Annotated in this window: 44 protein-coding genes and 1 riboswitch (1 of these 45 running past the window's edge); of the genes, 24 read left to right on the top strand and 20 right to left on the bottom strand. The window is 63.9% G+C overall.

The features are described 5' to 3' along the window. The first annotated feature begins 46 nt into the window (after positions 1-46). Complete coding sequence (locus K8I61_14625; GenBank protein ID MBZ0273270.1) at positions 47-694, top strand: NYN domain-containing protein; 648 nt, start codon at positions 47-49, stop codon at positions 692-694. A gap of 300 nt (positions 695-994) precedes the next feature. On the opposite strand, the gene K8I61_14630 is transcribed toward K8I61_14625, so the two are convergent. Together K8I61_14630 and K8I61_14635 are read right to left on the bottom strand one after the other, a co-directional pair. Beyond that, entirely contained in the window at positions 995-2,908 is a 1,914-nt protein-coding gene (locus tag K8I61_14630; GenBank protein ID MBZ0273271.1) for a hypothetical protein, read from the bottom strand. 78 nt (positions 2,909-2,986) lie between these two features. Then, positions 2,987-4,822, bottom strand: coding sequence for an SGNH/GDSL hydrolase family protein (locus K8I61_14635; protein MBZ0273272.1), 1,836 nt, complete (start codon positions 4,820-4,822; stop codon positions 2,987-2,989). 118 nt (positions 4,823-4,940) lie between these two features. Here K8I61_14635 and K8I61_14640 point away from each other — a divergent pair, with 118 nt between their 5' ends. From K8I61_14640 to K8I61_14670, 7 genes are all read left to right on the top strand, one after another. Beyond that, positions 4,941-5,747 (top strand): hypothetical protein, encoded by an 807-nt coding sequence (locus K8I61_14640; GenBank protein ID MBZ0273273.1) that lies wholly within the window; start codon positions 4,941-4,943, stop codon positions 5,745-5,747. Positions 5,748-6,003: 256 nt separating this feature from the next. Beyond that, positions 6,004-7,308: a dicarboxylate/amino acid:cation symporter gene (locus tag K8I61_14645; protein ID MBZ0273274.1), complete on the top strand. Its 1,305-nt coding sequence runs from the start codon at positions 6,004-6,006 to the stop codon at positions 7,306-7,308. Positions 7,309-7,558: 250 nt separating this feature from the next. Further along, a complete protein-coding gene (locus K8I61_14650; protein MBZ0273275.1) occupies positions 7,559-9,283 on the top strand; it encodes an Hpt domain-containing protein in 1,725 nt (574 codons plus the stop codon). Positions 9,284-9,395: 112 nt separating this feature from the next. Beyond that, complete coding sequence (locus K8I61_14655) at positions 9,396-10,844, top strand: B12-binding domain-containing radical SAM protein (protein ID MBZ0273276.1); 1,449 nt, start codon at positions 9,396-9,398, stop codon at positions 10,842-10,844. 101 nt (positions 10,845-10,945) lie between these two features. Further along, positions 10,946-12,055: an AAA family ATPase gene (locus K8I61_14660; GenBank protein MBZ0273277.1), complete on the top strand. Its 1,110-nt coding sequence runs from the start codon at positions 10,946-10,948 to the stop codon at positions 12,053-12,055. Positions 12,056-12,205: 150 nt separating this feature from the next. Continuing rightward, entirely contained in the window at positions 12,206-13,138 is a 933-nt protein-coding gene (locus K8I61_14665; GenBank protein MBZ0273278.1) for an ABC transporter permease, read from the top strand. Next, positions 13,033-13,938 carry an ABC transporter permease gene (locus K8I61_14670; protein ID MBZ0273279.1) on the top strand — a complete coding sequence of 302 codons (906 nt, stop codon included), beginning with the start codon at positions 13,033-13,035 and terminating at the stop codon, positions 13,936-13,938. The genes K8I61_14665 and K8I61_14670 overlap by 106 nt, the downstream gene beginning before the upstream one ends. Before the next feature lie 116 nt (positions 13,939-14,054). Here the strand turns inward: K8I61_14670 and K8I61_14675 are convergent, their stop codons facing one another. The 9 genes from K8I61_14675 to K8I61_14715 all read right to left on the bottom strand — a co-directional run bounded on the left by K8I61_14675 (position 14,055) and on the right by K8I61_14715 (position 24,811). Then, a complete protein-coding gene (locus K8I61_14675) occupies positions 14,055-15,173 on the bottom strand; it encodes a (Fe-S)-binding protein (protein MBZ0273280.1) in 1,119 nt (372 codons plus the stop codon). A gap of 208 nt (positions 15,174-15,381) precedes the next feature. Continuing rightward, on the bottom strand, positions 15,382-16,794 hold the full coding sequence (locus K8I61_14680; GenBank protein MBZ0273281.1) for an FAD-binding oxidoreductase: 1,413 nt from the start codon (positions 16,792-16,794) through the stop codon (positions 15,382-15,384). Continuing rightward, the gene (locus K8I61_14685; protein ID MBZ0273282.1) at positions 16,791-18,347 is read right to left on the bottom strand and encodes an FAD-binding oxidoreductase; all 1,557 of its coding nucleotides are present in this window, start codon (positions 18,345-18,347) and stop codon (positions 16,791-16,793) included. Before K8I61_14685 ends, K8I61_14680 begins: the two co-directional genes overlap by 4 nt. Before the next feature lie 144 nt (positions 18,348-18,491). Then, positions 18,492-18,845: a prepilin-type N-terminal cleavage/methylation domain-containing protein gene (locus K8I61_14690; GenBank protein ID MBZ0273283.1), complete on the bottom strand. Its 354-nt coding sequence runs from the start codon at positions 18,843-18,845 to the stop codon at positions 18,492-18,494. A 297-nt stretch (positions 18,846-19,142) separates the two neighbouring features. After that, positions 19,143-19,496, bottom strand: a complete 354-nt coding sequence (locus tag K8I61_14695; protein MBZ0273284.1) for a prepilin-type N-terminal cleavage/methylation domain-containing protein — start codon at positions 19,494-19,496, stop codon at positions 19,143-19,145. A gap of 216 nt (positions 19,497-19,712) precedes the next feature. Further along, positions 19,713-21,059, bottom strand: a complete 1,347-nt coding sequence (locus tag K8I61_14700; protein MBZ0273285.1) for an aminotransferase class III-fold pyridoxal phosphate-dependent enzyme — start codon at positions 21,057-21,059, stop codon at positions 19,713-19,715. A gap of 103 nt (positions 21,060-21,162) precedes the next feature. Beyond that, positions 21,163-21,546: a four helix bundle protein gene (locus K8I61_14705; GenBank protein ID MBZ0273286.1), complete on the bottom strand. Its 384-nt coding sequence runs from the start codon at positions 21,544-21,546 to the stop codon at positions 21,163-21,165. Positions 21,547-21,639: 93 nt separating this feature from the next. After that, positions 21,640-24,345: an alpha-galactosidase gene (locus K8I61_14710; GenBank protein ID MBZ0273287.1), complete on the bottom strand. Its 2,706-nt coding sequence runs from the start codon at positions 24,343-24,345 to the stop codon at positions 21,640-21,642. A 271-nt stretch (positions 24,346-24,616) separates the two neighbouring features. Further along, positions 24,617-24,811 (bottom strand): hypothetical protein, encoded by a 195-nt coding sequence (locus K8I61_14715; protein MBZ0273288.1) that lies wholly within the window; start codon positions 24,809-24,811, stop codon positions 24,617-24,619. A gap of 618 nt (positions 24,812-25,429) precedes the next feature. Between K8I61_14715 and K8I61_14720 the strand changes: the two genes are divergently transcribed. The 10 genes from K8I61_14720 (at position 25,430) to K8I61_14765 (ending at position 39,573) form a co-directional block, all read left to right on the top strand. After that, positions 25,430-26,281 (top strand): hypothetical protein, encoded by an 852-nt coding sequence (locus K8I61_14720; GenBank protein MBZ0273289.1) that lies wholly within the window; start codon positions 25,430-25,432, stop codon positions 26,279-26,281. 159 nt (positions 26,282-26,440) lie between these two features. Beyond that, positions 26,441-29,107 carry a hypothetical protein gene (locus K8I61_14725; protein ID MBZ0273290.1) on the top strand — a complete coding sequence of 889 codons (2,667 nt, stop codon included), beginning with the start codon at positions 26,441-26,443 and terminating at the stop codon, positions 29,105-29,107. Between the two features lie 286 nt (positions 29,108-29,393). Then, the gene (locus K8I61_14730) at positions 29,394-30,194 is read left to right on the top strand and encodes a ParA family protein (GenBank protein ID MBZ0273291.1); all 801 of its coding nucleotides are present in this window, start codon (positions 29,394-29,396) and stop codon (positions 30,192-30,194) included. Between the two features lie 268 nt (positions 30,195-30,462). Further along, positions 30,463-31,500 carry a site-2 protease family protein gene (locus K8I61_14735; protein MBZ0273292.1) on the top strand — a complete coding sequence of 346 codons (1,038 nt, stop codon included), beginning with the start codon at positions 30,463-30,465 and terminating at the stop codon, positions 31,498-31,500. 381 nt (positions 31,501-31,881) lie between these two features. Beyond that, the gene (locus K8I61_14740; GenBank protein ID MBZ0273293.1) at positions 31,882-32,721 is read left to right on the top strand and encodes a hypothetical protein; all 840 of its coding nucleotides are present in this window, start codon (positions 31,882-31,884) and stop codon (positions 32,719-32,721) included. A 330-nt stretch (positions 32,722-33,051) separates the two neighbouring features. After that, on the top strand, positions 33,052-33,987 hold the full coding sequence (cysK, locus tag K8I61_14745) for a cysteine synthase A (GenBank protein MBZ0273294.1): 936 nt from the start codon (positions 33,052-33,054) through the stop codon (positions 33,985-33,987). A 38-nt stretch (positions 33,988-34,025) separates the two neighbouring features. Further along, positions 34,026-37,418 (top strand): FAD-dependent oxidoreductase, encoded by a 3,393-nt coding sequence (locus tag K8I61_14750; GenBank protein MBZ0273295.1) that lies wholly within the window; start codon positions 34,026-34,028, stop codon positions 37,416-37,418. A 136-nt stretch (positions 37,419-37,554) separates the two neighbouring features. Further along, a complete protein-coding gene (locus K8I61_14755; GenBank protein MBZ0273296.1) occupies positions 37,555-38,889 on the top strand; it encodes a P1 family peptidase in 1,335 nt (444 codons plus the stop codon). A gap of 38 nt (positions 38,890-38,927) precedes the next feature. Then, entirely contained in the window at positions 38,928-39,122 is a 195-nt protein-coding gene (locus K8I61_14760) for a type II toxin-antitoxin system HicA family toxin (protein MBZ0273297.1), read from the top strand. Position 39,123: 1 nt separating this feature from the next. Next, the gene (locus K8I61_14765; GenBank protein ID MBZ0273298.1) at positions 39,124-39,573 is read left to right on the top strand and encodes a helix-turn-helix domain-containing protein; all 450 of its coding nucleotides are present in this window, start codon (positions 39,124-39,126) and stop codon (positions 39,571-39,573) included. A 57-nt stretch (positions 39,574-39,630) separates the two neighbouring features. On the opposite strand, the gene K8I61_14770 is transcribed toward K8I61_14765, so the two are convergent. Further along, positions 39,631-40,890: a hypothetical protein gene (locus K8I61_14770; GenBank protein ID MBZ0273299.1), complete on the bottom strand. Its 1,260-nt coding sequence runs from the start codon at positions 40,888-40,890 to the stop codon at positions 39,631-39,633. A 164-nt stretch (positions 40,891-41,054) separates the two neighbouring features. Next, a riboswitch (cobalamin riboswitch) is annotated at positions 41,055-41,226 on the top strand. 145 nt (positions 41,227-41,371) lie between these two features. On the opposite strand from K8I61_14770, the gene K8I61_14775 reads away from it, so the two are divergent. Further along, the gene (locus K8I61_14775; GenBank protein ID MBZ0273300.1) at positions 41,372-42,904 is read left to right on the top strand and encodes an Ig-like domain-containing protein; all 1,533 of its coding nucleotides are present in this window, start codon (positions 41,372-41,374) and stop codon (positions 42,902-42,904) included. Between the two features lie 125 nt (positions 42,905-43,029). Further along, a complete protein-coding gene (locus K8I61_14780; GenBank protein MBZ0273301.1) occupies positions 43,030-43,947 on the top strand; it encodes a hypothetical protein in 918 nt (305 codons plus the stop codon). Positions 43,948-44,023: 76 nt separating this feature from the next. Here K8I61_14780 and K8I61_14785 read toward each other — a convergent pair whose 3' ends face one another. From K8I61_14785 to K8I61_14805, 5 genes are all read right to left on the bottom strand, one after another. Continuing rightward, positions 44,024-45,151: a hypothetical protein gene (locus K8I61_14785; GenBank protein MBZ0273302.1), complete on the bottom strand. Its 1,128-nt coding sequence runs from the start codon at positions 45,149-45,151 to the stop codon at positions 44,024-44,026. A gap of 76 nt (positions 45,152-45,227) precedes the next feature. Continuing rightward, positions 45,228-46,367, bottom strand: coding sequence for a hypothetical protein (locus tag K8I61_14790; GenBank protein MBZ0273303.1), 1,140 nt, complete (start codon positions 46,365-46,367; stop codon positions 45,228-45,230). A 97-nt stretch (positions 46,368-46,464) separates the two neighbouring features. Next, complete coding sequence (locus K8I61_14795) at positions 46,465-46,935, bottom strand: response regulator transcription factor (GenBank protein ID MBZ0273304.1); 471 nt, start codon at positions 46,933-46,935, stop codon at positions 46,465-46,467. Positions 46,936-47,126: 191 nt separating this feature from the next. Beyond that, positions 47,127-47,783 carry a response regulator transcription factor gene (locus K8I61_14800; protein ID MBZ0273305.1) on the bottom strand — a complete coding sequence of 219 codons (657 nt, stop codon included), beginning with the start codon at positions 47,781-47,783 and terminating at the stop codon, positions 47,127-47,129. After that, a complete protein-coding gene (locus K8I61_14805) occupies positions 47,780-49,078 on the bottom strand; it encodes a PAS domain-containing protein (protein MBZ0273306.1) in 1,299 nt (432 codons plus the stop codon). The genes K8I61_14800 and K8I61_14805 overlap by 4 nt, the downstream gene beginning before the upstream one ends. A gap of 772 nt (positions 49,079-49,850) precedes the next feature. Between K8I61_14805 and acs the strand changes: the two genes are divergently transcribed. Further along, positions 49,851-51,824, top strand: coding sequence for an acetate--CoA ligase (gene acs / locus K8I61_14810; protein MBZ0273307.1), 1,974 nt, complete (start codon positions 49,851-49,853; stop codon positions 51,822-51,824). A gap of 186 nt (positions 51,825-52,010) precedes the next feature. On the opposite strand, the gene K8I61_14815 is transcribed toward acs, so the two are convergent. Continuing rightward, positions 52,011-52,550, bottom strand: coding sequence for a periplasmic heavy metal sensor (locus tag K8I61_14815; GenBank protein MBZ0273308.1), 540 nt, complete (start codon positions 52,548-52,550; stop codon positions 52,011-52,013). 282 nt (positions 52,551-52,832) lie between these two features. Here K8I61_14815 and K8I61_14820 point away from each other — a divergent pair, with 282 nt between their 5' ends. Then, on the top strand, positions 52,833-54,929 hold the full coding sequence (locus K8I61_14820) for a S8 family serine peptidase (protein ID MBZ0273309.1): 2,097 nt from the start codon (positions 52,833-52,835) through the stop codon (positions 54,927-54,929). Between the two features lie 264 nt (positions 54,930-55,193). On the opposite strand, the gene K8I61_14825 is transcribed toward K8I61_14820, so the two are convergent. Next, on the bottom strand, positions 55,194-55,856 hold the full coding sequence (locus K8I61_14825; protein ID MBZ0273310.1) for a ferritin-like domain-containing protein: 663 nt from the start codon (positions 55,854-55,856) through the stop codon (positions 55,194-55,196). A gap of 221 nt (positions 55,857-56,077) precedes the next feature. Here K8I61_14825 and K8I61_14830 point away from each other — a divergent pair, with 221 nt between their 5' ends. Then, the gene (locus K8I61_14830) at positions 56,078-56,926 is read left to right on the top strand and encodes a class I SAM-dependent methyltransferase (protein ID MBZ0273311.1); all 849 of its coding nucleotides are present in this window, start codon (positions 56,078-56,080) and stop codon (positions 56,924-56,926) included. 3 nt (positions 56,927-56,929) lie between these two features. Here the strand turns inward: K8I61_14830 and K8I61_14835 are convergent, their stop codons facing one another. Further along, a complete protein-coding gene (locus K8I61_14835; GenBank protein ID MBZ0273312.1) occupies positions 56,930-57,163 on the bottom strand; it encodes a hypothetical protein in 234 nt (77 codons plus the stop codon). Between the two features lie 181 nt (positions 57,164-57,344). On the opposite strand from K8I61_14835, the gene K8I61_14840 reads away from it, so the two are divergent. After that, a protein-coding gene (locus tag K8I61_14840; protein MBZ0273313.1) for a radical SAM protein crosses the window boundary here: on the top strand, positions 57,345-57,671 show its 5' portion. 5,868 nt of this gene lie beyond the right edge of the window; the window shows 327 of its 6,195 coding nt (coding positions 1-327); its start codon is at positions 57,345-57,347; its stop codon lies beyond the right edge, outside the window.

Consider the following 57,671-nt stretch of genomic DNA (forward strand, 5'->3'; position numbering starts at 1 on the left):
CGCGCGTTTATCGCAAGGCGGATTCTGATTCGAAGGAGGGTCGCCCATGACCTGCCGCTTCATCATCGACGGCATGAACGTCATCCGAACGAGTCCGACGCTTTGGCGCGTCGAGGAACGCAAGGGCATCGCGGCGGCGCAGGAGGAATTTCTTCGCCTGGTGCGCCGCCATGCGCAACGTCGCCCGGATGTCGAGTGGATCGTCGTGTTCGACGGCTACGGAGAAATCGGTCTCGAAGGGGGCGTGGAGTGCGTCTTCGCGCATCCGCGCACGGCGGATGAAGCGATCGTCGACGCGGCCATCGACGCCGTGGCCGTGGGCGCGGATGTCGTCATCGTTTCCACCGACCATGCCGTTCGCGCGGATGGAGCGGCGTATCTGACGTCGCAGGAATTCTACGAAGACCTCATCCGCCGCGACGCGCCGCCGCCCCGCGTCGCCGACGAGACCCAGTGGGCATGCGAACTGTTGTCGGTCCTGGAGCAGAAAGGGCATCTGAGGCCGGAAGCCGGCGCCAACGGCGCGCTTGTCGCGGAACTTGCGCGGCAGCTCGAATACCTGGGGCGCGGCCGCCCGCCGCAAAAGATGGCGAAAAAAATCGAGGCGACGCTACGCGGCGCCGCGCGCGTTTTGCCCTCGCCCGATCCCGAACATCAGGTTGCGCGGGCGCTGAAGGAATTTTTTGAACGGTGACTTCGGCGGTACACGGAGGGCACGGGGAAGGCACGGAGAACACGGAGAACGCGGAGTGCGTCATCGTCCGTTTATTGTTTTCACGCGAAGTTTTTTCTGTCCGCAGATTACGCCGATGGCGCAGATAAAGTTCGGGGCCGCGGCGTCGGCGCGAAAGACAAAGTATCCGCGAAATCCGCGGATGCCTTCCTGCGATGGCCTTCCAGACTTCCAGTCTTTCAACCTTCCAGACGATTCTATCGGGCACGGGCACGGTTAATTTGGTTGCGGCGAAGCCGCGCTTTGTACCGCCGAAAATCCCTACCGCAACGCACCGCGCACAAATTCCGCGTTGCCTGCCGCGACATCGGCGAGTGCGTCACCGGAAGCCGCGACGTCGGCATAGGCGGAAAGCGCGGCGTCGCGGTCCATTGTCACGTCGCCCATCGTTTTTGACGCGCGCCAGTTCGCGGCAAACAGCGTCGCGAGCGTGGGATTTTCCTTCGAAGCCGGCGAAGCGGCGATTTGGGCGAGCGGTTTGCGGTTCTGAATAACGACCTCGTCGACGAGGATCGTCGCGTCGAAATCCGCGCCCGCCCACCATGCGAGATCCGGCAAGTCGAACGGCCTCGCGTTGCGCCGGCGCGCCTCGTCCGAAAGGCGTGCATCAGCCGGCGGAATGCGTCCCGGCAGGCCGAGTCGCCCGGCGATTTCGCTCGCGAGCCGATGCGCCACGAGAATGTGACCGCGCACGTTCAGGTGGCAGTAATCGAGAAACCAGTCCCAACCCGGCACGCCGTTCGGCGACACCTCCCGCACGCCGGCGAGCAGATCGTAATGCGCGGCGCCGAGCGACGCCGCGGTCGTCATCAATGTTTGATTGATACCCGCGTCGGCCTGGATGCAGTCGGCCGACGGCGCGCGCGCGAATTCCTCGCGCGCTCTTTCGCGTTGCCCCGCGAATTCGAGGATCGAGCCGGCAAGGACGTGCTGCGTCGCGCGGCTTTCATCTTTCTCAAGATGCGCGAGCGCCGCCGGCATCCAGGCCTCGACGGCGCGCGGTCCCTCGAGCCGGTTGATGGCCGCGGCCGTGAGATACGCGCGCGCGTCAAACGACGCACCGTCGCGCGCGCCCGTATCGAGCGCCGCGCGCAGGCGGCGATACTCCGCCGCCGCCTCGTCGATGCGCCCCGCGGTATCGAGCGCCAGCGCGCGCACATGGATCGCCGCCGGTTCGCCGGAGTCGGCAAGCGGCGTCATCTCGCGTATCGCGATATCCGGCGCACCGTAGCGCAGCGCCCAGCGCGCGACGCGGTAGGGGCGCGGTTGCGCTTCGGAATCGCCCGCGAAAAACCACTCGCGCGTGTAACCGTAGCGCTCGTTGACGGGCACCGAGCACACAAGCGTGCGCGCGCCGGCCGCGACGGCGGCATCGTGAACCCGCGCAAGCGAGCGGGCCAGACGGGCGTGGACGTACGCGCGCAGATCACCGACTGGCGTCACGATGGCCGGCGTGGGAGCGGCGGCCGGCTTCGCCTCGCCACCCGCGCGATGGCGCGGCGCGAGAAGACGCGCGATGGCCAGCCGCCTTTCCAGCCGGCGCGCAAGCGACAGGCGGAAAAGCCCGCGATCGCTGCAACCGGTCGCCGCGCGAAAATCGAGGTACTCGTTGTTGCCGGTCAAGGTGACGACAAGGTCCGGCGAAAGAGGCAGCGCGACCTGCTCGACCACGTGCGCAAGTTGCGACGATGCGTAACCGATGCGAGCGAGGTTGAAAACGCGCACGCGCTCGCCCCGCCCCGCCGCCTCGTTCAGCAGGCGTTCGAGAATCGCGGCGAACGTCGCGGGCGGAGCGACGCCCATCCCCTGCACCCAGCTTCCGCCGATCAACACGACGCGCTTTTCGCGCGCGCCCTTGGTCATCGGCACGAGCTGATCGGGCTGATCGGGCAGCACGAGAACGTAATGCCCCTCGGGCGTGTCGTGATCGCGCATCAGCGGTGAAAGATCGGGCAACGACTGGAACGCGAGCGGGCTGCGTGCGTCCACGACCTTTGGCCGCGCGAGGCGACGTTCCACGACATGCGCGCCGATTTCGACGAGCGCCAGCCCCGCGACAAAAGCGATCAGGGCGAACAAGACCTTGCGCCGCCGGGAGAACACGAGGTTCGGCTCCTGCGCCGCCTGGTAGGCCGCGCGGGATCGGCTGCGAAGGCGATGGTAGAGCTTCAGCATTTCGCGTGGATGGGTGTTCCCGAACCGTCGATGCTGTAAGGCACTCTTTCCTCTTTCCTCTTTCCTATTTCTTACTTCCTATTTTCTTTTTCCTATTTCCTCGAGATACGCGATGTTTTCGCGCGCGCCCTCGACGTTCGGATCGAGCGCGAGCGCTTCCCGATAAATCTCCGAAAGCTCGCCGACCTTTTCTCGGGCGAGCGCCCACTCGTGCGCGGCGCGCCAGTTGCCTGTGAAGACCCTCGCCAGGGCGGGCGCACTCCGGGCCGCGACGGATTCGGCAAGCTCGTCGACCGGCTCGCGCCCCTGCTCGATGATCTCGTCAACAAGGCGCGTCGCGTCAAAATCGGCCCCGGTCCACCAGCGCAAGTCAGCCAGGTCGCGCGTGAGCCCGCGGCGAAGATGCCGCTCCTTCGCGAGCGCCGGCTCGGGCGCGGGCACGGACCCGGGCAGATCGAGGCGGTCCGCGAGGTCGCGCGCCAGAAGGTGCGCCACGAGGATGTGACCGCGCGGGTTCAGGTGGCAATAATCCAGAAAGTATTCCCAGCCGATGATCTCGTTGATTGATCGCGAGCGCACCTCGGCAGCCAGGTCAAATACGTCCGCGCCCATGCGCGAGGCGGTCTTCACGAGCGTGCGGTTGATGCCCGGATCCGCGTGGATGGCGTTGTAGGTCGGCATGCGCGAAAAGACCTCACGCGCCTTGCCGAAGCGGCCGGCGAACTCGAGCAGGGAGGCGTACAGGAAGTCGATGTCCTTAACGCGCTCAAGGTGCGTATCGAGCCACTTGCCGACCGCCTCGGGACCGCGCACGCGCGACATGGCCGCGGCGGCCAGGTAGATCGCCTCGTCCGTCGCGCCGGCGCCCTGCGTCTCGGGGGCGGTCCAAAGGAGTACGTCGCGCCACGCCGCCCGCGCCTCACCCGCTCTCCCCGCGGCGTCGAGAGCAAGCGCCTTGACGTGCATCGCGGCCGGGTCTCGCTGTTCGGTCACCGGCTCGACTGCCGCGAGCGCGGCGTCGGGATCGTCGTAATAAAGCGCCCAGCGCGCCACCTGATAGGCGCGCGGCTGGCTGTGCGCCGGGCCGGTGAAAAACCACTCGCGGTGCCACGCGTAGCGCTCGTTGACGGGGATCGTGCAGACGACGAGCTTGCCGCCGGCCTTGCCGACGGCGACGCCAAACCGGCGCAACGCTCGCCCCAGCCTTTCCTGCACGAACGAACGCACGTCATCGCCCGGCGTCCGCGGCGGGGCGCTCGGCGATTCGGGCGTGGCGGGATCGGTGTCTCCAAGGCGCGGCATGAAAAGGCGCACGAGCGCGAAACGCCACTCGAGCCGCCGCGCGTGCATGAGGCCGGCAAGCTCGGCGTCGCTCCGGTCGCTCATCGCGCGAAAATCGAGAAACTCATTGTTGCCCGACAGCCACACCACGATGTCGGGCTTTAGCGTTTGCGCGATCCGTTCCATGACGACGGCGTGCTGCGTGGAGCTGTAGCCGGTGATGCCGAGGTTGAAGACGTCGATGCGCTGCCCCGGCGCGGCCTCGCGTAACAGCCGTTGGACGATCGAGGCGAACGTGGCGGGCGACGCCACACCCGCGCCCTGCACCCAGCTTCCGCCGACGAGCACGACGCGCTTTTCATTCTCGGCCTTCTCTTTCGGCACGAGCGCGAGAGGATCGTTCAGGTTGATGAGCCAGTCGTGCTCGAACGCCTCGACGTCGTCCACGAGAGGCGCGTCCGGGATCTGCTGGAACTTCAGCGGGCTGCGCGCGAACTCGATGCGCGGTCTATCGCGCGCCCGCTCGACAACGCGCGCGATGGCCTCGGCGAGCGCGAACACGGCGATTAGCGCGGCGATCGCGTAGACGATCTTTCGCAAAAAGGGCGTCGCGCCGCGCGTGCGTTCGTCCATGCGCGCATCATAGCCGGAAAGCGACGTGGGGCGAGACGGGCTCGACCGGGCCGTCGCGACTTTTGACGCGCCGCGCGCGGGCGACTATCTTGCGCGCGCGGAGGATTCTGATTTGCGTATGACGATTCTTGCTCTGGTCGGCGCCGCGGCCTTCGCGTTCGCGGTGGGTTGCGGCAAAAAGGACACCCCACCCGCCGCGCCGTCCCCGGACGCCTCGCCGGCGAAAACGCCGTCGGCCGTGAAATACACGCTGAAAAAAGCGCCCGCCGCGCCGTACACGGTTGAAGACGCGGACGAGAAGGAAATCTCCTTGGCCTCGGATCTGCCTCAGGAGCTGACGATCGGGCATGACGCGTCCGAAAGGATGCTGCTCGAATATCAGGTGAAGCTCGCGGAGTGCGAGGAGCAGCTCGAGAAAAAGGACGACATGTGCCAGGCGCGCCAGGCGACGCTTTATATGTTGCTCGTGGGCGACCGCTACGCGGAGCAAGGCAAATACGACGACGCGCTCGCGTTTTATCTCAAGGCGGTCAAGCGCACGCTGTCGGAAAACGAGAAGCTCGCCGCGGAGTACGAAGCGCGCAAAGGCGAGCCCACGCCCGCGGGCCAGTCCGACACCGGCAAGGCCATGCACGGCGCCTATTTCGGCGCGCGCTATCATTTCCAGTCTTACAAGGACTACGCGGAGATCGCGCGTTATCAGAAGCGCATCGTCGGCATCATGGCCGCGGCGGGAAATCCGAACGTGGAGGATCAGTGGCCCTTCGTGCGCGAGTCGATCCGCGCATCCGCGGAACACAAACGCGCGTTTCTCGATCACTGGAACACGCTGAAGTCGATCAACGAAAAGATCCCCGACGCGTACCGCGAATTTTACGAAGAGGTCGCGCGCCTTGCGGATTCGATGAAGATCGAGGCGATCTAGCGAGGATTGAGGATCGAGGATTGAGGATTGAGAGGTACGCGCCGGCGAATTGAGAAGGCTGGAATTACAGCGCGATGGACATGATGGACCGGATGGACGGCATGGACGCGTTGACGTGAACGTGTGGTGTTGCGATCGCCGTTCCGCGTTCCGCGTTCTGCATTTGCCGTGACCTTTCAGACTTTCAGACTTCCAGACTCATCGTCTTCGCCTTCCCAGCCGTCGCCGTAGCCCCTAAGATTGTCCGTTCCCGATCATGGACACTCGACCCATCGACCCGACCGCCGCGCCGCTGCCGCCTTCGTTCGCAAGGCGCGCGCCCGCGTGGCTTCTGCCCGCGCTGCTGGTCGCGGGCGCGACGCTCGGATTTGTCATCGGCGGCGTGTTCGGCGCCCGTTGGGATGACCCGTCGCTTGCCGGATTTGTCGGGCTCGTGCAGCTTTTCGGCCGCGTTTTCATGAACGTCCTCAAGTCTCTTGTCGTGCCGCTCATCGTCTGCTCGATGGTGGCGGGCGTCGCGGCCGTCGGCGATTTGCGCCGCGTGTCGGGTCTTTTCGGATTCACCTTCGGGTATTACCTCGTGACGACCGTCATGGCCGTTTCGATCGGCCTTGGCCTTGTGCTCATCATTCGCCCCGGCGTCACGGCGATGGAATCCGTCGGCGCGGCCGTCGCGCCCGACGTGGCCGGCAAGACGTGGTACGAGGCGCTCTTTTCGCTCATCGAGGGCTTGTTCCCGCCCAACCTCATTCAGGCCGCGGCCGAAACGAACGTGCTTGGCCTCATCCTCATTTCGATCGTCCTCGGCGCGCTTTTGACGACGCTCGGCGGCCGGGGGCGACGCGCGATCGAACTTGTCGAAACGCTGAACGACGCGCTGCTCATTCTCGTGCGTTTCGTCGTTTGGTTCGCGCCGATCGGCATCATCGGCCTGGTGGCCGACCGCGTCGGGCGCGCGGGCGGCGGCGAGGCCGTGGCGACCGAGCTCATTCGGCTGTCGCGCTATTTTCTGACCGTGATGATCGGACTTGCGATCCACGCGGGCATCGTGCTACCCGCGATCCTTCGCGTTTTTGCCGGACGGCCCGCCACGCGCCACGCGGGTCACGTGAGCGAAGCCCTTTTGATGGCCTTTTCCACCGCGTCGAGCGCGGCGACGCTGCCGGTGACGATCCGCAACGTGCGCGAGCGCGCGGGCATCTCCGAGCGGGCAAGCGGATTCGTGCTTCCGATGGGCGCCACGATCAACATGGACGGCACCGCGCTCTATGAGGCGGTGGCGGCGATCTTCATCGCGCAGGCCTACGGTATCGAGCTGACGGTCGCGCAGGTGCTCATCGTCATGCTGACCGCGACGCTCGCGGCAATCGGCGCGGCGGCGATTCCGGAGGCCGGCCTTGTCACGATGGTTATGGTCCTCACCGCGGTCAATGTGCCGGTGGAGGGCATCGGCCTTCTGCTTTCCATCGACTGGCTCCTGGACCGCTTCCGCACGACGGTGAACGTCTGGGGCGATACTGTGGGCGCGGCCGTAGTTGAGCGCCGGCTGGCAAATATTTGAACCTCCGCGCGTAACCTTGCGGCATCGCTTGCGTATTCGATCTGCATGGCTGGTTATTCGCGGCGGACGCCTCGCACCCCGTTTGGCCGGGTTTCACTTTCTTCTTGCTTTTCCCCGGTAATTTCGGTTACTTAGCCGCTTCGAAGTCGCCGCGTTCATCCAGTTTGGGCGCGGCGTATCCTCATGAATCGACGACACGCCGCCGATACGCTCGTTGATGGCGGATGTCGTTTCCGAAATGTGGACGGGTATGAATACGACGCTTGATCCGGCTTTACTCGCCGAGTTTCTGCAAGAGTCGCGAGAATCCCTGGATCAGCTCGAGCCGTCCCTCGTGCGTTTCGAGCGCGAACCGGGAAACATCGAGATCCTCCATTCCATCTTCCGCGTGATGCACTCCCTGAAAGGGAACGCGGCGTTTTTCCAGCTCGATTCCATGAAGCTCCTCGCGCACGAGCTCGAGAGCCTGCTTGGCGATGTCCGCGAAAACCGCCGCGAGGCGACGCCCGATGTCGTGAGTCTCATCCTCGAAGGCGGCGACGCATTGCGAAAAATGATCGACAACGTCGAGGCCGGGAAACCGGCGGTCGCCGACCATCAACAGTTCGAGGATCTCGTCGAGCGCATCGCGCTTTGCCGCCAGGGCGAAAGCGCGAAGGTTCGCGAGCGCGCGATCGTGCAGGCGGCGCTGGCACTCGTGCGCGAACTCCAGAACGCCTCGACGGCCGTGCCGGACTCGATCATGGACCACGCCAACCGGCTGGCGCGCCTGGCCGAGGCGGAGAAGGAACAGTCCGGCGCCAAGGGCCCGCCCGCGAGCGCCCTGCGTTCCAACCCCAATTTCAATCACCGGATTGGTGACATCGAGGTGTCGCCGGAATACGGCGCGCTTTCGGATATCCTCTCCCACCCGATCGCAACGGAGCTCGCGCCGCATCTGATCGAACGCGTCAAGATGGCCATCGACGGATTGTTGGGACGCCTTTCCGGCGAGCCGAAGGCGATCGTCGTCGAGATGCTTTCGAACTACGACACCTTCATGTCGAGCCCCATCGGCTTTGACGAAATGCTGCGCCGGTTGCTGCTGGATCTCGTTGAGAAGCTGCGCGTTCACGTGCAAACGTACACCAAGGCCGGCGTGCCGGTTCCGAATCCCGCCGACGCGGCCGAGCCGGCGACTTCGGCGGTGGCCGGCACCGCGACGATCCGCATCGCGGAGTCGCAGGTGGACGAGTTCGCACAACTGGTCGAGGAGCTTTCCCGCAACGCGGGCGCCGTACGCGAAGCGGAGCTGGCGGCGAAAAAGGCCGGATTGCCCGTGGATACCGCCGAGGCCTTGTCCGTCGCGTCGGTCGGACTGACGCGAATCGCGGCCCGCATGAGAAAACGCATCGCCACGCTTCGGCTGGTTCCCGCGGAGCGGCTGACGCGCCGCGTGCCGCGCCTGGTGCGCGACCTGGCCCTATCGATCGGCCGCCGCGCCCGGGCCGAGGTGTTCGGCGAGGACGTTCTGCTCGAAAAGAGCATCCTGGCCCGGCTCGAGGATCCCCTGACGCATCTTCTTCGCAATGCGGTGGACCACGGCATCGAGCCGCCCGATCTGCGTGTGGAACGCGGCAAGGCGCCCGAGGGCGTCGTGCGCGTTTCGCTCGAACGCGCGGATCACATGATCACGCTCGTCGTCGCCGACGACGGAGCGGGGATCGACGTCGAGCGCGTCAAGGAGAAAGCGCTCGAACATGGGCACGTCGACGAGACGCGCCTGCGCCAAATGACCGACCGGGAAGCCGCGGCGCTGATCTTCGGTTTTGGCGTCTCGACCGCGGCGAACGTCAGCGAGGTCTCCGGGCGCGGCGTCGGCCTGGACGTCGTGCGCGACAACGTTGCGGCCATCCACGGCCAGGTGACTGTCGAATCGACGCCCGGCGCCGGCACGACCTTCCGCCTGACGTTCCCCGCCGCCGGTGAGCCCTGATCGCGGCGCCGCGAGGCGAGGCCGCCCGCCTGTTCGCGCCGCGTGACCTTTTCGCTCCGATTCTGGTAAACTGGACTGTTATTTGGAGGGCTCCGCGCGCTTGCGTACGTCCATGACCGAAGTGATCCTGATCAATCCGCCGCTTTCGCAGGAAGACCGATACGGCAAGCTTGCGCCGTTCGGCAACCATCTTCCGAACCTGGGGCTGGCGTACACGGCGGCGTACCTGCGTGAGAACGGCGTGTCCGTCGATATCATCGACGCGGCCGCGCTGGGCTGGTCCGTGGAACGCACCGCGAAGACGGCGGCGAGCCGCCTTCCGCTTTTGGCCGGCCTGACCGCGAGCACGGTCAGCGTGTCTCGCGCGGCGGCGGTGGCGGCAAAGATCAAATTCTACTCGCCGGACACGAAGATCGCCCTCGGCGGCCCGCACGTGACGAACGTGCCGGAAGAGACGCTCGGCCTGTACCGGTCGGTCGATTTCGGGATTATCGGCGAGGGCGAACAGACCGCGCTCGAGCTCGCACGAGCCCTTCGCGCCGGCGAAAGCGGCGACAAGGTGCCGGGGCTGATCGTGCGCGAGATTGACCGCCGCGAAAGGCGCAGTCCCCCGCGATCGTTCGAGGCGCTCTTGCGGACCCCGCCGCGCGCGCCGATGGACGACCTGGACGATCTTCCGATGCCGGCGTGGGATCTGCTGCCGGATCTGCAGCGCGTGTATCGGCCGAGCCCGCAGTCGTTCCGCCGCCTGCCCTCGTCGATCCTCGTCACCTCGCGCGGGTGCCCGTTCCGCTGCTCGTTCTGCGACCAGGGCACGTTCGGCCACAAGTACCGCGCGCACTCGCCGGTGCGGATCTACGAGATGATGGCGCATCTGAACAAGGTCCACGGCATCCGCGACATCGCGTTTCACGACGAGGTGTTCGTCGTCAGCGAAAAGAAGGTCGTGGAGCTTTGCCAGCACATCCTTCGCAACGACCTCGACGTGACGTGGAGCTGCATGACGCGCGCGGACCTGCCGGTCACCGAATTCGCGTTGCGCATGATGAAAGAGGCGGGCTGCTGGCAAATCCAGTTCGGCGTCGAATCCGGCAGCGACGACATGCTGCGCCGCATGCGAAAGGACCTCTCGACCGCGGATATCGCCTCCGCGCTTTCGCGCGCGTCCGCCGCGGGCATCCGCACCAAGGGCTTCATCCTGCTCGGCTTTCCGGGCGAGACGGAAAAGACGCTCGCCGAGACGGAGGAGTTCATCCTGCGCGCCGATCTCGATGACGCCATGATCGGATTTTTCGCGCCGTTTCCGGGCATCGACGCGATGGAGGGCATCGAGGAGCACGGGCGCGTCGTTGCCAACTACGACAAACGCAGCGACCACTTCGTCGCGTACATCCCGAACGGCTTGACCGAACAGACGCTCATCAACGCGCGCAACCGCATGTACCGCCGCTTCTACCTGCGCCCGAAGGTCATCGGCAGCCAGTTCAAACGGCTGGGCGAACCGACCATGCGCCCGCACCTTTTGCGCGCGGCGCGAAAATTCCTGTCGGCGACGCGTTAGCCTCCAGCCCCACCGAAACCCCATGGACATCAGGGGCATTATGGACATGATGGACGCCGTTTGACGCGCCTTTGTCGGGCGCGCTCCGATCGAGGATTTTCGTGTCCCTGTCCCAGCTCATCGCCCATCGCCGCGTTATTGCGTGCGTCGGATCCGGAGGCGTCGGCAAGACGACCGTATCCGCGGCCATCGCCGTCGCCGCGGCGATCCAGGGGCGGCGCACGCTGGTGCTGACGATCGATCCCGCCAAACGCCTCGCGAATTCGCTCGGGCTTTCGGAGCTCGGCAACCGGCAGTCGCGCATCGAATTGCCCGCGGGCGCGCGCGGCGAGCTTTGGGGCATGATGCTCGACCAGAAGCGCGCCTTCGACGATCTCGTCGAGCGCATCGCGCCGGACGAGGACCGGCGCAAGCGCATCCTCGAGAACCACTATTACGTTCAGATTTCCACGGCGCTGGCCGGCAGCCAGGAATACATGGCGATGGAGAAGCTCCACGAGGTCGTGCGCGAGGAGCGATTCGACCTGGTGGTGCTGGACACGCCGCCGACCAAACACGCGCTCGACTTCATCGACGCGCCCCGGCGCATGACCGAATTTCTCGACGGCAAGGTGATCCAGTGGTTCGTGAAGCCGTATCTGATGGCCGGCAAGGTGGGATTCAAATTCGCGCAACGCAGCGCGTCGCTCATTTTCAAGGCGCTCGAACGAACCACGGGATATCAGGCGCTCGCCGATCTCGCGGAATTTTTTCTCGCGTTCGAGGGGCTGTACGACGGATTCAAGACGCGCGCGGCGGCGGTGAAAAAGCTGCTCGGCGACCCGACAACCGGCTTTGTCATCGTGACGACGGCACAGCACCCGGCCGTGGATGAGGCCGCGTTTTTCCGCGACAAGCTCATCAGCTCGCGCATGCCGCTGGCGGGCGTCGTCTTCAACCGCGTGCACGAATCGGCGTTCGACAACGGCGGGCCGGGCGCGATCGAGAAGGCGTCGGCGGTGATCGAGAAGCTGCCGGATTACGCCTCGGCGCTCGACGCGCTTTTCGACCTTGCCTCGAATCTCGAACGGATCGCGACGGCCGAAGCGGCGATCATCCGCGATTTCGAACGCGCCAATCCCCAGACCTCTTTCGTCGGCCGCATTCCGGCTCTCGCCGAAGACGTGCACGATATACCGAGCCTGCAAAAGGTGGCCGAGTACCTCTTATAGTGACGAGTGACGAGTGAAATCGCGGAATCGCGATTCAGAACAAGCGCACAAAGGGCAAAAAATAAATTTTGGAACCGCGGGCGCCCGCGGCGATGACCTCTTTCCCCTTTCCCCTTTCCCCTTTCCTCGTACCTCCTATAGCCTTTGTGCGTGACCCGATTCCTCCTTCGCCGCCTCGCGCTTCTGGCGCCGACGATGCTCGGCGTGGTGACGCTTGTCTTTTTTCTCATCCACCTCGTGCCCGGCGACCCGGTCGAGGTCATGCTGGGGGAGACGGCGTCGACGGCGGACAAGGAGGTGCTGCGCGCGCGGCTCGGCCTGAACGACCCGATCGGTACGCAATACGCGCGTTTCCTTACCGGCGTCGCGCGCGGCGATCTGGGCGACAGCTTTTTTTTCGGCGAGCCCGTTACACGCGTTATCGCACGCCGCCTGCCCGCGACGATCCGTCTGTCCGCGGCGGCGATGTTCCTGGCGATCCTCATCGGCATCCCCGCGGGCCTTCTGGCCGCCGCGCGCGCGGGCACCGCGTGGGATCGCGGAGCGATGGTCGGCTCCATGTTCGGCGTCGCCGTACCGAACTTCTGGCTTGGGCCGATGCTGATCGTGCTGTTTGCCATCAAGCTCGACTGGTTTCCCGTCGCGGGCGACGAGCGCGCGGCGTCCGTGGTGCTGCCGGCGATCACACTCGGCACCGCGCTCGCCGCGATCCTCTCGCGCATGACGCGCGCGGCCGTGCTCGAGGAGCTTTCGCAGGATTACGTGCTGACCGCGCGCGCCAAGGGCCTGCCCGGCCGCTCGGTGTTGGTCGGGCACGCGCTTCGAAACGCGCTCGCGCCGGTCATCACCATCGTTGCGCTGCAGGTCGGCGCGCTGCTTTCCGGCGCGATCATCACCGAGACCGTCTTCTCGTGGCCGGGCCTGGGGACGCTGCTCATCGGCGCGATCCGCTCGCGCGACTACCCCATTGTGCAGGGATGCGTTCTGTTCATCAGCGCCGCCTTCGTGCTGGCCAATCTCGCGGCGGACATCCTCTACGGCGTCATCGATCCGCGTGTGCGCGTTTCCGGGAGGGCGTCGTGAGCCGCCGTTCGCCGCTTGTGACGCTCGCGGCCGCGACGATCGCGCTCGTTGCGCTTGCCGCGGCGTTTGCTCCGTATTTGTCGACGCACACGCCGGGCGCGATCGATTTGCGCGACGACCTGGCCGCCCCGGGCGGCGCGCACCTGCTTGGCACGGACGAACTTGGGCGCGATATCTTTTCGCGCCTCGTCCACGGGGCGCGCACGTCGCTGGCGGTGGGGCTTATCGTCGTGGCGATTTCCGCTTTGGCCGGCACACTGATCGGCGCGTTCGCGGGTTACGCCGGCGGTGCGATCGACGCGGCGATCATGCGTCTTGTCGACGTGCTGCTCGCGTTTCCGGGACTGCTTCTGGCGATTGCGCTGACCGCCGTGCTTGGGGCGTCGCTCGTCAATGTCATTGTGGCGTTGTCTTTACTGGGTTGGGTCGGATTCGCGCGGCTCGTGCGCGGGCAGGTGCTGTCCGTGCGCGAGCGGGATTTCGTGCTTGCCGCGCGCGCGCTCGGCGCGGGGCCGCTGCGCATCGTCGGCCGGCACGTGCTGCCGGAGGTCGCCGGGCCCGTCGCCGTGCAGTCGTCGTTTTCGATCGCCGGCGCGATCCTCGCCGAATCGTCGCTTTCGTTCCTGGGCCTTGGTCCGCAAGACGCGCCCGCGTGGGGCGCGATGCTCTCGGACGGCGTGGACTATCTTTTGTTCGCGCCGCGCCTTGCTCTTTGGCCCGGTCTCGCCGTGTTCGCGACCGTGCTCGCGTTCAACGTGCTCGGCGACGCGCTGCGCGATTGGCTGGATGTGCGGGGGTAGTCGATCCGGGAATGGGGAATTGCGAATGGGGAATGCCGTCGCAATGAGCGTTGCGACTCGCGAGTCGGTTGCACGAGTCGATCATTCCCCATTTGACATTCGCCATTCCGCATTCGCTATACGCATTTCGCCACGACGGACGCGATGTCCATGATCTCCGTTTGTGGCGCGACGCGGGCGAGTTGCCGCTCGCAGACGTGGCCCGCGGTAACGAGCACCATGCCCTCGGGCGCCTCGTCGAATTCCGCGAGGCGACGGCGCGCGATGTCATCGGCGATGTCGGGGTTGGTCACGGGAAGGCCGCCGGCGCCGCCGCAACAGCCTGACATCGCGCGGTTGCGCGAGAATTCGTGCACCTGCCGGCGCGTCACTTCGTGGAGAATCAGGCGGGGCTCCTCGACGACGCCGAGGTAGCGCGAAAGGTGGCAGGCGTCGTGATACATCACCGCGCGGTCGAACGGCCGCTTCACGGAAAGGCGGCCTTCCTGCATCAGCGGCCAGAGGTACTCGGTGATGTGGAACACCTTCGCGCCGTGCTTGAAACCGGCTTCGGGCAAAACCGTTTTCAGCTCGTGGGCGCATTGCGCGCTACCGGTGACGATCGTACGCGCGCCCTTGAGTTCGGCGGCGAGGGTCTTGGCGTTTTTCTCCCACGCGTCGTGAAGCCCAAGCTCGCGTAACGGCGCGCCGCAGCACATCGCATCGCCGGCGTGGCACACGATCTGCGCAAGGCCGGCGGCCTGGAAAATGCGGAAGGTGTCCTGCACGACGGCGGGGAACGCGTACACATGCCCGCACCCGGCGAAGTAGGTGATCTGCCGCGCGGCACCGACCAGGTCGTCCGCGAGCATCGCGCGAAGGCGCGCGGCCAGATCGTCGCCGAACGGATTGCCCGCGGTTTGGAAGAAGCGGTCGAAATCGCGCACTTCCCCTGGCGCGAGATTCTCGGCGACCGCCTTGGTGCGCGCCGCGGTCATCACCCTGGGCACGTCGATGTCGTAGTCGCACACCTCGCGGCAGACCATGCAACTCGCGCACTTGTACATTGTGGCGGCGACGTCCGCGTCAAACGCCATGTGCCCCTCGCGCGCCAGATGCAGCAACGTCTGCCGGCCCCAGGGTTGATACGTCTCGTTCGCGGTCGACTCCGCAACGGGACACGCGAAGCGGCACATCTTGGGGCAGAAGGTGCAGTATTCGGTTTCCGTGAAATGGTCGCGATACAGGTCGCTCACGCGCGCTCCGTTTTCAAAAAATCCGCTCCCTCATGGTCGCGGTTCCAACGTTGAAACAAACCCGTGCCCGTGCCCGTGCCGGACTTGGCGATGGACAAAATGGACTTCGTGGACATTATGGACACGGACAGATTTTCTTTGCGCCCTCGCGTTTCCTTTGCACCTTTTCGGTGATAGGCGACGGCATTCCCGATTCGCGATTCCCCGTTCATTTCAGCCCCAACCACCCCGGGTGCATGACGCCGCCGGGATCGAGACGCTTTTTCGTCGCGACCAGAATGTCGCGCGTCGCGCCTTGCTGGCGTGCGACCCACTCGGCGCGCGCGTTTCCGGCCGCGCGGTGGTGCACGACCGCGCCGCCGCCGGCGATCGTCGCCTCCATGATCGCCGACAGCGCGCTCCGCCATGCGCCTTGGGCCTTTTTCTTTTGCTCTTCGCCCGAAATCCAGAATGTCAGCGACGCGCCCGACATCTCCGGATGCGCGACCGCCGAACTCATCCGGATATTGCCGGCCAGCGCCTGCGCAACCGCCTGGCGGATGCCGGGCAGAAGACTCCACGTCGCGGAAACGTCGACCCGGTCGATGAACGCGCCCGGCTTCGAGAAGACCGGCTGCGTCCGGAACATTTCGGAATGGCGTGACTCGAACCAGGTACGCGCCGGGCCGTCGCCGATCAAAACGCCCCGCGCGCGCAGCGCGGCTTCGCCGACGCCATGGCTTTCCATCTCGACGCGCCCGGCATCGCCTTCGACCATCACGGCGAGGATGACGCCCGTCAGCGACGATTCGTCCTTTTTGCCGAACGTCGCGATCGTTTCGTTTTCGTCGGTCAGGCGCGCGGCGGCCGGGCGCAGTCCTTCGCGCACGATCGAGCGCAGCGCGGCGACGCCATCCTCGAACGCCGGAAACCGATACGCAAAAAATCGCCGTTCGGGCGCGATCGGCCAGACACGCAGCTTGGCGCGGGTGATGATCGCGAGCGCTCCCTCCTGTCCGGTAAGGAACGCGTTGAAGTCGGGCCCGGTCGCCGAGCGCGGCGTCGTGCGCGTCTTGACGATGGCGCCGCTTGGCAAAATTGCCTGGAGGCCGACGGCCATGTCGGCGAATCCCCCGTAGCGTGAAAGGCCATAGCCCGCGCCGCGCCGCGCGAGGAATCCGCCGATCGTCGACGCGCGCAATTCCGGCGCGTACGAACCGAGCGTGAATCCGCGGCGCGCGAGATAATTTTCGAGATGCTCGCCGACGATTCCGGCCTGCACGGACACGATGTGCGAATTGGGATCGAGCTTCAAAACGCGGGACAAGCGCTTCAAGTCGCAGACGATTCCGCCATTTCGCGTCACGTCGCCGGCGAACGACGATCCGCCGCCGTAGGGGATGACCGGCACGCCGCGCTTGTTGGCCAGGTGCATAAGGCGGCTGATCTGCACCACCGTATCGGGCCATACGACAAAATCGGGCATCGCCGCGGATTCGCCCGCGGCCAGCGCGAGCCACGGCGCCGTGTGCGCTGCGCGGGAATAGACCGCGAGTTCAACGGGGCTTCGGCTCACGCCCGCGGGACCGAAGATGTCCCGCAGTTGCAGTTGCAATTCGACGTGATCGCGAAATCGGCTCACAAGCCCATCTTCCCCGGGTTGAGAAGGCCGGCCGGATCGGCCGCGTCTTTCAGGTGACGATACACCGAAAAGATTTCGCCCAATTCCTCGCGAAGATAGCGGCTCTTGAAAAGCCCGATGCCGTGATGATGGCTGACCGTCGCCTTCAGCCGCACCGTCTGTTCCATCGCCGCATCCCAGACCTTCCGGTGCGTCGTTTCGGCGTCTTCCACCGTCGGCGCCGACGACAGGAACGTGAAGTAGATCGAGCAACCCTCCGGATAGGCGTGCGAGAAGTGCGCCATGATGAACGCGATCGGCTTGATCGCCTCGCGCACGGATTCGTACAGATCGACGACGCGATCCCACGTCGTCGCCACCTCGATCGTGTCAACGAAGGCGTGGTGGTAATAGACCTTGTTCATCAGGAAGCTGACGTGGTGCCGGCGCTCGAACCATCGGTGCGCCGGCTCCGGGCCGCGATTGCGCCCGTCGAGCCGCTCACAGATGCGCAAGGCCGTCTCGTGTTCGTAGCCCGCCACGCGCTCGGATCCCTCGAACACGAGGATCATGAGCGCGCCGTCCTTGGCGAGCGCTTCGAGCTTGTTCGCGAGCCGCGCGTATTGATGCATGAAGCGTTGCGTCGACTTGAAAAAGCCGGGGACAACGGAGCGGATCCGCCTGGCGAGCGTTTCCAGCGGCAGATAGTCCGACAGACCACCGGCGGACTCCGTGCCGCGGCTCCCGACGATGAGGGTGTCGAGGGGATCGTAAAGGCGCAGCGCCGCCGGGCGCAGCCCCGTCTGCATGATCTCTCGCATGGCCGCGGTGCCGCGCTGCACGTCCGGGAACTGAAAGGCCGCGAACCGCCGGGCGGCCGGCGCCGGCCAGATGCGGCACACCGCGGACGTGACGATTCCGAGCGTGCCCTCGCTGCCGATGAAAAGCTGCTTGAAGTCCGGCCCGCTCAGGGCGCGCGGCGCGGCGGGCGTCTTGACGACGCGGCCGCCGGGCAAAACCCACGTCATGCCGAGGATCATGTCCTCGATCTTGCCGTAGAGCGACGACATCTGTCCGGCGCTGCGCGCCGCGATCCAGCCGCCGAGCGTCGAGCAATAGATGCTGCTCGGAAAGTGGCCCATCGTGTAGCCGCGGTGGTTCAGTTCGTTTTCGAGCGTCTGCCCCATGACGCCGGCCTCGGCGGCGACCGTGAGATCCTCGTCCGAGACGTCGTGAATGCGTTGGAGGCGCTTGACGTCAACGGTGATGCCGCCGCGAATCGGGAGCACGCCGCCCGCGACGCCGGAACCCGCGCCGAACGGGACGATCGGCATGTCCAGCTCGCCGGCCTCGCGCACGACCGCCGCGACCTCGTCCTCGCTTCCGGGCCAGACGACGACGTCGGGGTAATGATCGACGAGCCCCTCGCTCTGACGCAGCAACACCATCGGCGACATGTCGCGCGCGTAGGCCAGCCGGTTGATCGGCGAAACGGAAACGTGCTCCGCGCCGACGATTTTCGAAAGGCGCTCGATAACTTTCGTCGAGGCGGGAGCGGGGAACGCGAGCGACATAAGGCTCCGGGGAGAGTGCGGCCAATCTTCGGGAGCGTGACGCGGGGTGTCAAGAACGCCGACCAACGTCGGGCGAACGGTCGCCTACGAACAAAGGGCGCGTCCGAAGACGCGCCCTTTTTGGGCGATCGATGTTGCGAGAGATCAGTCGGTCCAGGTGTAGGTCGTCTTTCCGTTGTTGTGCTTGGTCGTGAACGTGTAGCGCGAGCTGGAGGCGTGCGAGAACACGAACGTCACCGCGGCGTCGTCGGTCAGGTTGCGGTCGTAAACGAGCAGGTCGGCGAGGTCGGAGCTGTAGCCACCGGAGATGTCGCCGCCGTGGTCGTTGTAATAGACCTCTTCGGCCAGCTTGGCGTTACGGCCGGCGCTCTGCGCCGACGAGTCGTAGGCCTTGGCGCGAAGCTCGATGAAGTTCGGGATCGCGATGAGGGCCAGGATGCCGATGATCGCGACGACGATCATGAGTTCGATCAGGGTAAAACCTTTGCGATTACGCATCGAAACACTCCTCTTTCTTGGTTTTTGGTTTGGTTTGGCTCGGACAAAAATCGCGTTGTGCGACGCATGAAAAAGCAGGGTTCGTGCCAAGCCGGTCTTTCCTTGAATTTATTGGGCTTTTTTGCGGATTCGCAGATTCACAAGACGGACAAATAGACATTTTTTGTCCGAAAAAAACCTGGACGGTGACGTTTTCCGTCGCTTTTTGAACGTCGGTTCAAAAGCCGGCCATGAATGCCACGAAAAAAGGGCGCGTCCGAAGACGCGCCCTTTTTGAGCGATCGATGTTGTGAGTGATCAGTCGGTCCAGGTGTAGGTCGTCTTGCCGTTTTGGTGCTTGGTCGTGAACGTGTAGCGCGAGCTGGACGCGTGCGAGAACACGAACGTCACCGCGGCGTCGTCGGTCAGGTTGCGGTCGTAAACGAGCAGGTCGGAAAGATCGGAGCTGTAGCCACCGGAGATGTCGCCGCCATGGTCGTTGTAGTAGACCTCTTCGGCCAGCTTGGCGTTACGGCCGGCGCTCTGCGCCGACGCGTCGTAGGCCTTGGCGCGAAGCTCGATGAAGTTCGGGATCGCGATGAGGGCCAAGATGCCGATGATCGCCACGACGATCATAAGCTCGATCAGGGTAAAACCTTTGCGATTGCGCATTGCACACTCCTTTGCTCGATGCAGGGGTAAAACGTGTGGGTAAATTGTCGTTGCTGTAGAAATTCAAAGCAGATATCGTGCCAGAACCGTAAGTCACTGTTTTTAGGCCGGTTCATATTTCTTCAACCGGTTAAATACGCGACAAAGCGACGATTTTTGTCGGCAATTTCCGTTGCCGTGACGTTTTTCGGCACCTGTCGAGCGAACTTCGTCGCTTCAGCGATCGGCGCCGGCGCTGTCCGCGATGGCGCGGGTCAGCGACCGGTCGAGCTTTTCGGCCAGCCGATCGATGTCCTCGTGCGTGGCGTGCAGGTGAGGTCGCAGGCGGATCGTGTCCGCGCCGGCACTGAGCAAAAGGAGCGATTCGTCCTGGAGCGCGGTTTGAATAAGCCGAGAGCGCAGATCGGGCGTTGCGACGGTAAATCCCTGGTACACCCCCATGCCCCGGATGTTCCGGATAAGGCTCGGGTGCGTCGCGGCGAGATCGCGCAGGCGGGCGACCAGGTGCGCCTCTTTATCGGCAACCTTTTCGATGAGCCGCTCGTCACGGACGATTTCCCACTCAGCCACGAAACGCACCATGTCGGCGAGCGTGCCGCCCCACGTGGAATCCAGCACGTTGCGGTCATCCATCGGCTCCCGCATATAAACCGCGCCGTTGCCGAATTTCTTGCCGACCGCGACGGCCTGCGGCGGGTGCGGCAGATCAAGGCGATCGACGGCGAACACGTCGCCCGTCTGTCCCCCCGCGGTCTGGACCTCGTCGAAGCCGAGAAAAACGCCGTATTCGTTAGCAAGGCTCGACAGCTCCCGGAAAAACCACGGATCGGCGATCCGATGTCCGCCCGCGCCCTGGATCGGCTCGACGATGACTCCGCAGATTTCGCGCGCGCGTTCCTTAAAAAGGGCGCGAATCGCCGCGATGGAGACTTCCGCGCGGCGGCGGTTTTCCTCGGCCGGCGCGTCGGCGTCCACGGCGGGAAATTCCGCCTGCACGTTTTGTGCGAACAGCCCTTGAAAGCCCCGCGTCGCGACGGGATCGTGCGAAAGGCGCGTGACGTTCAGCGCGAAAACGGTGCGTCCGTGGAATGCCTGATCGAAGTAGAGAAAGCGGCGCGGACCGTCCGAGCGGCCTTCGCGCGCCTCACGCTCGTCGTGGAGATGGATGAAATATTTCATCATGTTCTCCACGGCCTCGGCGCCGGAGTTGACGACGTAGACCTCGAGCTTCGGGTTTCGCATGCAACGCGGCGCGATCTCATGCAATAGCCGGTAATAAGCAACGCATTCCGGCGTCAGGAAATCCGGATTCGCGGTCTTGTTGTTGGCGGCGGCGACCAGACGGGCGACGTAGCCCGGCTCGCTCATGCGCGGATCGTTGTGCGCAATGAGCTTGGCGCCAAAATAGCCGGCCCAGTCGAAAATCTCCTGCCCGTCCACCGTGACGAGATACATTCCATGACCGCGTGCCAGATCGAGCGCGAACGGCCACGGCTGGGCGATGACGTAACGGGACAGCTCATCGAGGAGGGCGGCGCTTTGGGGGCCGGGAAAGCGGTTCATTGGAAATTGAAGATTGAAGATCGAAGATTGAAGATCGGAATCGCAACGACGATTCGCATGGGACGACGGCGGCCACGGAATTGGATCACTCGCGCCCGTGCGGTCATCGGGATTTCCGGATTGCCGACGCGGCTGCATTCGCGCGTGCCGTCTTCATGGATGCAACGACGATGGCGAGAATTTCGTTCGCTTCCTTCTCGAGGTCGGCGAGTTTTTCATGCCTGACGATATTCGATTCGACGAGAAGTTCGAGCCAATAGATCGCTTCGTCGCACTCCTCGTGCACGATCGCGAGTTTCGCGATGAAAGCCGCTTTCGACTGAGCGCGGCACGCGGCGCGGTAATTCGCGCCGACCGACATCGCGCTACGAAGCAATTGTCGTCCGATCGTTTCCGCGGTCGATGATTTGGGTAACGCATTGACCAGCCGAATCGTGCGGAGGGCGAATTGTTTTGTCCGCGCCTTGAATGCCTCGGCCTGCGTCATTCGGAAATCCCCGCGAGCGCATTCGGAAGCCCGCCCCGCGACCTCGCACGGAGCGCGGGTTTCGTTCAATCTTCAAACTTCAATCTTCAATCTTCAATCAAACGCGATCGTCCACGAGACGCTTTTAAATTGATCGCCGTCCACCAGCGCATCGTCCTCCACGGTGAAGAACAGATCGAGGACCTTCCCGCCGGCGACGTCGGTCGTCGCGGCGGAATCGCCGGTGATGGTGACGCCGGCCGGAAGATCGAAGGCGTAATCATCGAACGAATAACCGTCGGGAATGAAAAACGCGACATGATGCTCGAACGGCGCGAACGCGGTGCCGGCGGCGGCCTCCTGCGTTCCGGTCAGCGTTTTCGCGTCGCCGTCCCAGGCGATGTCGTCGATCACCTTCACGCCGCCGAGCACGTGGCGATTCGTGCCGAGAAACTGCGGGCGATCGAGCACCGGGCGCAGCGCGACGACGCGCGGCGCGTGCGCGGGCACGAAGGCCTCGATCTCGTCCGTCACCGTTCCGAGGAATTCCTCCGTGAAGAACTCGTACGCGTGCCACGCCGCCTTGTCGGGCACGCCGGCATCCGCGAGATCGACGGTGTATGTTCGGTCCTCGTCCGCAATCGTCCCGTATGGCCACACCGACATGTCGAGGTTTGAACCCCAGTTCAAAACGCCGATGACGTGGTAAGGCTCGGTGAAATCGTCGACCGGCAGCGACCATATCTCCGGGTATTCGCGCTCGAACAGGTCGATCGGCCGGCCGGCAACGCCGTACGGAGGAAGGATGCGACGATAACCGTCCAGCGCCTCGGGCGTCAGGTCAACCAGGCGATCGCCGATCTTCACGAGGCCGCCGCCGAGGGCGACGGAGGTCGCGAACGTCATCGACTCGTTCCATGTCAGGGGCGGAAATTGCTCCTCCTTGTGAGCGCGGAAGAAGATGAGATCGGGGTGGTTCACCCACACGCGCCCGTGCAGCCACCACGAGCGCGCCGCGTCACGGTACATCGGTTTCAGGCCCTGGTTCGTGATGAGGTCCGTCGGGCTTTCGCCCTCGAAAACAGGCATGGTGTCGAGCGTCAGCCGCACCGAATCGACGAGGCCGTAGTTCCATCCCTTGATCGCCACGTTCAGGAAAAACACGTCCGGACCGATGACCTCGCGGATCGCCTTCACGCCCGCGCGGTAGAACTCGCCGCGCGTGTAGCTGTCGTCGTGCCAGTCGCCGCTGATGACGCCCTGGTAGGCGAAATCGAGCTTGATCCACTCGATCCCCCAATCGACGAGGTCGCCGATGACGTCTTTCAGGTGGTCGATGACCTCCGGGTTCGTCAGGTCGAGAACCGGCTCGTCGCCCGACACGATCCCGTAAAGTGGGCCGGCGAACCATTCGGGGTGATCGGCATAAACATCGGAATCGTCCGTCGCGCCGTACGCGGAAATCCATAGCCCCGTGTGGAAGCCGAGCGACTTCGCGCGGCTCATCAGCCATTCGAGGCCGTTCATGCCGCCGTGGTCGGGAAAGCGCGCCGCGTTCACGACCCAGTCGCCGTTTTCGGTGGACCAGCCGTCGTCGAGCTGAAAATAATTCATACCCCAACGACGCAGTTCGCTATCGGCGAAATCCATGTTGTCGAGGATGATCTCCTCGTCGATGTTCGTTCCATATCCTCCCGACGATCCGCTTCCCGACCACGAGTTCCAGCCCGCGGGCACGCCGATCTCCGGGTGCTTCTCGAGCCACGTCACGATTTCGAGCCACGCCTTCAGCCGGTCGCCATAGGTTTCAAGCGCGTCGAACGGGGAGGTCTGCGTGAAATCCAGGGCGAACAACTCCGAGTAGATCGACGCGCCCGCGGCCAGCGTTTTGGCCGGCTCGTATTCGGCCGCGGCGTGGAGGGCCTGGCCGAACCCGTCGCCGAGCGGCGGGCCGGAATACACGACCGGATGCCCAACCTCGAATGTCAGGAAGCCCGCGGACAGGCTGCGCCCGGTCGCGAGGTTGTGAATGAGCGCGCTCCACGTCGAAAGCGCGGGCGTGGTGCCGGCAAAGATCGGCGAGATGAACTCGAGGTAGTTGAACGCGCCGTTGGTGAGAAGGCGCAGATCCTTCGGCGCGCCGAAATTCATGTGCCCATCCGGCGGATCAGCGTGCAGCGGATAGATCGCGCCGATCTGAATCTCCTCGCCGGTCGTGTTCTCGACGCGCACGTCCGAGAGCACCACGCCCTGTCCGTGGATCAACATGAATGTTTGGATAAGATCGGGCGCGCCGGCGAGGCCGCCGCGCTCGACCTTGAGCCACATGCCTCCACCGAGCGCGTTTGCCCCGTTTCCCGCGGACCAGGACAGGAACGGCAGATCGCTGCTTCGCCAAACGGCCTTCGGGAAGATGACGCCCGTTCGCGCGAGCGCCTGCGCGTTGACGACAATCGCGTCACCATTCGCGTCGTGGATCGAGTATCGCCCGAACGGCGTGTGGTAGCGGAGAGTGACGCGATCGTTTTCGATGACGATGTCATTGCCCTCGACGCGCACGGATACCTCGCCGCCATCGCCGGTATCGTCGTCCGCGTCGTCGTCGTCCACATCGTCGTCGGCGTCATCGTCAACGGCGTCGTCGTCCGTCTCGTCGTCATCCGCCGCGTCGTCGTCCGCCGTGTCGTCGTCATCGTCCAGGCGCGGCAACGGTCCGGTTCCATCGTCGCCGCCGGCGGTCGCCGGATCGGAGCACTCGCAGGAGATGCCAAACGCGCAGACGAAAAACAGGGCCGCGAGGATCGGGAGGATTTTTTGCATGCGGCTTATATGCGATAAATCATCGGCCGCGCCAAGGGGCGCCGGGTCAAGCCCCCGGGAGCGCAGGCGTCCCGCCTGCTTCGAAGCGATGCCCGAGCCGCGAGCGCCGCCGAGCGGTTTCTTCCGCAGCTCGACAAGGTTTGTCTATCCGCAGATTCCACCGATTTCGCCGATCGAACGGAACGCGGGGCCACACCACTTTCAAATACCAACGGAGTTCGCGTTGTCGGGCGGCAAATCCCCGGGACCGCAGGTGTCCTCACCTGCCTTTTCAGTCCGTCCAAGTGTAGGTCGTGTTTCCGTTCGCGTGGCGCGTCGTGAACGTGTAGCGCGAGATTGATGCGTGAAGAAACTCGAACGTCACGGACGGATCGTGCGTCAGTGTACGGTCGTACGCGAGTAGATCGACAAGTTCCGACGTGTAATGCTCCCGGTCGTGGTGATCGTTCCAAAAAACTTCCTGCATGATCTTTGCCTGTCGGCCGACGTCCATCGCCGCCTCGTCGTTGAGTACCGAGGGTTTGAAAATGCGATAGTAAATGCGCACCGAGGGTTTAAAAACGCGTTGCTCGATTTCGTCGCGGATTTCGTCACGTACATGTGGCAATACGGTAGCAACGGAAACGGCAATCAGCGCGAAAATTATCGCGACGACAAATTGATCGCGTCGGCTATTCATGCGCCAGATACTCCAGGAGACAAGTCCAGTACCATTCTACGCTTTTCGAAGCAGGTGGGGACACCTGCGGTCCCAGGGAGGAGCCGCACCGGGTAAAGCGGACGCGAGGTATTTGAAAGCGCGTCGACTCGACGGATTTTCCCATCGGCGAAATCCGCGGATGCGTTCTTGCGATGGTCTTCCCAACTTCCCAACTCCCCAACTTCCAAAGCAGGCGGGACGCCCGCGCTCCCGGCGAATCGCAATCGAAGCGGGCGGGCCGCCCGCGGTCCCGGGGATCCGAAGCAGGCGGGACCCCGCTCCGAGCGGGGCTCCCGGCGCCGCGCGCGCGAATTTGACCGCGCCCCGCTTGCCCGTGTGCGTGGGCGTGCCTATACTCCGGGCGCTTTTCGGGAAGGATGGATCATGAGAGGACTCGCACTTCGCGTTGTCGTGGGGCTTGCCGTCATCGCGGGCCTTGGCGTTACCGGATCGGCCGTCGCCGGCACGATCTCCATCAGCACCGGGACGAGGATGGTGGAATTGCCGCCCGTCGTGTCGGATACCGGCGAAACGACGGGAGGCGGCGCGGGGATCGAGGTCACGGTCGCCAACGGCGGCGACGAGGCCGCGCGCAACGTTCAGGCGCACCTGACCTTCCTTGGCAAGACGACGCCCGGCGAGAAGTGGGACAAGCTCGATCCCAAGGAAGAAAAGACCTACGTGTTCCCCTTGCAGTCGCCGCCGGACAAACCGGGCATCTACCCCGCGCTTCTCACCGTGGAATTCGCGGACCTGAATCTCTATCCGTTCACCGCGCTAAACCTCGCGCCGGTGCCGGTGGGGCCCGAATACGATCAGGCCAAGGTCTTCGGCAAGATCAACGACCTGGAATTCAAGAAGTCCGGCCTGCTCGAAATCACGATCAAGAACGAAAACGACGCTCCCAAGACGATCACCGGAACGGTGTTCGGCCCGCGCGAATACGTCGTCGAGCCCAAGGACTTCACCGTCGAGCTAGGGCCGAACGAGCAAAAGACGCACAGCGTGCGTGTCGAGAATTTCTCCGCGCGCGCCGACGCGACCTACACCGTGTTCGTCGCGCTCGAATACGACGACGCGGCAGGTCACTACACCTTTCCGCTCGCCGCGCGCACCAAGGTGCTGCAGGGGGGCATGACGCCCGCGATGCGCAATGCCATCATCGGCGCCGCCGCGGGCGTGCTGGTGATCGCGATCGGATTCGAGGTGATGCGGCGGTCACGGCGGCGGCGTTAAGCCGCGTACCGCTGCCCATGCGCCGCCGGTGAAACAACATCCTCCGCCGGTCTTGGCGATGGACATCATGGACGGCATGGACATTATGGACCGGCACATTAGACCCTCGATGCTCCCTGTGTTCTCCGTCGATATGGTGCGTTTCCCATCCGCGATTTCATGAACGAAACCGAAACCGCCACCGAATCGCCCACCGGCTTCAAGGGTTTTCTCGCCCGCCGCTGGCCGTTCATCATCGACGCGGGCGTGCTCGCCGCGTGCGTGCTGTTTTTGTGCACGTATTTTCCGCCGTCGCTTCTGTTGCTCGACACGACACCCACCGGCGGCGACGTGCCCGCGCACAACTACATGGTGAGCCGGCTCATGGAGACGCTGCCGCACGGGCAGATCATCTCCTTCGCCTCGGGCTGGTGGTCCGGCTTCCCGATGTTCCAGTACTACTTCTTCCTGCCGTACCTCGCGATGGCGATCGCGGGCTACGTCATTCCGGTCAACATCGCGTTCAAGATCGGTTCGGTCTTCGGCCTTTTCGCCCTGCCTTTCGCGATGTATTTCGGCATCCGGCAAATCCGGAGCGCGCCGCGCGCGGCCGCGCCGGTGCTGGCAGCGATGTCGCTGCCGTTCATGTTCGTGCAGACGCACACGATGTGGGGTGTCAACGTCAAAAGCACCCTCGCGGGCATGATCGCGAACTCGTGGTCGTTTTGCCTGATGGTGCTGTTTCTGGGGTACGCCCTGCGCGACCTGGAAGACGGCAAGCGGCGCATCTCGACGATCATCCTTCTCACGCTTCTTTTCTACTCGCATTTTTTCACGACGCTGATCGCGGTCATGGTGATCGGCGCGTGCACACTCGTGCTGTTTCCAAAACATTTTTGGCGAAGCGTCGGCGTGATGCTGCCGACGGGCGTCATCGCCGTCTTGTGCGCCTCGTTCTGGCTGATTCCCCTGATGGCCAAAGGCGCGTGGTCGATCGAGTTCGGCGGCGACTGGGACGAGGTGCTGATCGAGACGTTCCCCGCGTGGGCCAGGTACGCGTGGCCGTTCGCGCTCGTCGCGCTCGGAGCGGGCGCGTGGAAGCGCAGCCGTGCGGTCGGCATGTTCGTGCTGATGTTCGGCATCTCGCTTGTGCTGTGGTTTTACGGCGGGCGCATCAATTCGAGTTTCGGCAACATCCGCTTCTGGCCGTTCATCTTCTTCGCGTTCGTCGGCCTCGTGGGCCTTGGCATCGCGTACCTGTTCGAGCCGCTGAAACTCGACCGCGTCGCGGTCGCCGCGAGCGCGGGCATCATCCTGGCGCTGCTTTCGGCGCAACCGGACGAGGTTTCCGGCTGGTTCAAATGGAACATGGACGGCGTGCAGCGAAAACGCCCCTGGCCGATCCTTCGCGCGATGATCGACGAGATGAAGGGCACGCCGGGGCGTTTTGTCGTCGATCAGACCGGCGTCAACAACCAGTTCGGCTCCGACCGCGTTTTTGAGGCGATGCCCGCGATGATCGGCAAGCCGTTCGTCGTCGGCGGCATCGTCAACTCCGCGACCGGCGCGCTGTTCGGTTATTCCGTGCAATGCGAGATATCAAAGGGCTGCGCAGGGTTCCCGAAACTCGTCGCCGCGCCGGAGTTCGACGTGGACCTGGCGCTTCGTCACATGGATTTGTTCTCAGTGTCGCACATTGTGGCGCACTACGGAAAATTGAAGCGTGACATGCGCGATCGCGAGAACTGGACGCTCGCAAAAAAGGTGCCGGGCTATCACGTCTACGCGCGCGCCGGCGGCGCGACGCCCTACGTGTTCATCCCGCCGTACAATCCCGCGGTTCTCGAGACCGACGCCTGGAAAGAGCGCGGCATCGAGTGGTTCGCCGCGCCGGCGATGCTCGAGCGCATGGTCGCCTTTATCGAGCCGGGCGAGACGATCGCCGACGAAAAGCTTTCGATGAAGCTGAACCTCGCGGAGTTCTTCTCGCTGCTTGCGCGTTCGCGGCCGGACCTCACCGAGATTCCCGCGTGGAGCATGCTGGGGCCGCTTTATCATCCGCCGAAGATCGACGATCCGTACGAATACAACCCGCACGGGCTCGAAGAGCCGATGCTGCGGCCGGGCCGCAAGATCGCGGGCATGCGTTGGCGGCCTCTTGTCCGCCGCGGGCGCATCGACGTGGACACAATGGTGAACCCGTCGCATCACATGATCATCTACGCGTACACGGCGATCTTCTCGGACGAGGATCAAGACGCGCGCCTGCACCTGGCCAGCGACGACGAGATCCGCGTGTTTTACAACGGCGGCCATCTTGTCGACGCGCCGCGCCACGAGCCGAAGTCGCCGAAGACGGTTCCGATTCGCCTGAACGCGGGACGCAACGATCTCATCATCAAGCTCAATCAGGGCGTGGGCGGCGCGTTTTACCACGCGCGGCTGACGACGCCGGACGGCGAGGTCGTGCCGGGCGTTCGTTTCGGGCCCGAGCCTCAGGCGCCGCCGCCGCCGGTGGCGCGCGACTTCGATCCGACGCCGACCGACTGCAAGGTGGACGTGCTCGAATTCGAGGACGAACGCGTGCGTTTCACGACGACCTGCCCCGGCGAGCCGCACGTGGTGAAGTACAGCTACTTCCCGAACTGGAAGGTGAAAGGCGCCAAAAGGATCTACCAGGTCTCGCCGAATTTCATGCTCGTTTATCCGCGCGAAAACGACGTGACGCTGTATTACGGCTCGCTGTTCGTGGATTCCTTCTCGCGCTTCCTCACATTTGCCGGCTACGCGATCCTCGCGGGGATGATCGTGCAACGGGTGCGCGCGCGGCGGCGGGAGAAGGTGTAGCGCCGCGCCGAGCGGGATCGGGGCGCCGACTCCGGAGCGTCGGCGATGGCATTCCCCATTCCCGATTCCCCGTTCCCAATTCTTGCTTGACGCTGTTTTTTTGCGCGACTAGCATGCGGTGGCGTGTTTTTTCGCTTGTGGGAACGTGTGCCCTATGACCGGAGCGGGCGGGCGTTTCGGCACGCCGCGCTAGCCTTGAAAATTTCAACCGAATGTTTTTTTTTGCTCGCGACGACGATCGATCCCGTCGCGCCGCCCGGCCGCGGGTGAATGAGGGTTTTGGAGCATGGGCAAGGTTATCGCCATCGCATCGCAGAAGGGCGGCGTCGGGAAGACCACGACGACCGTCAACATCGCCGCGTCGCTGGCCGTTCTCAAGCAGCGCACGCTCGTCATCGACCTGGACGAGCAGAACGCGGTGGCGTTCGGCCTTGGCCTGACGCGCGCGCAGATGGAAAGCGGCATCTACGACGTGTTCATGGGGCGCGTCATGCTGCGCGACGTGATCCATTCGACGAGCCTTTCGACGCTGAAGGTCATCCCGTACGGCAAGGGGACGCTAACCGACGAGTTCGAGAAGTTCGTGCGGCAAAAGGGCAGCGCGCCGCTCCTTCGCAAATACGTCGATGCGGTGCGAAAGAGCTGTGACTTCATCCTCATCGACTGCCCGCCGGGCATGGGCGATCTGACGATCTACGCGCTCTCGGCGTGCGACTCGGTGCTCGTGCCGATGCAGCCCGAGCCGCTATCGCTCAAGACCCTCACGCAGATCCTCAAGATCATCCGCAAGGTTCGCCGCAACGTGAACCCGGACCTGATCATGGAGGGGCTGCTTCTCACGATGTACGACGAGAACTACCGCATCAGCCGCGAGGTCGCCAAGCAGGTGTGGACGACGTTCCCGGAGGAGGTCGTCTTCCGCAACGTGATCCCGCGCATGGAGGAGTTCTCCGCCTCGTTCGCGGTCGGCAAGCCGATCATCATGCAGGATCCCGAGGCCGAGGTTTCGCAGGCCTATTTGCGCCTCGCGCGCGAGATTCTTAAAAAAGCGCAGGTCGACCAGCCCAAAGCCGCCGCCGACGCGTAAACGAAGGTCGCAGACCGCAGGCTGCAGGTCATCGCAATCCATCGCATTTTGATCGCGCGGAGCCGCGGAGAGAGCGGAGCGCCAAGCGCCACCGCATGTTCCGTACGGTTTCACTCGTCACTCGTCACTCGTCACCCGCCACTCAAAATTCCTGACTTTTTCGTGTTCGTGGCTATAGTTTATGGTGACGGTTGCGTCTTTTCGGCGCGGCGCCGATAAAATCAGGGCGCGCCGCCCATGACGGTGGCGTGAAGGCGAGGATGGATTCGTGCGTTGGACCTTGACGATCGGCGCGCCCTTCGGGATTCCGATCCGCATTCACTGGAGCTTTTTGCTGCTTGTCGCCTGGGCGCTTGCGATCGGCCTTGGCGGCGACTCCGCGGCGCTCACGCTCCTATTGCTTACGACCGTTTTCGGAAGCGTTATCCTGCATGAGCTTGGCCATTCGGTTGCGGCGATGCGTTTTGGCATCAAGGTCGAGGACATCACGCTCTGGCCGCTTGGCGGCATGGCCCGCATGCAACGCTTTCCGGACGACCCGAAGCAGCAGCTCGTCATTGCGATCGCGGGTCCGATCGTCAGCTTCGCGCTCGCCGGCGCATTTTTCGGACTGACCTGGCTGTTCGTGCCGACGATGACGCCGAACTCCGTCGGCGGCCACCTGTTGCTCTACACCGCGCAGATCAACCTTCTGCTCGGCGCTTTCAACCTCCTTCCCGCGCTGCCGATGGACGGCGGCCGCATCCTGCGCGCGGTGCTGGCGATGACGTCCCTGCGTGACCGCGCCACGCGCATCGCCGCGCGCGTCGGGCAGGTGTTCGCCGTGGCCATGGCGACGGCCGGCGTCATGATCGGCCACTTCTGGCTCGTGTTGATCGCGATCTTCGTCTTCTTCGCCGCGGAGCGCGAGTCGGTGGTCGACCGCGTCACGTCGCGATTTTCAAGGACCACCGCATGGCAGGCGATGCTCAAGCCGGTGGCGACGGCCGCGCGCATGACGAGCATCGGATCCCTGGCCGACTACGCGGCGACGCACGAGCAGCAAGACTTCCCGATCATCGAGGGAAAAAGTGTTGTGGGCCTCGCGACGCGGTGGGACATCGTGCAGGCGCTCGTCAACGGTCTGCGCGAGGAGCCGGTCTTTACGATCATGAACCGCGACGTCACGACCGTGACGCCGTGGGATACGCTCGACAAGGTGCTGCGCACGGGTCTTCCGCTTGACCGCGCCGTGCTGCCCGTCGTGCAGGACGAGCGCGTCGTCGGCCTGGTGACGCCGGAGCGGCTTCAAAAGAGCCTGGCGTAAGAAAGGCTGCGTCCCTTCCCTGGGACCGCGGGCCGCTGGCCCGCTTCGAGATCGATCGCATTTCCCGCCGCGCCGCCAAATCCCCCGCTCGCGTCTCCCCGATCCGGCGCCTTCCCGGGACCGCAGGTGTCCTCACCTGCTTCGTTCGCCGTCGTTTATCCGCGGATTTCGCTGATGTCACAGATTTTTCGTCCCCCTTGCCAAACACGCGACGGCGGAACGTAATGCCACGTCTTCAATACGGGTGATGACGTGCCTAACAGGGCCATTCTCTTCGCCATCGCAATCATTGGCGCGATTCTGTTGGCCGCGTTCTTGGCGAGATCGAGGCGGGCGTCACCCGAACCCAAACTGGCGTTGGCGCTCGACACGCGCGCGCCCGTGCGACAGAATTTGACGCCGCACCCGAAAGCCACGCCTTCGCCTTCTTCGTCAAACGAAATCGACCAGGAGGAGATCGCAAGCTGGCTCGACCTCGCCGCGCAGCTCTCGGTTCCGAAGGTGTGCGTTACGACGCATTACGACGAAAAGGGGCGCGAGAATGGAAGTATGTCGGACGTCGGATGTAATGGCACTTTCAGAGATTGCAGCGAATTGGAATACGATGAATTTGATAAAGTCGTTTCATTACGTAGCGACGAGGACTGTGACGGATCGCCGGAGTTATGCACGTCGGTCGATATTGACGAAGAGACCGGGGACGAGCGCGGTTCCGTTGATACGGACTGCGACGGCTTCCCGGAATACGTTGTTTGCTTTGAAAAAATCTACGACGACCAGAACCGCGAGATTCGCGCGATTATGCGGCCGGAATGTAGCGACGACGAGCCGCCGGTCTGTACGGAGGTAACGTACAACGAGGCCGGCGATTTCCGGCGCGCAATCGGCACGCGGTGCGATGGGAAGGCGACATCGTCGTCCGAATCGGTGCTTAACGAAAACGGGCAAATCGTTTTTGGGCGATTCTTGCCGATACCCAAAGATCCCGCCTCGGGCTTTTGTTCCCACATGCGTTATGACGGGTCCGGCGAGCTTTACCTTGGCGTGATGGACAATAGTTGCGATGGTCGATTCGACGATTGCACGTGGACGAGCCACGACGGCGCCGGACGCAAGGTCACTCGCGAAGATAAAGGTTGTCACGCATTGCCCGTCGGCGTCGCCGCCGAGCTTCGCAAAGAGCAGGCGAAGTACAGCGGCGGCGACGACTCAGACGAATAAGCAGGTGAGGACACCTGCGGTCCCGGGGAGCGGCCGATGCGTGGAGACGGGAACGGGGTATTTGAGAGCGAGGCGGGAAGACACGGTTATTCGAAGCAGGCGAGACGCCTGCGCTCTTGGCTTTCAATCCTCACCCGCGATCCTCACGCCACGCGCAAATTCCGCTTGACCTGCAAAACGAAAGACCCGTAAGATCACCCTGCTGGTCGAACGACCATTTATTTTTTGGGGCCAACTCGACTATCTCAATAGAGATAGTCGGACACGGCGACGACAAGGAGGCCGAAATTGGCCCAACCGACCGAAAAAATCGGCGAACTTCGTCCGTCAATGGGCGAGGAGCGCATCGCGCCGGACCTTTGCGCGCTCGTGGGGCGCACGCCGCTGGTGCGCCTTTCGCGCTTCGCAAAGGGTCTGCCGGGCGAGGTGGTCGCGAAGCTCGAGTCGTTCAACCCCGGCTCGTCCGTGAAGGACCGCATTGGCCTTGCCATGATCGAAGCCGCGGAGCGCGACGGGCGCCTGAAGCCCGGCGGCACCATCGTCGAGCCGACAAGCGGAAACACCGGCATCGCGCTCGCGTGGGTGGCGGCCGTGAAGGGCTATCGCCTGATCCTGTGCATGCCCTCTTCGATGAGCATCGAGCGGCGCAAGATCCTGATGGCGCTTGGCGCGGAGCTTGTGCTGACCGACGGACGTGAAGGCATGCACGGCGCGATCGAGCAGGCCGAGATCCTGGTGAAGGAGATGCCCGGCGCGTTCATGCCGCAGCAGTTCGCGAATCCGGCGAATCCGGAGGTCCACCGGCTGACGACGGCGGAAGAGATTTGGGCCGACACGGGCGGCAAGATCGACTTTTTCGTCGCCGGCGTCGGCACGGGCGGGACCATCACCGGAACCGGGCAGGTGCTGAAAGCGCGCGTGCCGAAATTGCAGGTCATCGCCGTGGAGCCCGCGGGATCGGCCGTGTTGTCCGGCGGCGAGGCCGGCCCGCACATGCTCCAGGGCCTCGGCGCCGGATTCATTCCCGAGGTGTACGACGGCAAGTTCGTCGATGACGTCATCAAGGTCGGCAACGACGAGGCGATGGAAACGGCGCGGCAGCTCGCGCGCACGGAGGGGCTGCTTTGCGGCATCTCGTCGGGCGCGGCGGCGTATGCCGCGTTCCAGATCGCGGCGCGCCGCGAAAATCGCGGCAAGCGTATCGTCGCGATCATCCCGGACACGGGGGAGCGCTACCTGTCGACGCCGATCTACTTCGACTATTGATCGACGCCGCGAAAAGAAAATAAAGGCCCACGAAACGCATGCTTCGAAAACTCGAACACAAACGGCGCTCCGAGCTTGAGGAGATCAAGGACCAGGGGCTGACGCTCGACTGGGACGAGATTTCCAACAAGGGAAAGATCACCGCGGAAGAGGTACAAATCGCCAAGTGGTATGGCGTCTATTCAAGCCGCCAGGAAGGCAACCACATGGCGCGCGTGGTCATCCCCGGCGGCCAGTTCACGGCCAAACAGGCACGCGCGCTGGCGAAGATCGCCGAGGACTACGCGCAGGGGAAGATCAACTTCACCACGCGCCAGTCCGCGCAGCTTCACTGGCTGAAGCTGCCGATGCTCGCGGAGTTTTTGCGCGACATCCGCAAGGCCGAGCTGACGACGCACCACGGTTGCGGCGACGTGACGCGAAATGTCGCGGCCTGCCCCCGCGCGGCGACGTGCGAGTTCCGCCGGTTGAACGTTTTGCCCTACGCGCAAAAAACCGCGCGCGTTCATGCGGATAGCCACGATCTCGACAACCTGCCGCGCAAGTTCAAGGTGTCGTTTTCCGGCTGCGGCGCGGCGTGCGGGCAGCCGCACATCAACGACGTGGGCGTCGTCGCCGTCACCCGGCGAAAACCCGACGGCGGGCAGGAGCACGGGTTCAAGGTGCTCATCGGCGGCGGCATGGGGTGGAAGGCGTTTGTCGCGCAGGAGGTTTTCTCCTTCGTCCCGCCGGACATCATCACGGACGTCACGCGCGCGGTCGGCATCCTGTTTCGCGATCACGGCGACCGCTTCAACCGCTCCACCTCGCGCCTGAAATTCGTCGTCAAGCGCTATGGCATCGAAAAGTGCCGCGAGCTTCTGTACGACATCATGCGAGAGGAAGGCGTCGACGTTTCGCGCATCGAACATGCGCCCGTCGAGGATATCGGCCCCGCGTATCCGGCGCGCCCGCTGACCGCACCGGGGGTTGGCACCGACGGCCTGGCGATACAGGAAGTCATGCTGCCCAAGGGCGAGATGACGCACGTGCAGCTTCTTCGCCTGGCGGACCTCGCCGAGATCTACGGCGACCGGCACGTCTACAGCAGCAACCGCCAGAACCTCGCGATCCACGGCGTGAAGCCCGAACGCATCGCGGAGCTGAAAGAGGAAATCCGCCGCACCGGTCTTGGCGTGGAGGGCTTCGGCGGCCTGCGCGATATCGTGCCGTGCGTCGGATTGACGTATTGCCCGCTGGCCGTCTCGCGAACGCACTCGCTCTACGACCTTATGCAGTCGGTCGTGCATCAAGAGAAGTACGATTCGATCCGCGACGCGGTCCTCATCAACATCACCGGTTGCCCGAACTCGTGCTCGCCGTTTCGCATTTCGGATATCGGATTTCGCGGCATGCGCATCCGCGAGAACAAGGGCTCGGTCGAGGGTTACGAATTGCGGCTGGGCGGCGAGGAGCACGAGTTCGGTCGCATCGTCGGCGAATACAAGGTGTCCGACTGCGTGCTGGTGACGGCAAGGATTCTCGACACGTTCCTGGCGCATCGCGCGGGCGACGAGACACTGTCCGACAACGTGCGCCGCATGGGGCTCAAGCCGTACCGCGATGCGATCGGCAAGCTGAACATCCGCTACGTCACCGCGCCGACGCTGCTCGAGAACTCCGCGTTCGTCGGCCATCTGGCCGAATCGCGCGATTTCGAGACGATCAAAAAAGACGTTCCCTGCCAGGAAGCGTGCCCGGCCAAAACGAACGTGCCGGCGTACATCGCCAAGATCGCGCAGGGCGACAACGACGCGGCCTATCGCATCAACCAGGAGGACAACGTCTTCCCGGGCGTGCTCGGCCGCGTGTGCACGCGCCCGTGCGAAAGCGCGTGCCGCTACAACTGGACGAGTACCGAGGCGCCGGTGAGCATCTGTCACCTCAAGCGCTCGGCCGCCGACCGCAAGACCGACAAGGCGGCGCCTTTGCCCGCTTGGTTCGGTCCGACCGGCAAGCGCATCGCGGTCATCGGCGGCGGGCCGGCGGGATTGACGGTCGCGCGCAATCTTTCGCGCTACGGCCACGGCGTCACCGTTCACGAGCGCGAGCCGTACCTCGGCGGCCTGATGCGCATGGGCATCCCCACGTTCCGCCTGCCGCGCAACGTGGTGGACGACGAGGTGAACGCCATCGCCGACGCGGGCATCGAGGTGAAATCTGGCGTCGCGGTCGATCGCGCGAAGTGCGCGGAGCTTGCCGAATCGTTTGACGCCGTCGTTGTGGCGACCGGCGCGCACCGCCCGCAAACGACGAAGATCGACGGCCTGCCGGACGACACCGCCATCGCGGGCTTGTGGTTCATGAAGGCGTACAACGAGGGCAACCGCATGCCGGTTACGGGCGATGTGCTCGTCATCGGCGGCGGCTTCACGGCGGTGGATTGCGTTCGCGCGGCGCGACGCATTATCGGGCCGGACGGCGGGCGCGTCTCCATGATGTACCGCCGCGCCGAAGAGCACATGTCCGCGAATCGCGAAGAGATCGAGCAGATCCGCGCGGAGGGCATCGACATCGAAACGTGCGTCGTGCCGGTGTCGGCACGCGTCGACGAGAACGGCAAGCTCGAGAGCGTCACGTTCCGCCGCAATCTCCTGAAGGCGACCAGCGAGACCGGTGCGAAACCCGAAATGATCCCGATCCCCGGCAGCGAGTTTGAGCGCCCGTGCCGCACGCTGATCCTCGCGATCGGCCAGTCGCGCGAGCTGGAAATCCTGCCCGAGCGCATCGAGATCGCCGGCGCCCATACGACGACGCACGCGAAAATTTTCGTCACCGGCGATTTCGCGTACGGCAGCCTCGATGTCATCCACGCGGTCGCGGACGCCAAGGCCGCGGCGGACGAAATCGACGAGGCGCTCATGGGTGAAAAGCGCCGCGAGCGGATGCTCGACGTGCGTTACGTGGACGATCAGGTGTACGGCACCGGCCGCCTGCGTGATATGGACCTGGTGCAGCCGCCGTCCATGTCAACGCTCGATCTATTGCGCCGCGGCTTCGACGACGAGGTCGAGCAGGGATTCGACGACGACAAGACGCAGACGCACGCCGACCGCTGCTATCTGTGCAACTACAAATACGAGATCGACCAGGACCGCTGCATCCACTGCGACTGGTGCCTGAAGGTGATGCCGCGCGACTGCATCCACAAGGTGAGCTACATCTTCCAATCGAACGAAGGGGTCACGACGACGTTCGTCGACACGCCGATCCCGCGCGACGCGACGTATATCTGGATCGACTCCAATGAGTGCATCCGCTGCGGCGCGTGCCTGCGCGTCTGCCCCACGGAGGCGATCTCCGTGCGCACGACGGACATCGGCGAGCGCGACGCCGTTCCGGTGACGTTCGTGTCCGGCGAGCGATCCGCGGCGTTTCCGACGCGGGATTGATCGCGATTTTTCACCACCGAGAACGCGGAGGACACGGAGGGTGAACAAAAAACCTCTGTGCTCTCCGTGTTCTCTGTGGTAAAAATCCTCCTGCGATTTCATTCCGTTTTCCGCATTTTCCATTGAAATGGCATCCATGGGGTTTCGCGCCGTGACCATCGCCTTTGCCCTCCTCGCGCTTTGCGCCCTTGCCACCATTGCGTCCACCGCCGACAAGATCGAGCGCCTGCGCGCGCGCGAGATGGGCGTGAAAATCGGCCGGCTGAAGACCGGGCCGCTCAACGCGATCACGGACGTTAAGGGCGTAAAGGTCGGGCACGCGACGCTCACCGAAGGCGATAACGTGCGCACGGGCGTGACGGTCGTATTGCCGCACGGCGGCAACCTGTTTCAGGAGAAAGTGCCGGCGGCGATCTTCCTGGGCAACGCGTTCGGGAAGCTCGCCGGTTATACGCAAGTCGAGGAACTCGGCAACATCGAAACGCCGATCGCGCTGACGAACACGCTGAACATCGGCCCGGTCGTCGAGGGGCTCGTTCGCTACACGCTCGCGCAGCCGGGCAACGGGGAATTGCAGTCGATCAACGCGGTCGCCGGCGAGGTCAACGACGGGTTTCTCTCCGACATCCAGGGCCTGCACGTCCGCCCGAAACACGTGTTCGAGGCGATCGAAAACGCGGCGGGCGGGCCGGTGCCGGAGGGCAGCGTCGGCGGCGGGCACGGCGCGCGGACGATGGGCTACAAATCGGGCATCGGCACCGCGAGCCGCGTCGTGAAGATCGGCGATAAAAAGTACACGCTCGGCGTTCTCGTGACGTCGAACTTCGGCGGTTCGCTCGTGGTCGACGGGATACCGGTCGGACGCATTCTCGCGAAGAAAATGCGGAGTGCGGAATTGGGAATGCGGAATGAAATGCAGGCTGCGTTAACCACGGAGAGCACAGAGGACACAGAGGGTAATTACGATGTCAGCCGCGATGTCGGTGCCGCAAGCGACAGCGCGCGGTCTGCGTCGCATCGCCAATCGGCTACGCTCGCCTCCGACACCGGCGCATCGTCCGACAACGACGACGACTTCCCCGAGGACGAGCGCGGGTCGTGCGTCGTCGTGATCGCGACCGACGCGCCCGTGCTCGCGCGCAACCTCAAGCGCCTGGGCGCGCGCGCGAACCAGGCGCTCGGCCGCGTCGGTTCGCACTTCTCCAATGGCTCCGGCGACTACTTCATCGCCTTCTCGACGCACCCGGATCTGCGCATCAAACACGGCGCGACGATGACCGGCGGTTCCGAGCTTGAAAACGCGGCGATGAACCCGCTTTTCGTCGCCGCCGCGGACGCGACGGAAGAAGCGATCCTCAATGCGCTGTTCAGGGCGAACGAGGTCATCGGCCGCGAGGGTCACACGTTCCCCCTGCTGCCGCTCGATGAGGTGCGGGGGATCCTGGAGAGCACGGGAAAGCTTTCGCGGTAAGGGTTGAAAAAACAACATATATGTTGTAGGATGCCGCTGTGAAAGTCAAAGACCTGATTCGCGAACTTGAACGACGCGGTTGGGAATTTGACCGGATGCGCGGCTCGCACCGCGTCTATCGGCATAAGGAGGCGACTCGCCCCGTTGTCGTCGCCCCGCACGGGAGCGAAATGCCCGACATCTGGGCGAAGTCGATTTTGAAACAGGCGGAGCACGCGTTGAAGGACAAATAAGATGAATGATGCCGTGGGATTTTGGGCGATTCTGATGCCCGACAAGGCGAGCGAAACGGTCGGCGTTCGCTTCCATGATTTTCCGAACATCGTCACGTATGGCTTCGACCGCGATCACGCGGTTGAAATGGCGGGCGAAGCATTGAACGGCTGCCTGGAGTCCGATTACGACCGCCACGTGCCGCTACCTGAATCGCGTCGCAAGCCGCGCGTGAAAAAGGGCGAGGAAGCCGTGTTCGTCACACTCGATCCCGACGTCCGCACCGCCTATCTCGTTCGCGGCTGGCGCGAGGAGAGCGGATTGACGCAGGCCCAGATGGCGCGACGCATGGACATTTCGACGCAGGCGTACCAACGGATCGAGCGCCCCGGCCGCGCCAATCTCACAATCGCGACGTTGATGCGCGTCGCCGAGGCGGTCGAAAAACGCCTCGTCATCTCCGCCGAGTAGCCCCCGTCACAAATTAATCAGCTTTCGCGCCAACGGGCACGGCGCCGGAAACGGCTCTCAGCAGCCGCAGCACCCGTCGTCATCGTCATCATCGTCGTCGTCGTCATCGTCGTCATCGCCCGCCGCGTCATCATCGTCGGAGTCGTCGTCATCGGTGTCGTCGTCGTCGGAGTCGTCGTCGTCATCGGCGTCGTCGTCGTCCGAATCATCGTCGTCATCGGTTTCGTCGTCGTCCGAATCATCGTCGTCATCGGTATCGTCGTCGTCATCGCCCGGAACGGTCGTCGTTGTTGTCGTCGTCGTCGTGGTCGTGGTCGTGGTCGTGGGGATGTAACACGCAATCCCCAGCGCCAGGACCGCGAAGTCCGTGGACGTGTCGGCAAATTCCGTACCGCCGCCGGCGGCGTAAAGATCGCCATCCAGGCAGTCCGCGGCGACGTTCTGGCGCGCGTTCGGCAGATCGGCGTCCGCGTTGACCCAGGTTCCGACCCCGAAATCGAAGACATAGGTCGTGGCAGTCGGCTCGATGGACTCATCCCGGCCGCCCATCGTGTAAAATCGCGCGTCGGCGCCGTCGAAGAGAACCGCGTCGCCGGCCTGGTCGAAGCCCTCGGGGAGGTCGGGAAAGGCAGAATCGTTCCACTGGTTGATCGCGGGGTCAAAAACCGCCGCGTGCGCCAATAGTCCCATGCCCGCGCTGTTGCCGCTCGCCGCATAGAGCAATCCGTCGTATCCGAACCCCGCGGCCTCCCATCGCGAAATGCCCATTGACGCGTATTGCGTCCACGTGTTCGTTGCCGGATCGTAGCCGTAAAGAAGGTCGAGATTCGGCGCCGCCGCGCCCGTGAAATATCCGCCGAAACGATAAAGGATGCCCTCGACGACGGCGACCTGATAACCGCCCGAAACAGCCGGCGCCGGCACGTCGGGACCGGTGCTCCATGTATCCCCCGCGATGTCGTAAATGTAGAACGCGTCCGTGAAACTCAGTCCGCCGCCGTCGATATATCCGCCGGGCACAAAAATTCGGCCCCCGTAATACGCGGCGTCGATGCCGCCGACCGCCTCGGGAAGGCTGGCCATGTCATCCCAGGTGTCTCCGGTGGCATCGTACCGCCAAACGGTGTCGTTGTGATCCGATCCGGTCTCCGTTCCGCCGCCGATGTAATAAAGATAGATTCCGTCGCTGACGAGATCGCCGCCCGTCCGCGCCTCCGGAAGCGGTTCGACGAAATTCGACCACTGCGCGGCGGAAGGCCCGGCGAAGACGAAAATGCCCGAAACGATCGTCAACAAACCAACGAATCGGTGTGCCATCGGCGGACCTCCTTGTGCGTATTTCAAAAAACCATACGCCTTCTTGCCGATTGAGCAAGAAGTTTTTCGATTTTCAAGCCGATCCGAAACGCCCCTCGGGCGCCCCACCCGCCTGCCGGACTCCTTCATTGACCTTGGCGCCCCCGCGCTGCTATACACGCCGGACAATTTGAAGGCGCGTGGTGAGACGGGGGCATGGAAGCGCTCCCGCAGGAAAGGCCGGTGAGAGTCCGGCGCGGTCCCGCCACTGTGATGGGCCGGGTTTCGTGACGCGAAAGCGCCGCGGAGCCGGGAGAGCCCACAGCCAGGAAACTGCCCCGCGCGCCGCAAACCGTTCGTCCTTCGGTCGAGGGGACGGGTTTGCCGCGGGCGAAGGCCTTCGGCCCCTTCCGATCTGATCGGGAGGGGTTTTGTTTTGGGCGCCGCCCCTTGCATCCCCTTCTTTCACCGCGGGACCAGGAATCGGCAAAGGAGGATACCCATGACGCCGATGATGACCTGGTCCGCGAAGCGGACCCCTGCTGCGCTCCTGTTCTGTTTGATCCTGGCATTCGGTCTTGCAACCGCCGGTTGTTCGTGTTCCGACGACGGCGGCGGCGGCGACGATCAGGACACCGGCGGACTGCCGGTCCTGGATGACGACGACGACGCGGACGATGACGACACCGCCGACGACGATGTCGCGGACGACGATGACGCGGACGACGACGATGTCGCGGACGACGATGACGCGGACGACGACGACGCGGACGACGATGACGCGGTTGATGACGACGCGGATGACGACACCGAGGTGACGCTCGAATCCATCGAGATCGTCCCGGCATCCGGCGCGGTTCCCGAAGGCGTGACGAAGGGCTTTACCGCCATCGCGCACTACTCTGACGATTCGACGAGCGACGCGGAGGACTTCGTGTGGGCGTCGGACGACACGGACACGTTCACGGTCGATGACGAAGGCAACGTCACCGGCGTGGCCAACGGCCAGGCCGCGCTGTCCGCGAGCCTTGGCGACATGACGGGCGAGGCGGACGTGCTGGTCGGGCCGGATGTGTTTTTCTACGACGGCGTCGCGGCGACGCTGGCCGCTTACGACCGCGGCACGGACACCGTGGACATGGACTATCTCGCCGCGAAGGCGGCGGTCGCGGCGGTGCCGCTCGGGCTTGCGTTGTGGGAAGGCAACGCGCTCATTGTCGAGGGCGGCGATTTCGGCCCCGGCCAGACGGGCGACGAGGGCGTTGTCGCGATCGATCTGTTCACGGGAGCGGTCGGCGCCATCGACCTTCCCGACGCGGACAATCCGAACTTCATTGCCGTTTCCGGCGACACCGCCTACGTGCCGAGCAGCCTCACCAACGAGCTCTTCGCAATTGACCTCGTGACCGGGACGATCGACGACTGGGCCCTCGCGAACGATTGCGCCCCCGGCGACGTTCTCGTGCACGACGGGCGCGTCTTCGTGGCATGCACCGGATTCGACAGTATCAATTTCACCTACGCCGATCCCGGACGCATAGCGATCGTGGATCTGTCGGACGACTCCGTGTCGTACGTCAATCTCTCGCAGGTGAACCCCGGCGCGCTGGCCGCAAATCCCGACGGCACGTCGTTGTACGTGGCTTGTACGGGCGACTATTTCTCGGAATTCGGCGCTGTGGACGAGATCGACCTGGCCACCGATGCCGTCGTGGATACGGTGGACCTGACCGGCACGGCGCTGACCAGCCTCGCGATGACGCCGGCCGGCCTCGCGTTCCTTGGCGATTCGTTCGCCGGGAACGTTTACGTGCTCGACACGTCGGACAATTCGCTCACGAAGGACACGGGCGATCCCATCGTCGTCGCGGACGCGTTCTGGATCGCCGAGGTCGCATACAATCCGTTCGGCAACACGGTATACGTCGCGGACTGGACGAACCAACAGATCGCCGTTTTCGACGCGGCCACGTTCGCGGAGGGGACGGCGCTTGCCGCGACGAATCCGTCGGGCTTCGCGTTCTGGAATTGGTGATGGCGTCCTCGAGGTCGAGGATCGACGATCGAGATTTGAGGATCGAGGGCGGCGCACGCCGCCCCTTTCGCCGTCGCGAAACCCGCTCCCTTACGGTCGCGGTTCGTCATTCCGGGCTGGCCGGGATGTTCCTTATTGCTCTCGCGGTCTCGTTTTTCCTCGCGCCGCTGGCCTGCGGCGACGTGGGTGGCGGCGACGGCGATGACGATGACGACGACGATGTCCCGGGGGATGATGACGATTTCGCCAATGGAGATGACGACGATTCCGGCGACGACGACACCGACGACGATGACGATGCCGGGGACGACGACGACGCGGACGGCGATGACGACGACAAACCCGATCCGCCCGAGACGCGATATTTCGCCGCGGACGTGATCGACTACGAGATCGGCGTATCCGGCGGGTTCGGCGAGGATTACCTGCCGGGCAATGTTCTCGGTGCGCCGGTGGGTTTCGGCCCCGGACAAGGCAACAACGACGAGCGGGACGTCTTTTCGCTCGGTCACGGCGGCTGGATCGTACTCGAGATGAAGGTCGATATCGCCGACGGAGACGGCCCTGACTTTGTCGTTTTCGAAAATCCGTTCAACATCGGTGATACGGGACTGCGTTTCATCGAGACGGCGTTTGTCGAGGTGAGCGCCGACGGCGTCGACTTCGTGCGCATGCCGAACGACTACGATCCCACGGACGTTTCGCCGCAGGCCGATCCCGCGAGTTTTTCGGGATTCGCGGGCGTGACGACGGTATCGGCGAATCTCGATCCCGATGGCGACGGCGAAACGGACGACTGGATCGATCCCGCCGACCTCACCGTATCCGGAGGCGACGCGTTCGATCTGGCCGACGCGGGGCTCGCGAGCGCGCGTTACGTTCGGATCATCGACACGGGCAGTATCGCCCGCGCGCCGGGTACGGAGTCGTACGACGACGACGGCACGCTGATCGAGGATCAGGGGAATCTGGCGCCGTTATCCGGCGACAAGGACGGGTTTGATCTCGACGCGGTGTGCGTCATCCATGCGGTAACGCGATAACGAAGGCTGGACACGAGGCGGCGGCCGGGAAAACCCGGCCGCCGCCTTGCGATTGATCGAATGCCTCGACGGGCGGCTATTTCAGGTGCCGTTCGAAGAAATCGAAGACGTCCGCGAATCCGTCCGTGTACCCGTACGGCTCCACACGCATGGGGATCGGCGGGTATCCATTCCGCTCGTTGATGATCGCCGAATAGCGATAAAGATCGGGCGCGGTGTCGTCGATGGGCCCGGGCGAATCGCCGGGGGGCTGGAGCCAGAGCGTGTCGCAGTCGGACACCACCGCTTTCAGGTGCGGGTCGATCCACGCCAGCGCGTTGCCGGTCACGGCGCCGCCGGAGTGGCCATAAAATCCGATGCTGTCCGCGCGCACGTCCGGCCTCGCGCGCAGGTAGCGCACGGCGAGCATCCCCTCGTACACGCGCAGGCCCGGGAACGTGAACCCGGATGACAACAGCTCCATCGAGACAAGGTTCTCGAAGGCGTCGGCATAGTTGACCCGCAGCCAGAGGACAAGAACGACGTAACCGCGCTCGGCCAGTTTAAGCGCGTGATACTGATCGCGCATGACCCAGGGATTGTCGCCGTGACCGTGCATCGCGGCGATCGCCGGATACCGGCCGGGCGCCTTGGGGCGAATGAGCAAGCCCTTGAATCGGCCGACGTACAGGTCGGTGAAAAGAATCTGCTCCTCAATCACGGTTTCCTTCACTTCACGCGATATCACCGACGCGGAAAACCGGCGTTGTGCAAAGCCGTCGACGAGAAAGCCGATGCGCAGCCCTTCGATCATCTTGAGGGTCAATGCCTCGCGAAGAATGGGCGTGCCGATGTCGAGCGGCGACGGGTGGTTTTTGATATCGAGCATGAACGCGAGCTCGTCCGCGGGGATGGGGTCGGCATGCCCCGCGGCCCGATCGATAAAGCGCAGGTAGTCATCGACGCACGTTCCGGGATCGGTGCAGTCCCAGTCGTCACCGACAACGGTCTCGATATCGACAATATCGTTCGGTTCGGGGCGCTCTTCACCGGATGCATCGCGGCGCAAATGAGGCCGTTCGTCAGCAGGGAGATCGAGCGACGCGCCCGTCCCGCCCGCTTGTTCCCCGCTGTCGCCGGGTACGACGGCCGTGTCCGCATTTCCGGCCGTGTCGCAACCCGACAGGACGCATCCGATCGTCATCGCGAAGGCGATCGCGGGCATACGAAGCCTGGCTGTCCACGTTATCGAGAACATGTCATCCGCCCGGTTGCCGCCGGCGGCGGCCGTGAATGTTTTGTTACAGGTGCTGATCGAAGAACGCGGATATGGCGCCGCGCGCGCCTTCGTAACCGTAGGGGACCTCAAGCGTCGGTACGGACGTTGTCGATGGATCGTTGATGTGCGGATGCAGCACGTAAAGCCCCGGCGCCGTGTCGTCGAGGATCATGTCCGCTTCGCTCAGATAGGTGCCTTCGTTGTCGCTGACGTACGCGGCGATGCGCGGTTCGATCCGGACCGTCAGATTGCTTGCCATGCTGCCGCTGGAGTGGCCGATCAGGCCGATCGATTTTTCGTCGATGATGTCGTCGCGGTAGCGCAAATACTTGAAAAGCAGCAGCGTTTCGTAGGTGCGCAGCGTGTAGAACGCGAAGCCATCCAGAAGCATGTTTTCGGACACCATGACTTCAAAGCTGTCGCCCTGGATCGCGCGAAAATCCAGCACGGCCAAAGCGTAGCCCTCGTCGACGAATGCCTTGCCGTCGTTCTCGCCGATCCAGCCCCAGGCGTCCTGCCCGTGCCCGTGCACGGCCATGATCGCCGGAACCTTCTTATTGGTCTTCGGGCGCATCAAGACCACACGGAACTGCCCGACCCAGGGGTCTTCAAAAAGCAGCGTCGACTCGGTGTACGTTCCGTGATCGAAGTAAGCCGTTCGCGTCACCGTCAACGCCCGCGTTTCCAGGCCATCCAGAAGAAATCGCATGTTGAGGCCGTCGTCGATGACGCGTTTTCGGAGTTCGGGCTGCGTAAACGGTCCCGGTTCGATAAGGGGAATGAGGTTTTTCTCGTCAAGGAGCCAGTCGAGGCGGGCCTGGCTGATCGGCTTCGAGAACGGAACCGCGCTTTCCATGAACTCGAAATAGTCGCCGACGCAGCTACCCGGCGTCGCGCACTCCCAGTCGCCGCCGAAATCTTCGAGCTCGGTGACGTTGGTCCATTTCGCGAGAGTCAGGTGTCGCACGCCGTACGGCGCGTCCCAGCCGGCTTTGGGGAACCCTTCGCCCTCGATGGACGCGGCCACGGCGGCTCGGGCCGCGCGCGCCGGGGCGGCATCGGCCGCCGCGGGGAGAAGGAGCGCCAGGATGAGCGCACCTGCGGCAAGGAGCTGCGCGTGACGCCAATCTCCGAACCGATTTTTTATTATTTTCGTTGACATCTTTGTTTTCCCGAACCGGCGTGGTGCGGCCCGACGCCATTTGTTTACGCTACGAATACGTCCGAATGGGAAACGCGAATATCGGGGAAGACCGGAACTATGCGGCAGGGGTTTTGCCTAGGCCGGACGGACCCTTAGCGGGAATTTCGCGGCCCGACATTGAGCCGATTCGGCTCGGCCCCACGCGCCGCGTGATGTACACGCGGCCGTCACGGATAGCCTCGATCGCGTCATGGATCTCGACGAAGGCCGATTCCTTCACGAGAAAGGCCGAAGCGCCGGCTTGCGTGGCGACTTCGGCATACAGCCGCTCGGGGTAGACCGTCATGACAATCACCCGGGTCCCGGGCGAGACCGCGCGAATCCGGCGCGTGACGTCGATGCCGTTGGTCGGCGAAAGCGACATCTCGACGATGGCGAAATCGGGCGAAAGCCTGGTGGTCGCCTCGACGGCCGCGTCGCCGCTGTCGGCTTCGCCGACGAGCTGGTTTTCGGGATCAACGGAAAGGATCGACCATATCACGCGCCGCGCGATGGGGCTTTCGTCGGCTATGAGAAATCGCGTCACCTTCGCCTCGTTCAGGATCCGGACGCATGTCCGGATACCTCTGAAGAGTCGCCCGGCGCGGGTTAGGAAACCATCGGGGATCGCCCGATTCGCGCTTGGGGAAACCCGGAAAGCGCGCGGCGCGGTTCAGCGTTCGATCGGGGAAGGCGCCCCGCCGCCCTCGTCGTTCGGGAATGGGCGGATCGGCGCAATTATTTTTCGAGCGTGGTGATACCTTCTCGGATGGCGTATTTGGTCAGCTCGGCGACGCTGTGCAGATCGAGTTTTAGCATGATCTGTTGCCGGTGCGTTTCGACGGTTTTCACCGAAAGGTGGAGGACTTCGGCGATTTCGCGCGTCGGCTTGCCCTCGGCGACGAGCTGCAGCACCTCGCGTTCACGCGGCGAAATACGGGGGCCCTCGACGGGCGCGGGATTCGTCACGCGGCGCACGTAGTCATCGACCACGATGCCCGTCACCTTGGGCGACAGGTAGGTCTGCCCGCGCGCAGCGGTGCGGATCGCGTCGGCAAGCTCCTCGAACGCGCAGTCCTTCATCAAGAATCCCGTCGCGCCACTCTTGAGCGCGCTTGTGACAAAGCGCTTGTCTCCGTGCATGGACAGGATGACGACGCGGACTTTCGGCATCTCCTCGAGGATCAGACGCGTCGCCTCCACGCCGTTCAAATTCGGCATGGTGATATCCATGACGACGACATCCGGGGTCAGCTTGCGACAGGCGGCGATCGCGGCGCGCCCGTCATCCGCCTCGCCGACGACCTCCATGCCGCGTTCGTTGGCCAGCAGTGTGCGATAGCCTTCGCGCACGATTTTGTGATCGTCAACGAGCAGAATCCGGATATTGTTCATGCGGCTCCTTCCGCCGCGGGGGATGCGCGCGGAACAATCAGGCGCACGACCGTGCCCTCCCCCATGCGGCTATCAATTTCCAGGCGCCCGCCCAGGTGGCGAACCCGCTCGCGCAGATTGAAAAGCCCGAAACTGCCCTCCCTCCGAGTCGTTCGGGTCAGCGCGGGGTCAAAGCCTATGCCGTTGTCCCGTACCTCAACGACGACCTGGGCGCCGCGCTCGGCGACGGTGACGCGCGCGCCGGTCGCGCCGGCATGTTTAACCACGTTATTCAACAGCTCCCGAACTCCCGTGAACAACACCAGGCGCGAATCGTCGGACAGCGGGATGCTCTCGTAGCTTTCGTCCACCTGAACGGGCAGCCCGTGCGCGATCTGCGCCTGCTCTCCGAGCCACGCGACCGCCGCGCGAAAGCCCAATTCATGCAGCACCGGCGGCGACAGTTCGTATGTGAGCGCGCGCGTGTCGACGATCGCCTGTCCGACTTGCGCTACCAGATCCTCGAGCGGCGCCTGCGCCTCGCGTCCCGCCGAAGCCTGGACGAGCGCGGATAGCCGGATCTTCACGAGCGCGAGCGACTGCGCGATGCGGTCGTGGATCTCGGTGGCGATGCGCTTGCGCTCCCGCTCCTCGGCGAGTTCGAGCTGCGCGACCATGGATCGGAGCTGATTTTGATAATCCTGTAGCCGGTCTTCGAACTCGTGCTGACGGGTGACGTCGCGCGACACGCCGACAAGTCGCCGCACGCCGCCGTCGGGATCGCGGATGGGGCTGACCACCGTATGGAAATACCGGCGTCGATCCCCGGTGTCGAGATGCCAATCGAAGTGCGAGACGTTGCCCGAAAGCGCGCGTTCGTACGCGGCGCGGTGACGGGGCGCCTGTTCGCGCGAAAAAACATCGTCGACGGTCTTGCCGACGACGTTCCGCACCGACGCGTCGTCATCGCCCGGTCCGCCCCAGACACCTTCGTACTCGAGGCGGTGATTGACGAGAAAAATGTAGTCATCCATCGAGCCGACCAGCGACCCGTACAACGCCTCGCTTTTTCGCAGCGCTTCGTGGGATTCGTGGATCAATTCGTCGCGCTTGGTGAGCACGCCGAAAAGCACCGCGCCGGTCAGCGCGACAAAAACGATGTCCTCGAGCGCCTGCAACGTGAAACGCACACCGCGCGGCAAGTCCAGATTGAGGATGACGGCGTGATTGACGGTGATGCGCGCGGTGGCCAGGAACAGGTACAGCAACAGGATGCGCGACGGCGTCAGATCGCGAAAAACCGACTGAATCCGCACCACAATATCCCCCGTTTGTTCAAGGCCATGTGCCGGCAGGCGGGCATCCCGCAACGATGCGAAAAAATTATAGCGGGGAATACCACGGTGAAGCTACCGCCATCGGTGGCTCCGCACGGTGCGTTGCGTGCGATGACCTTCCAGACTTCCGGACTTCCAGACTATTCAAATCGGGCACGGGCGCGGGCGCGGGCGCGGATCGGACGCCGAAATCGGAAAAAAGACAAAAAAAGAGAGAGACTGGCGTCTCTCTGAGGGAGGGTAGCAATCAGGTAGTTGAACCAGGAAGGAAGGAGGGTGTCCTTCGTTCTCGCAAAAACAACTATGCCACACTGCCCAGGGCACGTCAACAATTTTCTGAGCCTCGCCGCAAATTTTTGATGATTGGCGAGCGAGCTTGCGAAAATCGCGTTTGCGCGTGCCACGCCCGAAACCAAATATAGCGTCAACTTCCTTGAAAATATTGAACTTTGCGTCCAATGTCCCGCGATTTTCCACGATCGGTCAAAATTACAAAAAGGCGACGACGGCGGCATCAGATTTCTGTCACGCGCGTCCTGCGGTGCTCCGGCCGGACTCGAACCGCGATTTGTCAGCTTTGGGTGCAACGACCACCGCGACCTTGAAAAAACGGCGCGCTTTCGATTGCGATCGGGCGCCCGGCCGGTGTAAATGGACGTTCGGTGATTGATCTCCCCTGTCGATGGGGCCCCTAGGTATGCCAGCGTCCGCGCGTCCATCGCATCGCGCCGGCCGCGCGTTTGGAGGAGCCATGTCCAATTCCAAGACGATCGACTCCATCAGCCTCGAAAACCGTGTCTTTCCCGTGCCCGAGGGTTTCCGCGACAAGGCGTGGATCAAGACCCGCGAGGACTACGAGACCATGTACCGGCGTTCGATCGAGAACCCGGACGCGTTCTGGGGCGAAATCGCGGACACCTTCTGGTGGGAAAAGAAATGGAATCGCGTGTCTTTCGGCGATTTTCACAAACCCGAAATCCGATGGTTTGACGGCGGCCGGACGAACATCACCGTCAATTGCCTGGACCGCCACCTCGACGCACGCGGCGACCATGTCGCGTACTTCTGGGAGGGCAACGAGCCCGGCGAGGATCGGCGCATCACCTACCGCGAGCTGTACGAGGATGTCTGCCGCACCGCGAACGTGCTGCGTGAGCTGGGCGTGAAAAAGGGCGATCGCGTCTCGATCTATCTCCCCATGATCCCCGAGCTTGTCGTCGCCGTGCTCGCTTGCGCGCGTATCGGCGCGATTCACAGCGTCGTGTTCGCCGGCTTTTCGGCCGAGTCGCTCAAGGACCGCATCCTTGACGCCAACTGTACGTTCGTCATCACCGCGGACGCGGTCATGCGCGGCTCCAAGCCGGTGCTTCTGAAAAAGGAAGCCGACGAGGCGATTCGCCTGTGTGCCCGCGCGGGGCACGAGGTCAGAACGTGCCTCGTTGTACGTCGCACGGGCGACGCGGTCGACTGGACCGGCGGCCGCGACCGCTGGTGGCACGATCTCGTGCCGAAAGCCCCATCCGAATGCGCTCCCGAAATCATGGACGCGGAAGATCCGCTGTTCGTCCTTTACACGTCGGGTTCGACGGGAAAACCCAAGGGCGCGCTGCACACCATCGGCGGGTACATGATCTTTACGGCGACGACGTTCAAATACGTCTTCGACTACCACGACGGCGATGTTTTCTGGTGCACCGCGGACATCGGGTGGGTGACCGGCCACAGCTATATCGTGTACGGCCCGCTCGCGGCCGGCGCGACGAGCGTGATGTTCGAGGGCATTCCCACCTACCCCGCGCCCGACCGCTTTTGGGAGATTTGCGCGAAGTACAAGGTCAATATTTTCTACACCGCGCCGACGGCGATCCGCGCCATCGCAGCCCAAGGCGCGGACTGGGTGAAAAAGCACGACCTGTCGAGCCTGCAACTGCTCGGCACGGTGGGCGAGCCGATCAATCCCGAAGCGTGGATGTGGTACTACGAAACGGTGGGGGGCGGGCGCTGCCCCATCGTCGATACGTGGTGGCAGACGGAGACCGGCGGCATCCTCATCACGCCGCTGCCGGGCATCTGCAATATCAAGCCCGGTAGCGCGCAGATCCCGTTTTTCGGCGTGGAGCCCGCGGTCATCCGTGACGACGGCTCGGAGGCGGCGGTCAACGAGGGCGGATTCCTCGTCATCCGCCAGGCGTGGCCCGGCCAGATGCGTACGGTTTACGGCGACCACGAACGATTCAAACAGACGTATTTCTCACAGTACCCGGGCAACTACTTCACGGGCGACGGCGCGCGCCGCGACGCCGATGGCGACTTCTGGCTCATGGGGCGCATCGACGACGTCCTCAACGTTTCGGGGCATCGCCTGGGGACGGCGGAGGTGGAGTCGGCTCTCGTTTCGCACGAGTGGGTCGCGGAGGCCGCGGTCGTGGGGTATCCGCACGAGATCAAGGGACAGGGCGTGTATGCCTACGTGACGCTGAACAAGGGCGTCGAAGGCAACGACGACCTGAAAAAAATCCTCGCGACGCACGTGCGCAAGGAGATCGGCGCGATCGCGGTGCCGGACGTCATCCACTTCACGGACGCGCTGCCCAAAACGCGCTCGGGCAAGATCATGCGCCGCATTCTCAAGAAGATCGCCGCCGGCGACACCGGCAACCTCGGCGACACGACGACGCTCGCCGATCCGAGCGTGGTGGAGCAGTTGCTGGGTTCGAAAGGCTGAAACTGCCAATCAACACAAATTCACGAAGGGGACAAAGACATTCGGCTCCTGAGGGTGACAACCCGCCGATTGCCGCCTGGCGGCGATCGCCGTCCAGAACAAAAGCCCCCGCCGTGACACGGGGGCTTTTGCCGCGAACTTCCAGCCTTTCGGCTTACCGGCCCTTCAGCCTTTCAGCCTTTCTTCTCAATATCCCTCGATGTACGGATCGCCGCCCGGCATTCCGGGCGCCATCCGCGGCGGGCCGCCACGATGCATGCGCTTGTCCAAGCCCCGCGGATGAGCCGCTTGCAGTTTGTCGATCTGCTCGCGGGTCAGCACCTCGCGTACCTTAACCTCCGTCTCGATGCGTTGCTTGAGAAGCGCTTCCTTCGACTTGGCCAGTTCCTCGGCGACCCTCAGGAAGCGGTCCACGTCGAATTCCGGTTCGTCGCGCACGTCGTCGAGGTTTTTCTGCGCCTGTTTTGCCGCCTGGCGAGCGGCCTGCGCTTTCGCGCGGTGATCGTCGAGAATCGCTTGCAGCCGCGTGACCTGTTCGTCCGTCACGCCGGCTTCCTTGGCCGCTTCAAGGTGATTGATCGCAAAACGTACATCGGAAAGAACATTGACCTGCGGCGGTCCGTGCCGCTTGCCTTCGAACGGCTGCGCGGACGCGGGGATCGCGATCGCGAGCGCCAACGCGCAGGCGAGCGCCGTCACCGCCAGAACACCCAACTTTCTTTTCATGGGAAATCTCCTTCGTTGACCCAGGGACCGCTTCCGCGGCGTCACGTTTCGCCCCATTGGACACCCCTTTGGGGGGCGCGTTCAAGGAAAAAATGAAGGCGAGCAAAGAGAAAAGAGGAAAGAGGAACGCGTCCTGACGCCGCACAGGCCGGCGCGACCCATCAGAAACATTTCGGAGCGCGAACCTCTTTCCTTTTTTTCTTTCCTCGGGAGTTTTCTCTTTTTTCGCGTGCGATGTTATGCTGCCGCGCTTTTTTACGACGCTTCCGAACCGGGAGGGAGATGATGAAAAGAACCGTTCTCGCGCTCGCGATCGTGTTTGCGGTCCTCGTCGGCGCGGCTGTCGCCGATGACGCGATACGCCTTCGCAACCGCACGCTGACCCCCGCGCCGCTCACCGACGTGCCGGGCACGATCGCCAAACTCGCCGGGCGCCACGCGCTTGTACAACTCCACGACGCGCCGAACGCCGAGGAACGCGCGCGGCTTCATGCGGACGGCGTGCGCCTGCTCTCGCCCGTCGGCCCGCGCGCCTTCACGGCGTTTATCGCTGACGGCGCGCGCCTTTCGATCGCCTCCGAGAAAAACATCCGCCATGCGGGCGCGCTCGAGACAGTCGACAAGATCCACGCTCTTCTCGCCAAAGGCGTCGTGCGCGAGGTGGAAAATGGGCACGACGACGGCAAGCGCGTGTTCGCCATCGAGACGCACCTGGACGTTTCCGAGGATGCCGGCCGTGCGGTGATCGAAGGCGCAGGGCTTGAGGTGCTGGAGTCGGTCGCCGTCACGCGGACCTTCATGGCGCGCGGGTTGCCTTCCGCGGCGAATACGCTCGCTCTTGCGGACGAAATTCTGTTTGTCGCCGAGGGGCTTCCGCCCCTTGGCCCGAATCTGGATGTCGCCAAGCCGATGGTCGGCGGCGACGTGGCCAACGCGGCGCCCTATTCGGTAACGGGTGACGGCGTGAGCGTGTTCGTACTCGACGGCGGCACGATCCTGCCGTTTCCGCACGACGACCTGATGGACCGCCAGGTGGTCAACGGTATCCCCTTCCCGGACATCACCGGCCACGCGCACAACGTATCGTGCATCGTCGGCGGCAACGGATTCCGCTCCGACGGGCTCTACGAAGGCATCGCGCCCGAGGCGTTCATCGTCTCGTCGTTCGTGCTCCCGCTGTCGATTCCACCGCTGTACAACTCGCCGGGCAACATGAACATCGCGTACAAGAACGCCATCCAGGAGCACGGCGCGACGGTGTCGAACAATTCCATCGGCGCCAACCTCGCGCGTCTGGGCAACCGCTTTTGCGACATGGAAGGCGATTACGAGGCCACCGCGCGGCTGATCGACACGCTCGTGCGCGAGGAACACGGGCGCATCTCGATTGTTTGGTCGGTGGGCAACGAGCGCGGCTACGGCGCCTGCGGCACGAACTTCAACACCGTCGCTCCGCCCGCCACGGCGAAAAACTCCATCGCGGTCGGCGCGCTCGACAAGGAAGACCTGGACATGACTTCGTTCTCGAGCTGGGGCCCGACGGACGATGGCCGCTTGCGTCCGGACGTGTCCGCGCCGGGTTGCGACAAGGATTTCTCCGGCATCAACGCCTGCTTCCTGTTCAATCAGTACGTCGGATATTGCGGCACGAGCCAGGCCGGCCCGGTCGTCGCGGGCGGCGTCGCGCTCGTTCAGGAATATTGGCGCCGCGAGGTCGGCGGCGAGGATCCGTGGGCTTCCACCACCAAGGCGCTTGTCATCCACGGCGCGAAAACGCTGACCGACGGCGACGGCCCAACCTTTCGAGCGGGTTACGGCGCTCTGGACATCCCCCCGACGCTCGACCTCATGACGCAGGCCATCATCGTCGAGGACGAACTTGACCAGAGCGGCACGTACACGATCGACCTTGTCGCCGACGGCGGTCCGGCGAAGGCGACGCTGGTGTGGACCGATCCACCGGCGACGACCTTCGCGGCCGTGACGCTCGTCAACGATCTGGACCTGGCGATCCGCGAGGGCGACTCGAAGACGCACCTTCCGTGGATTCTCGATCCGGCGGATCCGAACGCCGACGCGACGCGCGGCGCGAACCACCGCGACCCCGTGGAACAGGTGGAGATCGCGAACCTGGAGGCCGGCACAGCGCTGAAACTCTACGTCACCGGCACGACGGTCCCCGATGGCCCGCAGCGATTTTCGCTTGTCGTCTCCGGCCTGACCGAAGGGGCGCCCCTGGATGACGACGACGCGGACGATGACGACACCGGGGACGACGACGCGACCGACGATGATGACGCCTCGGATGATGACCAGGCGGCCGATGATGACGATGACGATGATGACGACGACGACGACGGAGGCTGTTGCGGCTGCTAGCGAGAAAGGAAACAGGAAATAAGAAAGCAGGAAACAGGAAGTCGCGAGAGGCCGTTTACGGGGAACGTTGCCGTAAGGGGTGGTAGCGCCCATTGTGTTGCCGTCAACGAAAAGCGGCCCGCCGAGGTGTTTCGGCGGGCCGCTGATCTTTTTGTTGTTCGTGGCGACGGCAGCGAAATCCCATCCATCGCGCGCGGATCGACTTCGGACGTTGTGACGAATCTATTTTCTAATTTCTATCTCCTGTTTCCACCGTCCTCTTTCCTATTCCTTGTCCTCATCCTCGTCCGTTTCCTCGTCCTCATCCTCGTCCGTTTCCTCGTCCCAATCTTCGTCGTATGGCTCTTCGTCTTCGTTTTCCTCGGCGGCGACATCCTGCGCGACGCCGTAGCCTTCGTTCTCCGAGCGCAGCAGGTCTCGGTCGACCGCTTCGGCCTCCTCTCCGTAGGCGCGCCGGTTTGTCTCGCGGGCAATGTCGTTGAGCAGGCGATCAGCGGCCTTTTCCTCGTCGAGCGTCTGCCGCAGTAGCTCGGCGGCGCTCGTCATGCCCATCAGCTCCGCCCAGGTGTGCAGCGTGCCGTAGGTGGCGATCTCGTAGTGTTCCACCTTCTGGCCGGTGACGATGAGGCCCGCGTCGCGCACGGCGGAATCGCCCTTGTCGCGGATGATCGCGGCGCCCTCTTCCTTGAGCCCCTCGATCGCCGGGCAGGTCTTGCCGCGCGCCGAGACGCCGAGGTCCTTGAAGATACGCTCCAGGCGCTCGACCTGCCCTTCGGTCTGGCGGCGGTGCGACTCGAACGCGGTGCGAAGGCGTTCGTTGGCCGCGGCCTTGGCCATCTTCGGAAGCGTCTTCAGGATTTCTTTTTCAGCGTAGTAGATGTCCCGCACCTCGTTCAAAAACAGCTCTTTCAATGTATCGGTCGGCATCGATGACCTCCTTGGGAATGATCGCGGAAACGGTTGGGAGCAAAAAACCCGGACGCGTTGATTTCCAAAAAACACACTATCGCGCTCAATTCGCTTATGCCGTGAGCGGATTCACCGCTCTCGCTTCGAAAATCTGCCAAAAGGTGCGCTCACGGAATTTCGTCTGACCCGAATGCGGAAGCCGGTGCGTCGCACGCACCGAACGAGAAGGAGAGCGCGTCATGGACAGCATCGATCTGAAGCAACGCGAGCTTTCGAACTGGACGAGCGTCGCGCCCGGGTGGGAAAAATGGGACGAGCTTCTGATGCGAAGCGCGGCGCCCGTCGCGGCGCGCCTTGTCACCCTGGCGGGGATCGGCCCGAAGCACCGCGTGCTGGATATCGCATCCGGCACGGGCGAACCGGCGCTTACCATCGCGGCGCACGTGGGACCGAACGGCTCGGTGCTGGCGACGGATTTCGTCGAACCGATGCTCGCGTACGCGCGCGAGAAGGCGCGGCGTCGCGGCCTTGCGAACGTCGTGTTCGATTGCCTGGACGGCGAGGCGCTGTCGGTGCCGCCGGAGAGCTTCGACGCGGTGACGATCCGCTGGGGCCTCATGTTCATGCCCGATCCGGTCGCGTGCCTTTCGCATTGCCGCGAGGCGCTCAAGCCCGGCGGACGCATCGCGGTCGCGTGTTGGGCGGAGCCGGAGCGCAACGTTTGGGCCTCGACGCCGGCGATGATCATCCGCGAGCACCTCAAACTGCCCGCGCCGCCGCCGGACATGCCCGGCATTTTCGCGTTCGGCGACGGGCGGCGGCTTGCGTCGGTTCTCGAAAAGGCGGGATTCACGGACGTGGAGATCGCCGAACAGCCGGTGCAATGGGGACCGTTCCTGTCCGCGCGGCAGGCGCTCGGCTTTCTTCTGGATCTGGCCGGGCCGATCGCCGCGACTCTCGCGAAAGCCCCACCGGATAAACTCGACGCGATCCACGAGGACATCGTCTTCGCGTACGAGGAATATCAGACTGACGGCGGCGTCGCGCTTCCGGGCGTGACGTGGGTGGCGTCGGCGCGGAGGGCGTAAGCCTCAGCGGTCTTTGCGTTCCGGCCTCGCCGCTTCGTCAATGATTGCGTTGATCTCGTAGGGATCCGAGACGGTTATTTTTTTCATGGCGCGCTGTTGCAACGCGATGTCCTTCTCGCGTGCCTGGCGGCGCAGGGTGGTTTCGCTTTTCGTCGCGCGTTTTTTCCGGCCGCGCGAGGGCTTTGATCGCTTGTCAGTCATGGTTCGTTTCCTTGAGTCATCCACGGCGTGACCCACTGACTCAATAACACGATCCCGCGGCCGGCGAACACACCCATTTCGCGGAGCGCGCTTATTGTATCCCGCGATGCCGCTTACGTATTTCCTTCCGCCGAATCGGGCGATTCACCTTGCGCGCGCGGCGCGCGTTCCGCTACGATGCCATGCTACCCGTGAATAAGGGGAATTGCGTCGTCTGATGCCTGAAAAGTTCGATCTGCTGCTTGCGATGTGTCCGCCCTACGGGCCGGAGTCGCCGCCGCTTTCGCTGGCGAGCCTGACGGCCTCGGCGCGCGCGGCCGGTTTTTCGGTGACCGTGCGCGACTACAACATCCGGGTCTATCGCGCCGTCGACGAAATCGAGCGCGACAACTGGAACATGGACACCAAGACGCAGTGGGTCTGGCCGTCGATGATCGCCTCGACGTGGGAGAAGTACCGCGAATCGCTCGAGGCGTGTGTGGAGGATCTCATCGCGTCCGAGGCCGACGTTTACGGCTTCTCGGTCCACTCCGACAACCGCAAC

This window comes from bacterium, from assembly GCA_019912885.1.
Classification (GTDB): domain Bacteria; phylum Lernaellota; class Lernaellaia; order JACKCT01; family JACKCT01; genus JAIOHV01.

Coding starts and splice junctions, on each gene's coding strand:
- K8I61_14790 (MBZ0273303.1), bottom strand. CDS start 46,367: ATGTCAACGAAAATAATAAAAAATCGGTTCGGAGATTGGCGTCACGCG.
- K8I61_14785 (MBZ0273302.1), bottom strand. CDS start 45,151: ATGCCCGCGATCGCCTTCGCGATGACGATCGGATGCGTCCTGTCGGGT.
- K8I61_14755 (MBZ0273296.1), top strand. CDS start 37,555: ATGGGGTTTCGCGCCGTGACCATCGCCTTTGCCCTCCTCGCGCTTTGC.
- K8I61_14650 (MBZ0273275.1), top strand. CDS start 7,559: ATGAATACGACGCTTGATCCGGCTTTACTCGCCGAGTTTCTGCAAGAG.
- K8I61_14770 (MBZ0273299.1), bottom strand. CDS start 40,890: ATGGCACACCGATTCGTTGGTTTGTTGACGATCGTTTCGGGCATTTTC.
- K8I61_14625 (MBZ0273270.1), top strand. CDS start 47: ATGACCTGCCGCTTCATCATCGACGGCATGAACGTCATCCGAACGAGT.
- K8I61_14730 (MBZ0273291.1), top strand. CDS start 29,394: ATGGGCAAGGTTATCGCCATCGCATCGCAGAAGGGCGGCGTCGGGAAG.
- K8I61_14635 (MBZ0273272.1), bottom strand. CDS start 4,822: ATGGACGAACGCACGCGCGGCGCGACGCCCTTTTTGCGAAAGATCGTC.
- K8I61_14725 (MBZ0273290.1), top strand. CDS start 26,441: ATGAACGAAACCGAAACCGCCACCGAATCGCCCACCGGCTTCAAGGGT.
- K8I61_14750 (MBZ0273295.1), top strand. CDS start 34,026: ATGCTTCGAAAACTCGAACACAAACGGCGCTCCGAGCTTGAGGAGATC.
- K8I61_14775 (MBZ0273300.1), top strand. CDS start 41,372: ATGACGCCGATGATGACCTGGTCCGCGAAGCGGACCCCTGCTGCGCTC.
- K8I61_14705 (MBZ0273286.1), bottom strand. CDS start 21,546: ATGACGCAGGCCGAGGCATTCAAGGCGCGGACAAAACAATTCGCCCTC.
- K8I61_14815 (MBZ0273308.1), bottom strand. CDS start 52,550: ATGAAAAGAAAGTTGGGTGTTCTGGCGGTGACGGCGCTCGCCTGCGCG.
- K8I61_14695 (MBZ0273284.1), bottom strand. CDS start 19,496: ATGCGCAATCGCAAAGGTTTTACCCTGATCGAGCTTATGATCGTCGTG.
- K8I61_14830 (MBZ0273311.1), top strand. CDS start 56,078: ATGGACAGCATCGATCTGAAGCAACGCGAGCTTTCGAACTGGACGAGC.
- K8I61_14670 (MBZ0273279.1), top strand. CDS start 13,033: ATGCGTTCTGTTCATCAGCGCCGCCTTCGTGCTGGCCAATCTCGCGGC.
- K8I61_14780 (MBZ0273301.1), top strand. CDS start 43,030: ATGTTCCTTATTGCTCTCGCGGTCTCGTTTTTCCTCGCGCCGCTGGCC.
- K8I61_14690 (MBZ0273283.1), bottom strand. CDS start 18,845: ATGCGTAATCGCAAAGGTTTTACCCTGATCGAACTCATGATCGTCGTC.
- K8I61_14710 (MBZ0273287.1), bottom strand. CDS start 24,345: ATGCAAAAAATCCTCCCGATCCTCGCGGCCCTGTTTTTCGTCTGCGCG.
- K8I61_14655 (MBZ0273276.1), top strand. CDS start 9,396: ATGACCGAAGTGATCCTGATCAATCCGCCGCTTTCGCAGGAAGACCGA.
- K8I61_14640 (MBZ0273273.1), top strand. CDS start 4,941: ATGACGATTCTTGCTCTGGTCGGCGCCGCGGCCTTCGCGTTCGCGGTG.
- K8I61_14715 (MBZ0273288.1), bottom strand. CDS start 24,811: ATGCAGGAAGTTTTTTGGAACGATCACCACGACCGGGAGCATTACACG.
- acs (MBZ0273307.1), top strand. CDS start 49,851: ATGTCCAATTCCAAGACGATCGACTCCATCAGCCTCGAAAACCGTGTC.
- K8I61_14820 (MBZ0273309.1), top strand. CDS start 52,833: ATGATGAAAAGAACCGTTCTCGCGCTCGCGATCGTGTTTGCGGTCCTC.
- K8I61_14645 (MBZ0273274.1), top strand. CDS start 6,004: ATGGACACTCGACCCATCGACCCGACCGCCGCGCCGCTGCCGCCTTCG.
- K8I61_14700 (MBZ0273285.1), bottom strand. CDS start 21,059: ATGAACCGCTTTCCCGGCCCCCAAAGCGCCGCCCTCCTCGATGAGCTG.
- K8I61_14800 (MBZ0273305.1), bottom strand. CDS start 47,783: ATGAACAATATCCGGATTCTGCTCGTTGACGATCACAAAATCGTGCGC.
- K8I61_14685 (MBZ0273282.1), bottom strand. CDS start 18,347: ATGTCGCTCGCGTTCCCCGCTCCCGCCTCGACGAAAGTTATCGAGCGC.
- K8I61_14720 (MBZ0273289.1), top strand. CDS start 25,430: ATGAGAGGACTCGCACTTCGCGTTGTCGTGGGGCTTGCCGTCATCGCG.
- K8I61_14630 (MBZ0273271.1), bottom strand. CDS start 2,908: ATGCTGAAGCTCTACCATCGCCTTCGCAGCCGATCCCGCGCGGCCTAC.
- K8I61_14765 (MBZ0273298.1), top strand. CDS start 39,124: ATGAATGATGCCGTGGGATTTTGGGCGATTCTGATGCCCGACAAGGCG.
- K8I61_14825 (MBZ0273310.1), bottom strand. CDS start 55,856: ATGCCGACCGATACATTGAAAGAGCTGTTTTTGAACGAGGTGCGGGAC.
- cysK (MBZ0273294.1), top strand. CDS start 33,052: ATGGGCGAGGAGCGCATCGCGCCGGACCTTTGCGCGCTCGTGGGGCGC.